This window comes from Bartonella sp. AA18HLJMS (assembly GCF_042197245.1).
Taxonomy (GTDB): domain Bacteria; phylum Pseudomonadota; class Alphaproteobacteria; order Rhizobiales; family Rhizobiaceae; genus Bartonella.
In genome coordinates this window covers 18,794-76,464 of record NZ_JBHIRP010000001.1, presented here as the reverse complement: position 1 = coordinate 76,464, position 57,671 = coordinate 18,794, and the positions used below count along the sequence as shown (strand labels likewise).

General features: G+C 39.3%; 46 protein-coding genes and 6 pseudogenes. 32 read left to right on the top strand and 20 right to left on the bottom strand.

Translation table 11 applies throughout. From position 1 onward, the window contains the following. Nucleotides 1-228: 228 nt before the first annotated feature. Complete coding sequence (gene fdxA / locus ACFINW_RS00355) at nt 229-570, bottom strand: ferredoxin FdxA (RefSeq protein WP_015856977.1); 342 nt, start codon at nt 568-570, stop codon at nt 229-231. A 21-nt stretch (nt 571-591) separates the two neighbouring features. Further along, nucleotides 592-2,172: a hypothetical protein gene (locus ACFINW_RS00350; RefSeq protein ID WP_375673632.1), complete on the bottom strand. Its 1,581-nt coding sequence runs from the start codon at nt 2,170-2,172 to the stop codon at nt 592-594. A 576-nt stretch (nt 2,173-2,748) separates the two neighbouring features. On the opposite strand from ACFINW_RS00350, the gene ACFINW_RS00345 reads away from it, so the two are divergent. After that, nucleotides 2,749-3,660 carry an RNA polymerase factor sigma-32 gene (locus tag ACFINW_RS00345; RefSeq protein ID WP_375629677.1) on the top strand — a complete coding sequence of 304 codons (912 nt, stop codon included), beginning with the start codon at nt 2,749-2,751 and terminating at the stop codon, nt 3,658-3,660. 324 nt (nt 3,661-3,984) lie between these two features. On the opposite strand, the gene ACFINW_RS00340 is transcribed toward ACFINW_RS00345, so the two are convergent. After that, a complete protein-coding gene (locus ACFINW_RS00340; protein WP_375640613.1) occupies nt 3,985-5,547 on the bottom strand; it encodes a M48 family metalloprotease in 1,563 nt (520 codons plus the stop codon). 147 nt (nt 5,548-5,694) lie between these two features. Between ACFINW_RS00340 and ACFINW_RS00335 the strand changes: the two genes are divergently transcribed. From ACFINW_RS00335 to rimJ, 5 genes and pseudogenes are all read left to right on the top strand, one after another. Beyond that, complete coding sequence (locus ACFINW_RS00335) at nt 5,695-6,330, top strand: thiamine diphosphokinase (protein WP_375629683.1); 636 nt, start codon at nt 5,695-5,697, stop codon at nt 6,328-6,330. 100 nt (nt 6,331-6,430) lie between these two features. Further along, on the top strand, nt 6,431-6,817 hold the full coding sequence (locus ACFINW_RS00330; protein WP_375613186.1) for a hypothetical protein: 387 nt from the start codon (nt 6,431-6,433) through the stop codon (nt 6,815-6,817). Continuing rightward, nucleotides 6,817-8,679 carry an ABC-F family ATP-binding cassette domain-containing protein gene (locus ACFINW_RS00325; RefSeq protein ID WP_375673701.1) on the top strand — a complete coding sequence of 621 codons (1,863 nt, stop codon included), beginning with the start codon at nt 6,817-6,819 and terminating at the stop codon, nt 8,677-8,679. The genes ACFINW_RS00330 and ACFINW_RS00325 overlap by 1 nt, the downstream gene beginning before the upstream one ends. 57 nt (nt 8,680-8,736) lie before the next feature. Beyond that, nucleotides 8,737-8,930, top strand: a pseudogene (locus ACFINW_RS10205) (ABC transporter ATP-binding protein); the annotation flags it as partial. 321 nt (nt 8,931-9,251) lie between these two features. Continuing rightward, on the top strand, nt 9,252-9,815 hold the full coding sequence (gene rimJ / locus ACFINW_RS00320) for a ribosomal protein S5-alanine N-acetyltransferase (protein ID WP_375673631.1): 564 nt from the start codon (nt 9,252-9,254) through the stop codon (nt 9,813-9,815). 545 nt (nt 9,816-10,360) lie between these two features. Here the strand turns inward: rimJ and ACFINW_RS00315 are convergent. Beyond that, nucleotides 10,361-10,621 carry a DUF2312 domain-containing protein gene (locus ACFINW_RS00315; RefSeq protein WP_005774567.1) on the bottom strand — a complete coding sequence of 87 codons (261 nt, stop codon included), beginning with the start codon at nt 10,619-10,621 and terminating at the stop codon, nt 10,361-10,363. A gap of 262 nt (nt 10,622-10,883) precedes the next feature. On the opposite strand from ACFINW_RS00315, the gene ACFINW_RS00310 reads away from it, so the two are divergent. After that, on the top strand, nt 10,884-11,372 hold the full coding sequence (locus tag ACFINW_RS00310; protein ID WP_375640606.1) for a DUF1036 domain-containing protein: 489 nt from the start codon (nt 10,884-10,886) through the stop codon (nt 11,370-11,372). Then, nucleotides 11,369-12,805, top strand: a complete 1,437-nt coding sequence (gene pyk, locus ACFINW_RS00305) for a pyruvate kinase (RefSeq protein WP_375673629.1) — start codon at nt 11,369-11,371, stop codon at nt 12,803-12,805. Before ACFINW_RS00310 ends, pyk begins: the two co-directional genes overlap by 4 nt. Before the next feature lie 1,491 nt (nt 12,806-14,296). On the opposite strand, the gene ACFINW_RS00300 is transcribed toward pyk, so the two are convergent. Both ACFINW_RS00300 and ACFINW_RS00295 read right to left on the bottom strand, forming a co-directional pair. Next, nucleotides 14,297-14,686, bottom strand: a complete 390-nt coding sequence (locus tag ACFINW_RS00300; RefSeq protein WP_375629691.1) for a cell division protein ZapA — start codon at nt 14,684-14,686, stop codon at nt 14,297-14,299. A gap of 12 nt (nt 14,687-14,698) precedes the next feature. Then, on the bottom strand, nt 14,699-14,974 hold the full coding sequence (locus ACFINW_RS00295) for a DUF4164 domain-containing protein (protein WP_005774573.1): 276 nt from the start codon (nt 14,972-14,974) through the stop codon (nt 14,699-14,701). A gap of 334 nt (nt 14,975-15,308) precedes the next feature. On the opposite strand from ACFINW_RS00295, the gene tkt reads away from it, so the two are divergent. The 5 genes from tkt (at nt 15,309) to ACFINW_RS00270 (ending at nt 22,473) form a co-directional block, all read left to right on the top strand. Then, the gene (tkt, locus tag ACFINW_RS00290) at nt 15,309-17,315 is read left to right on the top strand and encodes a transketolase (RefSeq protein ID WP_375640601.1); all 2,007 of its coding nucleotides are present in this window, start codon (nt 15,309-15,311) and stop codon (nt 17,313-17,315) included. A 203-nt stretch (nt 17,316-17,518) separates the two neighbouring features. Further along, nucleotides 17,519-18,526, top strand: a complete 1,008-nt coding sequence (gene gap / locus ACFINW_RS00285; protein WP_375640596.1) for a type I glyceraldehyde-3-phosphate dehydrogenase — start codon at nt 17,519-17,521, stop codon at nt 18,524-18,526. A 515-nt stretch (nt 18,527-19,041) separates the two neighbouring features. Further along, a complete protein-coding gene (locus ACFINW_RS00280) occupies nt 19,042-20,235 on the top strand; it encodes a phosphoglycerate kinase (RefSeq protein ID WP_375621050.1) in 1,194 nt (397 codons plus the stop codon). Nucleotides 20,236-20,341: 106 nt separating this feature from the next. Beyond that, nucleotides 20,342-21,373 carry a class I fructose-bisphosphate aldolase gene (locus tag ACFINW_RS00275; RefSeq protein ID WP_375621004.1) on the top strand — a complete coding sequence of 344 codons (1,032 nt, stop codon included), beginning with the start codon at nt 20,342-20,344 and terminating at the stop codon, nt 21,371-21,373. Between the two features lie 662 nt (nt 21,374-22,035). Beyond that, nucleotides 22,036-22,473, top strand: a complete 438-nt coding sequence (locus ACFINW_RS00270) for a hypothetical protein (protein ID WP_375621003.1) — start codon at nt 22,036-22,038, stop codon at nt 22,471-22,473. 1,941 nt (nt 22,474-24,414) lie between these two features. On the opposite strand, the gene ACFINW_RS00265 is transcribed toward ACFINW_RS00270, so the two are convergent. Further along, the gene (locus ACFINW_RS00265) at nt 24,415-26,205 is read right to left on the bottom strand and encodes an ABC transporter transmembrane domain-containing protein (RefSeq protein WP_375621002.1); all 1,791 of its coding nucleotides are present in this window, start codon (nt 26,203-26,205) and stop codon (nt 24,415-24,417) included. Nucleotides 26,206-26,392: 187 nt separating this feature from the next. On the opposite strand from ACFINW_RS00265, the gene rpmE reads away from it, so the two are divergent. The 4 genes and pseudogenes from rpmE to ACFINW_RS00245 all read left to right on the top strand — a co-directional run bounded on the left by rpmE (nt 26,393) and on the right by ACFINW_RS00245 (nt 29,673). Continuing rightward, entirely contained in the window at nt 26,393-26,614 is a 222-nt protein-coding gene (gene rpmE, locus ACFINW_RS00260; RefSeq protein WP_005774581.1) for a 50S ribosomal protein L31, read from the top strand. 286 nt (nt 26,615-26,900) lie between these two features. Next, nucleotides 26,901-27,230, top strand: a complete 330-nt coding sequence (locus ACFINW_RS00255; protein WP_375673626.1) for an ATP-binding cassette domain-containing protein — start codon at nt 26,901-26,903, stop codon at nt 27,228-27,230. 84 nt (nt 27,231-27,314) lie between these two features. Then, nucleotides 27,315-27,561 (top strand): annotated as a pseudogene (locus ACFINW_RS00250) (ABC transporter); the annotation flags it as partial. Between the two features lie 846 nt (nt 27,562-28,407). Then, nucleotides 28,408-29,673 (top strand): hypothetical protein, encoded by a 1,266-nt coding sequence (locus ACFINW_RS00245; protein WP_375673625.1) that lies wholly within the window; start codon nt 28,408-28,410, stop codon nt 29,671-29,673. Nucleotides 29,674-30,127: 454 nt separating this feature from the next. Here the strand turns inward: ACFINW_RS00245 and ACFINW_RS00240 are convergent. The 12 genes and pseudogenes from ACFINW_RS00240 to ACFINW_RS00185 all read right to left on the bottom strand — a co-directional run. Continuing rightward, nucleotides 30,128-30,815: pseudogene (locus ACFINW_RS00240) on the bottom strand (inositol monophosphatase family protein); the annotation flags it as partial. Nucleotides 30,816-30,823: 8 nt separating this feature from the next. After that, nucleotides 30,824-31,615, bottom strand: a complete 792-nt coding sequence (locus ACFINW_RS00235; protein WP_375620999.1) for an inositol monophosphatase family protein — start codon at nt 31,613-31,615, stop codon at nt 30,824-30,826. Nucleotides 31,616-31,626: 11 nt separating this feature from the next. Then, nucleotides 31,627-32,202 carry an elongation factor P gene (gene efp / locus ACFINW_RS00230; RefSeq protein ID WP_375673623.1) on the bottom strand — a complete coding sequence of 192 codons (576 nt, stop codon included), beginning with the start codon at nt 32,200-32,202 and terminating at the stop codon, nt 31,627-31,629. A 441-nt stretch (nt 32,203-32,643) separates the two neighbouring features. Beyond that, a pseudogene (locus ACFINW_RS00225) lies at nt 32,644-33,039 on the bottom strand (helix-turn-helix domain-containing protein). A gap of 338 nt (nt 33,040-33,377) precedes the next feature. Further along, entirely contained in the window at nt 33,378-33,776 is a 399-nt protein-coding gene (locus ACFINW_RS00220) for a hypothetical protein (RefSeq protein ID WP_375630925.1), read from the bottom strand. Between the two features lie 630 nt (nt 33,777-34,406). After that, on the bottom strand, nt 34,407-34,775 hold the full coding sequence (locus ACFINW_RS00215; protein WP_375632054.1) for a helix-turn-helix domain-containing protein: 369 nt from the start codon (nt 34,773-34,775) through the stop codon (nt 34,407-34,409). A gap of 375 nt (nt 34,776-35,150) precedes the next feature. After that, nucleotides 35,151-35,516, bottom strand: coding sequence for a helix-turn-helix domain-containing protein (locus tag ACFINW_RS00210; protein ID WP_375620996.1), 366 nt, complete (start codon nt 35,514-35,516; stop codon nt 35,151-35,153). A gap of 606 nt (nt 35,517-36,122) precedes the next feature. Next, complete coding sequence (locus ACFINW_RS00205) at nt 36,123-37,166, bottom strand: tetratricopeptide repeat protein (RefSeq protein WP_375629715.1); 1,044 nt, start codon at nt 37,164-37,166, stop codon at nt 36,123-36,125. A 366-nt stretch (nt 37,167-37,532) separates the two neighbouring features. Next, entirely contained in the window at nt 37,533-37,898 is a 366-nt protein-coding gene (locus tag ACFINW_RS00200) for a helix-turn-helix domain-containing protein (RefSeq protein ID WP_375673621.1), read from the bottom strand. Nucleotides 37,899-38,269: 371 nt separating this feature from the next. Continuing rightward, entirely contained in the window at nt 38,270-38,635 is a 366-nt protein-coding gene (locus ACFINW_RS00195; protein ID WP_375673618.1) for a helix-turn-helix domain-containing protein, read from the bottom strand. 752 nt (nt 38,636-39,387) lie between these two features. Then, nucleotides 39,388-40,014: a hypothetical protein gene (locus tag ACFINW_RS00190; protein WP_375673616.1), complete on the bottom strand. Its 627-nt coding sequence runs from the start codon at nt 40,012-40,014 to the stop codon at nt 39,388-39,390. A gap of 500 nt (nt 40,015-40,514) precedes the next feature. Beyond that, on the bottom strand, nt 40,515-41,177 hold the full coding sequence (locus tag ACFINW_RS00185) for a thiamine phosphate synthase (RefSeq protein WP_375673615.1): 663 nt from the start codon (nt 41,175-41,177) through the stop codon (nt 40,515-40,517). Nucleotides 41,178-41,541: 364 nt separating this feature from the next. Here ACFINW_RS00185 and ACFINW_RS00180 point away from each other — a divergent pair, with 364 nt between their 5' ends. The 12 genes and pseudogenes from ACFINW_RS00180 (at nt 41,542) to tolB (ending at nt 53,573) form a co-directional block, all read left to right on the top strand. Further along, nucleotides 41,542-42,684: an OpgC family protein gene (locus ACFINW_RS00180; protein ID WP_375673613.1), complete on the top strand. Its 1,143-nt coding sequence runs from the start codon at nt 41,542-41,544 to the stop codon at nt 42,682-42,684. Between the two features lie 180 nt (nt 42,685-42,864). Then, nucleotides 42,865-43,383 carry a DUF1465 family protein gene (locus ACFINW_RS00175; protein ID WP_375629728.1) on the top strand — a complete coding sequence of 173 codons (519 nt, stop codon included), beginning with the start codon at nt 42,865-42,867 and terminating at the stop codon, nt 43,381-43,383. A 22-nt stretch (nt 43,384-43,405) separates the two neighbouring features. After that, nucleotides 43,406-43,703, top strand: a pseudogene (locus tag ACFINW_RS00170) (DUF1465 family protein); the annotation flags it as partial. A 126-nt stretch (nt 43,704-43,829) separates the two neighbouring features. Further along, nucleotides 43,830-43,952 carry a hypothetical protein gene (locus tag ACFINW_RS00165; RefSeq protein WP_375620986.1) on the top strand — a complete coding sequence of 41 codons (123 nt, stop codon included), beginning with the start codon at nt 43,830-43,832 and terminating at the stop codon, nt 43,950-43,952. Between the two features lie 973 nt (nt 43,953-44,925). Beyond that, nucleotides 44,926-45,441, top strand: a complete 516-nt coding sequence (gene ruvC, locus ACFINW_RS00160) for a crossover junction endodeoxyribonuclease RuvC (protein ID WP_375620985.1) — start codon at nt 44,926-44,928, stop codon at nt 45,439-45,441. A gap of 13 nt (nt 45,442-45,454) precedes the next feature. Next, nucleotides 45,455-46,069 carry a Holliday junction branch migration protein RuvA gene (ruvA, locus tag ACFINW_RS00155; RefSeq protein WP_375620984.1) on the top strand — a complete coding sequence of 205 codons (615 nt, stop codon included), beginning with the start codon at nt 45,455-45,457 and terminating at the stop codon, nt 46,067-46,069. Between the two features lie 13 nt (nt 46,070-46,082). Further along, nucleotides 46,083-47,177, top strand: a complete 1,095-nt coding sequence (ruvB, locus tag ACFINW_RS00150) for a Holliday junction branch migration DNA helicase RuvB (RefSeq protein ID WP_375620983.1) — start codon at nt 46,083-46,085, stop codon at nt 47,175-47,177. A gap of 217 nt (nt 47,178-47,394) precedes the next feature. After that, nucleotides 47,395-47,835: a tol-pal system-associated acyl-CoA thioesterase gene (gene ybgC / locus ACFINW_RS00145; RefSeq protein WP_375611759.1), complete on the top strand. Its 441-nt coding sequence runs from the start codon at nt 47,395-47,397 to the stop codon at nt 47,833-47,835. A 1,734-nt stretch (nt 47,836-49,569) separates the two neighbouring features. Next, on the top strand, nt 49,570-50,283 hold the full coding sequence (gene tolQ / locus ACFINW_RS00140; RefSeq protein WP_375611760.1) for a protein TolQ: 714 nt from the start codon (nt 49,570-49,572) through the stop codon (nt 50,281-50,283). A gap of 15 nt (nt 50,284-50,298) precedes the next feature. Then, nucleotides 50,299-50,751, top strand: a complete 453-nt coding sequence (gene tolR / locus ACFINW_RS00135) for a protein TolR (RefSeq protein WP_375611761.1) — start codon at nt 50,299-50,301, stop codon at nt 50,749-50,751. A gap of 108 nt (nt 50,752-50,859) precedes the next feature. After that, complete coding sequence (locus ACFINW_RS00130; RefSeq protein WP_375673610.1) at nt 50,860-52,209, top strand: cell envelope biogenesis protein TolA; 1,350 nt, start codon at nt 50,860-50,862, stop codon at nt 52,207-52,209. Nucleotides 52,210-52,247: 38 nt separating this feature from the next. Further along, nucleotides 52,248-53,573 carry a Tol-Pal system beta propeller repeat protein TolB gene (tolB, locus tag ACFINW_RS00125; RefSeq protein WP_375620980.1) on the top strand — a complete coding sequence of 442 codons (1,326 nt, stop codon included), beginning with the start codon at nt 52,248-52,250 and terminating at the stop codon, nt 53,571-53,573. A 1,062-nt stretch (nt 53,574-54,635) separates the two neighbouring features. Here the strand turns inward: tolB and ACFINW_RS00120 are convergent. Next, nucleotides 54,636-55,382, bottom strand: coding sequence for a YebC/PmpR family DNA-binding transcriptional regulator (locus ACFINW_RS00120; protein WP_375620979.1), 747 nt, complete (start codon nt 55,380-55,382; stop codon nt 54,636-54,638). 368 nt (nt 55,383-55,750) lie between these two features. On the opposite strand from ACFINW_RS00120, the gene ACFINW_RS00115 reads away from it, so the two are divergent. From ACFINW_RS00115 to ACFINW_RS00105, 3 genes and pseudogenes are all read left to right on the top strand, one after another. Beyond that, a complete protein-coding gene (locus ACFINW_RS00115; RefSeq protein WP_375611764.1) occupies nt 55,751-56,446 on the top strand; it encodes a DUF1013 domain-containing protein in 696 nt (231 codons plus the stop codon). A gap of 202 nt (nt 56,447-56,648) precedes the next feature. Further along, the gene (gene pal, locus ACFINW_RS00110; protein WP_273790460.1) at nt 56,649-57,170 is read left to right on the top strand and encodes a peptidoglycan-associated lipoprotein Pal; all 522 of its coding nucleotides are present in this window, start codon (nt 56,649-56,651) and stop codon (nt 57,168-57,170) included. A 52-nt stretch (nt 57,171-57,222) separates the two neighbouring features. Next, nucleotides 57,223-57,671, top strand: a pseudogene (locus ACFINW_RS00105) (tol-pal system protein); the annotation flags it as partial.

Genomic DNA, 57,671 nt, shown 5'->3' with positions numbered 1-57,671 from the left:
ACCAAGTATATTGTACCAATTAAGTGAGCATAAAAGCCGAGTACTTTTAAATCAAAAAAAAATACACCGCTTTACTATAACAAGCAAAGAAAAATACTTAGAAAGATGATCATGTTAAAATAACACTAACATCAAAATTTAAAAGAATCAATCATTTCGCTTAAGGATTTTTTATTTTTACAAGAGAAGTCTTTCAATCGTTGAAGGAGGAGAGTGTACACTTTATCATTACTCTTCGCCACTTCCTGGATTTTCTGAAAAATACTTTTCTAATTTATTTGGAACACCATCCATTTCTTTTGCTTGAGGAAGAGGATCTTTTTTGGTGGTTAGATTAGGCCATTTGTTTGCATAATGAAGATTGAGTTCTAACCACTTTTCTAATCCTGGTTCTGTATCAGGTAAAATCGCTTCTGCTGGGCACTCTGGCACGCAAACACCACAATCGATGCATTCATCGGGGTGAATAACAAGCATATTTTCCCCTTCATAAAAACAATCAACTGGGCAGACTTCAACGCAATCCGTATATTTGCAGTGAATGCAGTTGTCGGTTACTACGTGGGTCAAGATCAAACTCCATTTGTTACTTTAATTCTCTTTAGAGGAAAGTGTGTGCGTGTTTTTATGATTGGTGAGTTGATCGCGTAGTACAGCTAGTTTCGCAAAAGGTGAATCAGGATTAAGGCGCTTTTCTTTTTGAAAGGGCTTATGATTTGCATGTTTTCCTTGGGATTTGTGGAACTTATGAGAGCGTTTTGCTTGTGATGGTGCTTCTTGAGGGGAATTTTCATTTTTGTATTCCGCTTTTTTTACAGCGTTCTTCGATTTATTTTGCCACTTATTTCCTAATTTATCACGTTTTTTTTGTGCATGGTGGGGAAATTGATGCTTATAATGCCATAACAAAATAACTTTATCTTCTTCTGTAGAGCGCGGGGATTTGGCAAAATTCCCAACAGGTTCAGCTGCTGGTAAACGATTGGTTTTATGGAGATGTTTTTCAATACCAGAGGATGAAGTGTTTGGGTATGAGATATTTTTTTCTTCTCGTGTTGTTTCTAAATCGCTTACTGTTTGCCATTGACTTCCAACGCATTCTGCTGCAGGAACATCTTGCTTTGCCCTATTGACAGGGGAAGAGGCTTGGTGTGCAAAGAGATTTTGTTCAAAAACAGTATTGCTTATGCTGTACGATTGATAACCAAGTCCTTTGAGGATTTCTTCCATATCGTTTCCGTTGGCCCCAAGAATGGACATCATGGCTGGTGTAACAAAAAAACTTTTGCCATCATAGGCTCCATCGGGTCTGGGATCACTTCCTTGTTTCCAATGAAGTGCGGGACGGATGAGATTGGCAAGACGTTCTAAAATATCAATCCGTACAGCACGTTGTCCTAAGATTCGGTAGCCGGCTAATTGATAAAATTGGCGGTTATAGGTAGGGTCAACAATTAAAGAGGTTCGACCAGCAGATAATGCTGAAAAAACTTCACCCAAACCAGTTTGATCTTGTCCCGCATTTTGAAGATTCCACAGGAGAGTAATGGCTTGAACCGGAGCAGGTTTAAGCATTCCGGCAACATAGATATGAAAAGCGCCAAAACGCACGCCTAGACGCCGAAGAACGGCACGTGATTCTTGCGCAAGGTTTTTGACAATGTCTAAGACTTCGCGGCGTGGTAAAATCCCTAAAGAGTTAAAAAGTTGTAAAGCAAGACTGTTTGTTGAATCCGTTAAATTATCAGCATTGCGCAAATCAAACAGGGGTTTTAAAGTCGTTTCAAAATGAAAGGTGACAAAGCGTTCTAATCGTTTCACAACGTTATTGCGGGATTCTCCCGTGAGTTGTTCATCTGCTAAAACAATCAGTTTTGGTTTGAAAAAATCTTCTGTTGCTACAAGTTGTCCTACGGGTTGACCAATCCAGCGCACAATTCCATCAGAACTGAGGGTAAAATCTCCATTTGCAGAAGCACAAAAACGTGTCGCGCGTTTGGAAAAAGCAAGAATCAAACTCTCATTCTCTGTTGAAATTTGCTTCTCAGCTATTTGATCGGTACTGTTTTTGTTGGCATAAAAACGAAAACCTTCAAATTTACCCCTTCCGTGTTTTTCAATGAGAATATCATCTTGAAGAATCTCATTCTGTTGAACAATCTTGCTATCCATGATCATTTTCTTTCTCAGTGTGACACTGGTCAAAAGCTTTTTGCGACAATTTCATAATGGTGCTCTTTCTTTAACACGTTTGTTGCGTTTGCTTCAATCACTCTTGTCATTTTTTGCTGTTTCTTTGCGCCTTTAAAACTTGAATGATTCTTTTTTCATTCAGTTTTCATTCAGTTTGGATGCTTTATATTTGCAAATTACACTTATTAGTTGTATTGTAAAGCTAAAAGCATAAATAAATTCTTCAATTTAAAAGGAAACGGAACCGGTTATCAAAAAACGGCATTTCTTTTGCATGATCACTTTATTTTTTTGCTGTTTTGTCATGAAAAGTGAAGAGAAAGTTTTTTCAAATATTTCATAGGCTAAAAGGCATATTGTAAAGGCATTTTGCAGGTGAAATTGTGTCTTATGACAAGAAGTTTTACCATGACAGTAAAAAAAACAATTGCGATTATAAAATTACACGTTAAAGTAGTGGTCACAGAAGTTAACAACTTTTGCGTTCTTTTTAAGCGAAGAACAATGATGTCGTTGCCAAATCAATTTTGATAATTTTAATCGCAAGGGGTTATTATGGGTAATCTTTCAAATGCTGTTTATAAAAGCAGCAAAAATTATAGCGATGCAGACAAAAGCTTAGGACGTAATATGATGCGTTCTGCTATGCAAGCACCTTATCTTGAACGACAAAAAGAGCATGATTTGGCTCTGCGGTGGAAAGACAAACGTGATGATGATGCCATGCATCAAATTGCAGCGGCTCATATGCGTTTAGTGATTGCTATTGCTAATCGCTTTAAACGTTTCAAAATGCCATTGGGGGATTTGGTACAAGAAGGGTATGTGGGACTATTGGAAGCAGCTGCACGTTTTGAACCTGATCGGGAAGTGCGTTTTTCAACATATGCAACGTGGTGGATACGCGCTTCTATTCAAGATTATATTTTGCGAAATTGGTCAATCGTTCGAGGGGGAACGAGTTCTTCGCAAAAAGCACTTTTCTTTAATCTTCGGCGTTTGCGTGCAAAACTGATACAAGATGATAGTGCTTTGTCAAAACAGGATATTTTTCGCACAATCGCTGAAAAACTCGGTGTTTCCGTGCGCGATGTTGAAACGATGGATTTTCGTTTTTCCAGTTCTGATAATTCCTTGAGTGTTTCTGTTTCTGAGAACAGTGATAATCCCATTGCTAAGATGGATATTTTGGTGGATGATAGTCCTCTTCCTGATGCTTTAATTGAGCAAGTCATTGATGGTCAACGGCGTACACAATGGCTTTACGATGCGTTGCAAATTCTCAACGAACGGGAGTTGGAAATTATTCGCTTTCGTCGCTTAAATGAAGAGGGGGCGACTCTTGAAGTTTTGGGTGAAAAGTTAGGAATCTCGAAAGAGCGCGTGCGTCAAATTGAAGCTAGGGCTTTGCAAAAATTGCGTTCTGCTCTCCTTACGGTTCATTCAGAAGATGCTTACGATATATAAGCAGTGAAAGGCTTTGGGGGGGGAGGAAAGAGAATGTATTAAGTGGGGGCATATGAGAATATGATAAAGTCAGTTTTAGGGGGTGTTCATATTTGTTTAGGAATATGCCTCCTTGGGGGCGCTACTGATAAACAGAGGAAGATAGGGGGCACAGTTAGTTGGAGGAAATATGTATCACACGGAGGCCTATAAAGGCATGATGAAGTTGGATTTTAAAGTGTTCCTCTTTATTTTCGAATATGCTTTAAGGCGGAGGGCGTGATACAGACAGAAAAGAATCAAAACTGTAAAAGAATCAAAACTGTAACGGATGAGAAGAAAGGCTTATTCTGTAATAATTTTCACTTTTGTACCTGCAGGTAAAGTTTGCGCTGGTGAGAGGGCGTTGAGGATGCGAAAGAGTTTTTCTTTATAGGGTGTGTATTGCATTTTATCTGCAAGATTGGCAACGGTTTCTCCTTGTTTAACACGGACAACACGGATTTTTAAGGGCTGCAATTTTTTTAACTGTGAAGATGAAAGAGAATGAAAGCTTTGTAGCGTTTTTTGGGCAACCTCTGCAAAATTTCGAGAATTATGTGGAGCGGCCGTCAAAAAACGAAAGATGTGGTTGTTGAATGGAATGACAACCACATCAAATTGCCATTGATCATTGGTAGCATGGGCCCGCGCTCCAAGTAAACTTTGGCTTTGAAAACCTTGACTTGTAAGTCCTTGAATTGTGATGGGGCGGATAGATGATTGGTCTAGACCGATAATCCAGCCGCTTTTCAAATAATCACTCGCAGATATTTCAGCAGGATGTGGGATGGCGTCAAAACGAATCGCAATTTTATCTGGTCCACTGGCCCAAACAGTGTGTGCTGAATGTTCTATTGTAAAATTGTTTGGAACAGAAAAAGCTATGCGCAATTGTGGGTGAATAAATTGGTTGCCTCGTACAAAACCTGTATAAAAGCCTCCTCCAAAAATTATGCCATCAATGCTTTTGAGAAAAGAATCATGATCGGATATTTTACTATTCCCTTTACTGATTTTACGCGCTTTTTCTATCGCAAGCCGAATGCGTTGAGGGGTAGTTGGGTGGGAGGCTAAAAAATCTAGAGAGGCATTTTGGGTGCCAGAAATATTACGAAAAGCACTATAGGCTTCCATTGTTTGAAGAAAGCGCGGTGAAGCAAAAGGATCATATCCTGATTGTTGGAGCATTTCGAGCGCAAGGGAATCAGCTTCCAGCTCTTGATTGCGGGAAAATTGCGCGAGTTGTTGCTTGTTTTGCATAGGGTTATGAAGTTTTTTGCCAATAGAAGAAAGAAGACGTGAAGACATGTGATTGGTCATCTTTAATTGGGCTTCTTTTTGCAGGCGTAAAATGCCATGATTGGCTCTGATATGTGCTATCTCATGGGCTAAAATGGCTGCAACTTCTGAAGAATCATTGGCTAATGCCAGCATACCACGAGTGATGTAGATCGAGCCGTTGGGGAGCGCAAAAGCGTTGATAGTTTCTGAGTTTAAAATTGTTACAGAATAGCTTTGATGAGAACTATGGGATGCAACTGCCAGTTTACGGACAATCTTTGCTAAAAGGTGTTCAAGTTTTGCATCATGATAAGCGCCACCATACATTTGCAAAATACGTGGGTGTTGCAGAGCGCTTAATGTGACATAGATATTGTGGTTGTTGGTACGTTTGATCGTTTTAGAAGAAGTGGAAGAAAGCCTATCATTTTGAGAAAGTGGTGTATGACAAGCCGAAAGGAGAAACGTTAGACTTATGAGAGTGGCTTTATACAGGCAAGAGCGAAAAAGAAAATTGCGGTGAAAAATGGGGTGCGTTGGACCATGGTGCACATTATTTCTGCGGAGTAATTTGGCAAATTGCATTTGTATCTTTGTATCGTATGTTTCTTTAAGAAAGGCATTAAGAATAAGGATTCGTTTGGCTATATCACGCTTTTTGTTTATAAAAAATGACTCTCACTTATAAAAAGATGCACTGTAAAGAAAATTTTGTGAAAGGCAAAGTATGGCATGACAACATTTACGATATTATTAAATGGGGATGTTCATATCACTGATCGTTTGCTTAATCAAATTCAAAACAGTCGGGTAATTGCTGCTGATGGTGGTATGCGTCATGCGGCAGCGCTTAATGTGACGCCTGAGTTGTGGTTAGGGGACTTTGATTCATCAGATGAGAACTTAATCCGTCAATATAGTCATGTTCCGCGTGAAGTTTTTCCCTCTGATAAAGATATGACAGATAGTGCTCTGGCATGTGAAAGAGCGCTGCAAAATGGCGCTAAAAAGCTTATTTTGTGCGGTGCTTTGGGAGGGGAGCGAAGTGATCATAGCCTTTCTCATATGACGCAAGCGTTGATGATGGCTGAAAGGGGTATTTCAGTGTTGTTGACAAGCGGTTCGGAAGAAGGTTGGCCGGTTTTGTCAAAACCTTGTTCGTATGATTTGCCTAAGGGATGTTTGTTTAGTATTATCGGCTTTTCTGATTTAAAGAGCTTAACTCTTAAAGGGGTAAAATGGCCAATTTGTGACAAAAATGTGTCATTTGGCTCTTCTTTAACACTTTCTAACCGTATTTGTGGAACCTTTTCTTGCCATTTAGGTTCTGGAAAAGCTATATTGTTAGCGTCTGTATCTATTCCATAAAGCTCTTCCAATATATTCTGAATAAGGCAGGGGGGGGCCTAGTGATGAAGTGCCGACATAAACGATATATGTATTGATCTTGAGAAGGAAAGGTTTTGATATGTTAAAATCAATTTTTAAAGTGGCCGTTGTTTCAGCCATTGGTTTCAGTTCAGTCGCTTGTACTACAAACGATGAACGCGTTGCACGTTACGGCGTAGGAGGAGCAGCAATCGGTGCTTTGGCTGGAACTGCTATTGCTGGAAGTACGCCTGGAGCAGCACTTACCGGTGCAGCATTTGGTGCTTTGGCTGGAACAGTAACAGGTGCAGCTGCAAATCAAAGAAAACAACAAAGACAGGCATCACAATTGTGCACGTATCGTGGTCGTAGAGGGCATGTTTACCAAGCACCTTGTGGACAGAGAGTTCCTGTACGGCAATTGTGTGCTTACCGTGATGCAAGAGGGGTGATGTATAAAGCACCTTGTCCGCGCCGCGTTCGTTAATGGCGGTGCCGCTTCTGCGGCTTGACCGCATTTTCTTAAATTTTGGAAAAACGCCTTTGCTCAATCAAGCTTCTTTATCGGTTGAGCAGGGGGCGCGTATTGCGTTGGTTGGCCGTAATGGTTGTGGAAAATCGACCCTGTTAAAAATTGCCGCAGGAATATTAGAACCTCATGGTGGCGAAATTTTTCGCCACCCGCGAGTAACGCTCCGTTATGTCTCACAAAATCCGGATTGTTCAGGATTTGAAGATATTAATGCTTATATGGAAGCGGGGCTGGACGATACATCTGATGTTCAGTGGATTAATACGCTTCGCACAAATTTAGGGTTTTCTGGGGCGGAAAAATTGGAAACGCTTTCGGGAGGTGAAAAGCGGCGTGTTTCATTGTTACGGGCCATTGCTGCAAAGCCCGATATTTTGTTCTTAGATGAACCAACCAATCATCTTGATTTACCAACTATTGAATGGCTGGAAGCTGTTTTGGCTTCTTTGCGTTCAGCGATTGTGGTGATTTCCCATGATCGACGATTTTTAGAAAATGTTACACGGTCAACGGTATGGCTTGATCGTGGTACAACCAAAAGGCTGGAAAAGCGTTTTTCTGAGTTTGAAAATTGGCGTGATAAAGCACTGGAAGAAGAAGCCATCGAACAGCATAAATTGGGGCGCCAAATTGCTCGTGAAGAGCAATGGTTGCGTTATGGCGTGAGCGCACGGCGTAAGCGTAATGTACGGCGCTTGGGCGAATTAAAAGACTTAAGACAGCGTCATCAAACCTATAAAGGGCAGCCAGGAAATGCACTTTTGACAGCAGCAAAAAGTCATGATTCTGGGCAATTGGTGCTTGAAGCAAAGAAAATTTCAAAATCCTATGGTGATCGCATTATCGTGAAAGATTTCTCTTTGCGCATTCAGCGGGGTGATCGAATCGGTTTGGTAGGACCCAATGGAATCGGAAAGACAACGCTCCTTTCTGCATTAATTGGGCAAGAAGCCGTGGATAGTGGAACGGTGAGGCATGGCTATAACCTCTCCATGGCATTGCTTGATCAGCAACGTATTTTAAATGAAGAAGAAACTTTAGCGCATTATTTAACGGGAGGAAGAGGTGATACTCTTGTGATCAATGGGCTGGAGCGGCATGTGGTTTCTTATATGAAAGACTTTTTATTTTCACCTGAACAAGCACGCACTCCCCTTAAAGAATTTTCAGGGGGAGAAAGAGCACGCCTCATGCTTGCACGACTTCTTTCTCGTCCTGCAAACTTTTTGATTCTTGATGAACCGACCAATGATTTGGATATGGAAACTTTGGATTTGTTGCAAGAATTTATTGCTGATTTTGCGGGAACAGTATTGTTGGTCAGCCATGACAGAGACTTTTTAGATCGTACTGTAACGCATATGTTGGCACCTCAAGGTGATGGTCATTGGGTTTTGTATGCGGGCGGCTATAGTGATATGATGGCGCAAAACCAGCATGCTCTTCGCTTACAACGCAAAAGAACAGAATTATCGCAACGTAAAGCACCTTCAAAATCTCATGCGGGAGAGCTTTCAAAGCAGGACACATCAACAGATGATCGCTTGATAGGGCGGGAGAAAAAAACACGAAGTAAATTGTCTTATAAGCAGGTTTATGCATTGGAAAAATTGCCTGAAGAAATTGCTGTTTTACAGGACGAAATCAAAAAAATTGAGCAAGAACTCTCTGATCCAGCCCTTTATCGCAGTGATAAAGAGCGTTTTGAGCGTTTATCAACAACGTTGGAAAAAAAGAAAAATACTTGCACACAAAAAGAAGAAGAATGGTTAGAACTTGAAATTTTACGCGAAGAAATGGAAGCGTGTTCACGGTAATGTTTCAGATATTAATATCTAAGCATTTTAATTCGTATTGCATCATCGCTTTTCTTTAATTTGTTACAAGAGTTTGTGGCTGATTTAGCGGGAACAGTGTTGTTGACGAGTTATGGCAGAGACTTTTTAGATTGCACTGTAACATATAGCACCTCAAGGCGATGGTCATTGGAATTTGTATACGGGGGAGCAGTGATATGGTAGCGCAAAACAAGCATGCTCTGAGCTTACAAGGCAAAGAAACAAAACTACCTTTGCCGTAAGTTTTTTCAAAATTTCGTATATGGAAGTATGCCAGTTCCATTGCATATTTTGCTCGCTCTTAGTGTTGCTATAGCGCCCCTTGGAATTTGAGAGCATTCATAAGAAACATGCCCTTGTCTTTACCTTATGCTTTAAACATACCACCCCCGCTTATGATGGAAAAGCAAATGATCCTCATTGATTCTAACGTAAGAAGTGTTGTGATGAGGAAAGCTTACTGTATTTGATGTTATAATTTAAGTTTAAAAATGATGATTTTCTAGGATAAATCAACGTGTTATTGTGACATTGTCTAGGAGGAGAAAATGATGGCAATTAAAACAAAGCGAACAATTTCCACATTGATCGGTTTAGAAGATGCAGCTGAACTGTCTTCTTATTTCCTCCGTAATGCGAATCATCTGCGTCCTTTTGAACCTGTTAGATCTGATGGTTACCACAGCCTAACAGCTTGGGAAACACGAGCCAATGCATTTGCTTATGAAAGCGCACAGGGACAAGCATACCGATATGCTGTACGATTAAAAAATGAAAACACAGTCATCGGTGTTGTGAATTTTACAAATGTGGTTCGGGGTGTTTTTCAAGCCTGTCATCTTGGTTTTTCTCTTGATGAAAAACAACAAGGCAAAGGTCTCATGTTTGAGAGTTTATCGGCTCTAATACGCCATATCTTTCATGTTTATCATCTGCATAGAGTGATGGCAAATTATAGACCTGAGAACATAAAAAGCGAACGTTTATTAAAACGCCTTCATTTTGAAAAAGAAGGCTATGCCAAAAACTATTTGATGATTTCTGGAAAATGGAGAGATCACATTCTAACCTCTCGAATCAATGATCTTTATGAGTCCGTTAATAGATTCGAATAAAGTTTTGTTAAGGGTCTTTTTATCAAATGTGTAAATATGCTGCACTTTTCCCTATCCTAAAAGACGAAGATCCTTAACCACCTCTTCTTTTGTAAACAGTTCAGACTCTCGTTTAGCGGATTTCAACGGCTGACTATTTTCATATGTTTCTTTTCGTAGATAATAAATTGATTTATCATCATAATTCATTTTTTTCAATTTGAAGAGAGTCCTCAATATCGGAAGACTTTCTCACTTCAAATTTATTGATGTTTAATCATAAAAACACCTCTCTTGCACATCACAAACTGAGTTGGCATAGGTTGGCATACAAGTGAGAGTTTATGTGGATAAACAATGATTGAAGAATAAGAATAAAAATTCTCTGTATAAATCCTTTTAAATGTGAGGGCTGTTGCAATATTGTGTATTCTGTGACCGATAGTCTCGTTACAAGTTACACAAACTGCTTATTATTGGGTAAAATTTTATACATTCATTTGTTTTTTGCCATTTGTTTTTTGTATTTTCTTTTCTTAAAAAAATTTCCAACGTTATCAATGGTTTTAATTCATACCAAGCGCATTTTTATAAAGCTCAATGATTGCTTCTTCTTCCATTCGTTCATGTTCTTCTTTTTTACGCAGCCGTATAATGCTTCGAACAGCTTTACTATCAAAACCAGAGCCTTTAAGTTCAGTGTAAACGTCTTTAATATCATCAGAAATGGTTTTTTTCTCTTCTTCTAGTCGTTCAATACGTTCGATAAAAGAGCGTAATTGGTTTACGGATATAGCGTGTGTTTGATCGGTTACTGTATCGTTCATTGTATTTTTCTCCAAGTTATATATTTAAGTTGTTTTTCGACGACGAATTTATGTTAAAAAAGCTTGAAAATAAAAAGTAAGTCAAGCTACACAGTTTTTTTTACAAATTGACTTTAAATATTTTGTAAAATTTTTAAGCTATATGCATTGATAAAAGGGCTATAAAAAGAAAAATATAAAAATATACGTTTTAGATTTGAAAAGCTTTAAAAAAAGAAATGTGTAATTTGTTTTGAGAATTTGGCATTATAGAGGAAGTTTTGTGATTTTAAAAAAACGATATTGGGTGCTTCAGAAAGGATTAAAAGTTTTTCTTTTGAGCATTTTGCTCTTGTTTCCCCTTGTTGTTTTTGCAAAAGCTGACTTTAGGGTTTGTAATACAACCCAACAGTCTGTAGGGGTTGCTCTTGGATATCGTACATTTTCAGGGTGGGTGAGCGAAGGCTGGTGGACGGTACCAGTGACGGAATGTAAAACTTTAATTGAGGGGCCTCTTGCTTCACGGTTTTATTATTTTTATGCGGAAGGGGCACAAAAAAAAGGGAACTGGGCAGGCTCTGTGACCATGTGTGTACAAGATAGCCAATTTACTATTCAAGGGGTTCATGATTGTTTCCCTCGAGGATATCAAAAGGCTGAATTTAAAGAGATCGATACCGGAAATCAAACCAGTTGGATGGTACAGTTGACGGATGAGTCTTTGTTAAACAATTCAGTTATACCTTCTCTTTCAGGAAATTCTCCACCGTGAAACGTGCACGTAAAGTAAAAATTATTGCGACTCTTGGTCCTTCTTCTTTTTCTCGTTTGATGATTGAAAAGCTTTTTAGGGCAGGGGCAGACGTTTTTCGTCTTAATATGAGCCATACTGATCGTGATATGCTGGGTGATTTGGTCGAGTCTATACGAGAAGTTGAAAAAACAGTTCGACGCCCCATTGGTATTTTGGTGGATCTTCAGGGGCCAAAACTGCGTGTGGGGCGTTTTGCTAAGGGTCAAGAAGATTTGCGTGTTGGGCAAAGCTTTACGTTAGATAATCGCGATGTTCTTGGTGATGCACAGCGTGTTTTTTTCCCTCATGAGGATGTATTTTCGGCTGTTAAACCAGGGGATCGGTTGTTGATTGATGATGGAAGGGTGGAACTGCGTGCGCAAGTTTGTGATGGTCATTCTGTACAGTGTCGCGTGGTTGCTGGAACCCGTATTTCTGATCGAAAGGGTGTCAGTTTTCCCGATACAATTTTGCCTTTTGATTCGATGACGTCAAAAGATAAGGAGGATCTTCAGGCTCTTTTACAGCAGCCTGTTGATTGGGTTGCTCTTTCTTTTATTCAACGTCCAGAAGATATTATGGCGGTGCGTCAGTTGACGAAAAGTAAGGTGTCTTTGATGGCTAAAATCGAAAAGCCTCAAGCCTTGGAGCATATAGAGAAAATTATTGATGTATCTGATGGCATTATGATTGCACGGGGTGATCTCGGAGTGGAAATGCCTTTGGAAAAGGTCCCTGCACTTCAGATGGAGCTCATAAAAGCTTGTCGTTTAGCAGGAAAGCCTGTTGTGGTGGCAACACAAATGCTTGAATCAATGATCACATCTTCTGTTCCGACACGCGCAGAGGTGTCAGATGTTGCGACAGCTGTTTATGCTGGAACAGATGCGGTGATGTTGTCTGCTGAATCTGCTTCTGGTCGTTATCCTGAAGAAGCTGTGCTTATGATGGATCGAATCGCGCGGCAAATCGAACAAGATCACACTTATGCCGCTCAGGTTGGGGCACAACATCCAGCACCAGAATCAACAGGAACGGATGCGATTTCTCTTGCTGCGCGTCAGATTGCTGAAACACTTGCACTATCCGCTATCATTGCCTATACGGCTTCAGGAACAACGGGGGTGCGCGCCTCTCGTGAACGCCCTAATAGACCCATTATTGCTTTATCGCCCATTGTGGAAACAGCAAGGCGTTTGGCTTTAGTTTGGGGGCTTCATTGTGTGGTCACGCAAGATGCACGGAGTTTAGAAGATATGGTTGATCGAGCAGCAGCGATTGCATTTCAGGAAGGCTTTTGCAAAGGGGGAGATCGCTTCCTTGTGACAGCTGGGGTTCCTCTTGGAACGCCCGGTGCGACAAATCTCTTGCGTATTGCTTCTGTCTCTCAAGATGGAACGAAAGGGATTTGAGCCGTTTACGCATGGTGTTTTTTCATGCGCCTTTGAACAGGCTTTAAAAACAACGGGTGTGCGCCTCTTGTGAATGCCTCCATAGACCCATTATTCTTTATATCTTCTATCGTAAGATAGAAAGGTATTGCGTTAGGTCGTCCAGTTTGGGGATGGAAGCAGATGCGGTGATATTGGTCTGTTGATTTTGTTTTAGTTCTGAGGAAGCTGCTTTTACGGTAGGGCATTTAATGGGAGCCCCCCTTTTATTTCATTGAGACAGATTGGGGATGCTTTATTGATGTTTATACGAGCGAGATGTTTATTGATAATGAGAGTTCATTCTTTCGCTTTTTGGATAAGAGCCTTGAAATTTTTCCCATTTTAAACTTTTGCAAACAGAATTGAATAAAATTAAAATTATGTGCCTAAAAAATCGTACTGGTATGTTATGAGAAAAAGTGATGGGTGAATGTGTTTTTAAAATATGCCTTGTCGAATCATTTACAACATATTGATTTATAATGATAATTTATCGTTATTAAACTTGAATTAGAACCCCGAATTCCGTAAGATTCTCTTAAATTTATTTATGTTTTGTTAATCATAACTCTTTGCTTGTACGTCATAAGCGGGTGGGTTTTATGGGAAAAAGCTGTACAAGAAAGGCGTCCCTCTTATGAATCGTTTTACGAGCCAAGGGGGCTATCGCAATATTGAGGGCTGACTATAATGATGATGCCGACTTGCTCTTTCTTTTATTAAGCTTGGAGATTTTGAGGGGTGGGGAGAGAGGTATGGATGAATTGTTTGTTTGTTATAAGGATAAAAATAGCGGTAGAGGATGTTTTCAAGAGCTATTATTGTTGTTTATGATGTTTGAGGTTGTATGAGATTAACATACTCTTCGGGTTTGACTTTTTTCCTGCTCTAAAGGATGAAAATACTAAAGTTCACGCTGGTTTATAAATGATACGGTTCTTTTCGGTGGGTTTCATCGGATGGACATCTCAGGTGCAAAGACTCCATGGTGCTTATAGTATCAAATAGCGGTGTTTTACGGTATAATAGATAAGGTTATTTTTTAATATATATTGAATCTGCTTGATATTATCTAAGGGGCAAGGATTTTTGGGCATGCATTCATAGGGAACATGAATATAGCTCTTTTTTTCGAAGGGTGCTTTATTTGTTTGTTGCTGTTGTCATTTATATGATTTTTTTACAATGATGTTGATTTTGTTATCTTATTGCGCGGTTAAAAGACATCTCATTTGAAATGTGGTGATATAAGGCAGCCTCCTTGATATAGGAAGCGTTTGTGCGGAGGTGAAATATTCAGGGTAGGGCTTTCTTGTTGAGGTTTAAGTTAATCCCATAAGTCGTGAGTAGCTGGAATCCTTCCTATAAAAAACCAGACTGTTTACACACCGGTGTGGGTTTAAGAATTTTTATCCTGTGAGATGTGGCGGACAAGTCAAATCTCTGGTTTATTACGCGCTGATGTAATTTTTAGAAATCTTCCTGTTCCTGTTCTTGTTCTTGAAGGTTTGTGCAGTTTTGATCATCTTTGAGCAATTGGTTGGTGAGATTTTCAATGCGTTGTGTGGTGTCACGCATAATTTTCCCCATGGTACGGTCTCTTTCGTTGTGGAGTCGTAAAAGAGTATTGTAGTCTTCTTGTAATTTTTTATTTTCTCGTTTTATTTCTTCCATTTCATCAATAATCATTATGCCAGCCATAACCGATAAACGATGGTCGCCAATTTCACCAAAATTGTTCTTTAAATGTGTGATATATTGATCCAATTGAGCAGCAAGCGCAATAAGACGACGTTCTTGTCCTTTGTCACAAGCCATGCGATAAACTTTACCATCAATGGTAACGGAAACAGTTTCCATACATTCAAACCTTTATCTATCAATGACAACACGAATTGTTTCCATTGCTTTAATAAGACGTTTGGAAACTTCTTTGTTTACGGACTCTAAGCGTTCAATTTGGGCTTCAGCTTTGTCAAGCGCTTGGGCAAGATGGCTGCGGTCAGCATTCATTCGTTGGATTTCTTCTTCCCATTCGTTATTTTTATCAATAACGGCATTGCGGTTTATTATGGTGATCTCTAAAGTTCTAAGTGCCTTTTCTAGGTGCTCTAAAGCATCTTGTAGAACTGTAGTCTCTTGGTTCATTGCTTTTATCCTTTGGGTAATTGTATCCTTTATCAATGTGTTATGCAAAAACGAATCACTTTCACTCTTGTATTGTGTGCATTTTATTTTTAAGTATGTAGGATATTTTAGCAAGCAAAGCAGGGGATAGATATAAATTAAAAGCTGGATTTTTTGCGCGTATTGGCATAAATGACATGGATATACAGAACGCGTGAGGGGAATGTTATTAATATTATTGAAGTGGTGGCAAAAAGTCTCACGCTAATGGTTAGAAAATAGTATTTCTTGAGAATTTTAAGAGAATACGGAAAAAGCAACAGAATAACGTATTTAACGAAATGGTCGATTATTCATGACAAACACCCACCAACAGAATCAGATGGCCAATGCTATCCGTTTTCTTGCTATTGATGCGATTGAAAAAGCAAATTCTGGTCATCCGGGCTTGCCAATGGGAGCAGCCGATATTGCTACGGTTCTTTATACAAGATTCCTTGCTCATGACCCCAAAAAACCTCGCTGGCCTAACCGTGATCGTTTTGTGTTATCAGCAGGACATGGGTCTATGTTGCTTTATGCTCTCTTGTATCTTTCTGGTTATGAAGATATTGGCATTGAAGATCTCAAAAATTTTCGCCAATTAGGAGCAAAGCTTGCTGGGCATCCAGAATATGGGCATGTGGCAGGAATCGAAACAACGACTGGTCCTCTCGGACAAGGATTGGCTAATGCCGTGGGGATGGCTCTTGGAGAGCGTTTGCAAAATGCCCGTTTTGGTGATCTTATCAACCATTACACTTATGCGTTGGTGGGCGATGGATGCCTTATGGAAGGGATATCTCAAGAAGCACTTTCCCTTGCCGGTCATTTGAAACTCAATAAGCTTATTGTGTTGTGGGACGATAATAATATTTCTATCGATGGAGAGATTTCCCTTGCTGACAGTACAGATCAGATTGCGCGTTTTAAGGCATCTGGTTGGGAGACACATAAAGTCAATGGGCATGATCAAGCAGCAATTGCGCGAGCTATTGAGGCGGCACAAAATTCCGATAAACCAACTTTGATCGCTTGTAAAACAACAATTGGCTTTGGAGCACCCAATAAAGCGGGTACCAATAAAATTCATGGAGCCCCTTTGGGCGCACGAGAAATCACTGAAACCCGTATCGCGTTAGGGTGGGATGCTGAGCCTTTCGTTATTCCAGCCGATATTCTCGATAATTGGCGCTTGGCTAGTCTCAATGCTGCTAAAAAACGCCAAAAATGGGAAGAAAAATTTGCTGATCTTCCTGTCTCAGAGCGTGTGGAGTTTGAAAGATTGATGCGGGGCGATCTCGTGGGCGGATTTGATGGCGCTATTGATACTTATAAACAGAAATTGGTTGAAGAGCGCCCCGTTGTTGCTACGCGTAAAGCTTCGGAAATGGCTCTTGAAGTGATCAATGAGGTCGTTGTTGAGACTATTGGTGGTTCGGCTGATTTAACCGGATCTAATAATACAAAAAGCAGCCAGATGAAAAGTATCTCTGCTGAAGATTTTTCAGGGCGCTATCTGCATTATGGAATTCGCGAACATGCAATGGGAGCTGTGATGAATGGTCTTGCCCTTTATGGCGGCTTTATTCCTTATGGGGGAACCTTTTTATGCTTTTCTGACTATATGCGTCCTGCTATGCGTTTGTCTTCTCTCATGGGGTTGCGGGTGATTTATGTCATGACTCATGATTCTATTGGTCTTGGTGAAGATGGTCCGACCCATCAACCCGTAGAGCATTTGGCTTGCCTGCGTGCAATGCCTAATCATTTTGTGTTCCGTCCTGCCGATGCTATGGAGACAGTTGAGTGTTGGCAATTGGCTTTGAAAGCATGCGGGACGCCTTCTACCTTGGCTTTAAGTCGACAAAATCTACCGCTTTTGCGTCAAGAGTATGAAGAAGAAAATCTCTGTATGCTTGGTGCTTATGAATTCCTAACAGCTAGCGATGATGCACAAGTGACGCTGTTTGCTTCTGGTTCAGAATTGCAAATTGCAGTGGAGGCACATGCGGTGTTAGAAGAAAAAGGCATCCCAACGCGTGTGGTTTCTGTGCCTTGTTTTGAACTTTTTTCTCAACAATCTCTCTCCTATCAGCGTGCTCTCATTGGAGATGCACCGATTAAAATTGCCATTGAAGCTGCTGTCGCCCAAGGATGGGATCGTTTTATTGGCTGTGATGGTGTGTTTATTGGTATGGAGGGCTTTGGGGCAAGTGGAACAATTGATGCCCTTTATGCGCATTTTGGTATTACTTGGGAAAATGTCGTTGCCACCGTTGAAAAAGAGCTGGAAAAGATCAAAGAGGAAAAGACAAAGTGACAGCTTGTGTTGTCATGAATGGGGTGATTGTAGGGCATCATATTCTGTGCAGTGCTGTGGATGATCTTGTGCATTATTGTGGATAAGTGAGTGAGTGATCAAGATATTGACATTGTGGGAATTAATGATTTTGGATTGGTGAAATACCCATTTATTGTGTTTTAAATGTTGTGCTTTTAAAAATTGATGAGGAAACATGTGAAATGACAGTTCGTGTTGCAATTAATGGGTTTGGTCGTATTGGTCGCAATATTTTACGTGCACTTGTGGAAAGTGGACGACAAGATGTTGAAGTGGTTGCAATTAATGATTTGGGATCGGTGGAAACAAATGCCCATTTATTACGCTATGATTCAGTTCATGGGCGTTTTCCTGGTATCGTTAAGGTGGTAGGGGATGCTATTGATGTGGGAGGTGGTTTAATAAAGGTATGCGCAGAGCGTGATCCTGCTCAATTGCCTTGGAAAGATTTGGATATCGATATTGCTTTGGAATGTACGGGCATTTTTACTGCGCGTGATAAAGCAAGTGCTCATTTAGATGCGGGGGCAAAGCGTGTTCTTATTTCTGCGCCTTCTGAAGGAGCAGATCTTACGGTCGTCTATGGGGTTAATCATCAATCTTTAAGCAGCGAGCATCGCGTTGTTTCAAATGCTTCTTGTACAACCAATTGTTTGGCGCCTGTTGCACAAGTTTTACACAATACGGTGGGCATTGAAAAGGGCTTTATGACAACAATCCATTCTTATACGGGTGATCAACCTGTATTGGATACAATGCATCGGGACCTTTATCGTGCACGTGCGGCAGCTCTTTCTATGATTCCTACCTCAACAGGAGCGGCAAAAGCTGTGGGATTGGTCTTGCCAGAATTAAAGGGATTGCTTGATGGTGTATCGATTCGTGTTCCGACCCCTAATGTTTCTGTGGTTGATTTGACATTTATCGCTAAGCGTTCCACAACAATCGAAGAAATTAATACAGCTATTGCTACTGCTGCACAGGGTTCTTTGAAGGGCGTTTTGGACACTACAGAAGAGAAACTCGTGAGTTGTGATTTTAATCATAATCCTCATTCAGCTATTTTCCACAATGATCAAACCAAAGTGATTGATGGTAAGCTCTGTCGCGTTCTGGTTTGGTATGATAATGAATGGGGCTTTTCTAACCGTATGAGTGATACGGCAGTGGCTTTTGCTCAGACAATATAAGAGGACCTCAGGGTCCTCTTTTTATAAGGAAAAGTCTCATTTTTGTGCAATTTTGAGAAAAACAGTTAGAGGCTGTTGTTCTCATGCGCTAGAGAGAAGAGGCTATTGAAAAATTGATGATGTGTTTTGTTTTAATACTGTGTCAATACGTGCTTTTAAAAGATGCATGAAAGAGTAAACTTTGAAAAAGTAAGATCTGAACGAGATACCCTTTGAGAAAACGTTAGAAAACAGGAGATGTAAACTCTTTTTCCTAGAAGTAAAAGGAAGCTTTAATAGAGCTCAAGTTGAGCCAATGCATTTGTTTGCCACAATGGAATATGAAGATTAAGAGCAATGGTGGGCTTTTGTACATTTGACGATAAAAGCTTTGGATTTTTATTAAGCAAAGGGTGAGAGATAGGCTGTCGTGGATCTCTTGTAAAAGCAAAGAGGGGGATAAGTGGAAAGAAAAGTGGGCAGGGTTGTTGGATGCGTTTTTATTTGAAACAATGGAAAGTGAAGAGGAAGCAGTGATGGGGTTTCGTACACTTGATGATGTTGATGTTTTGGGTAAACGTGTTCTGGTGCGCGTAGATTTTAATGTTCCTATGGCGCAAGGTAAGGTATGCGATGAGACGCGTCTTGTACGACATAAAGAGACACTCGTTGAGCTGCAAAAGCGTGGTGCTAAACTTATTCTGCTTTCTCATTGTGGTCGCCCCAAAGGAAAGGTAGAGCAAGAGTTTTCACTCCGTCCTGTTGTGCAAGTGCTGGAAAAGATCATTAATCAGCCGGTTGCTTTTGCTCCGGACTGTATCGGTTCGGCGGTGCAGGTTGCAGTTGAGTCATTACAAAATGGTGGTGTTTTACTGCTTGAAAATGTTCGTTTTTATGCTGGTGAAGAAAAGAATGATTGTTCTTTTGCAGAAGCTTTGGCTCATAATGGAGATCTCTATGTCAATGATGCTTTTTCAGTTTCTCATCGTGCCCATGCTTCGGTGGAGGGAATAACGCATTTGTTGCCTTCTTATGCAGGACGGTCTTTGCAAGGTGAATTGCAGGCATTAGAAAAAGGACTTGGCAATCCAGCACGTCCTGTGGTTGCTCTTGTGGGAGGAGCAAAGGTTTCTAGTAAGCTTTTTGTGCTCAATCATTTGGTGGAAAAAGTTGACTCCTTAATTATTGGTGGGGGGATGGCTAATAGTTTTTTAGCTGCGCAAGGTATCCATGTAGGGAAATCACTGTGTGAACATGCATTGATGGAAACGATAAAAAAAATCATTAAAAAAGCGCAAGAGTGTCACTGTACGCTTCTGCTCCCTCAGGATGCTGTTGTGGGATTTCGTTTTGAAAAAGATGCACCGCATCGTCTTTATGACATTGAAGATATTCCACAAGATGGCATGATATTGGATATTGGGACGCGCTCTATTGCGCATATCAATACTGCGATAGATGAAGCTGCTACTCTTGTGTGGAATGGACCCCTTGGTGTTTTTGAGATGCCTCCCTTTGATAAGGGAACCATTGCCGTTGCACGCCATGCAGCAGAACGTAGTTTGACGGGAAATTTGGTTTCAATTGCGGGAGGGGGCGATACGGTTTTTGCCCTTAATCATGCCGGTGTTGCCAATGATTTTACTTATCTCTCAACTGCTGGAGGAGCTTTTTTGGAATGGATGGAAGGTAAGGTTCTTCCTGGTATTCTTGCTCTTATGCAGGCTTAAAGGGCTTCTTTGAAGGGAAGGTTAAAGAAAAGCTATACAATCGTGTAGAGTGTTTTGATAGTGTTGCGCATTTTTAGAAATTAAGACAAAATAAGAGGAATTTTTTATGAATGAACGGCTTGAAGATATTGCACTTGCTTTGGTGCATGCGGGTAAAGGTATTTTGGCGGCAGATGAAAGTACGGCGACCATTGGAAAGCGTTTTGAAAGCATTGGTGTTGAATCCAATGAAGATAAGCGCCGTGCTTATCGTGAAATGCTTTTTAGTACAAAAGAAGCGATGGAAAACGCCATCTCTGGGGTTATTTTATTTGATGAAACCATTCGGCAAAAAGCATCAATTGGGAAAATGTTGACGGATCTTATTCGGGATTCAGGCGCTTTGCCAGGGATTAAAGTTGATACCGGTGCAAAACCCTTGGCTGCTTTTCCCCAAGAAACAATTACCGAAGGGTTGGATGGTCTTCGTGAGCGGCTAAAAGATTATTATGCTTTGGGAGCACGTTTTGCTAAATGGCGGGCGGTAATTGCTATTGATGAACACACTTTGCCAACAAGAGGCGCCATAAGACAAAATGCACAAGCTCTTGCACGCTATGCTGCCTTATGTCAGGAGTTCAATATTGTGCCCATTGTTGAGCCGGAAGTGTTGATGGATGGATCATCGTGTGGGCATTCAATTACACGCTGCTTTGAGGTGACACGCACTGTTTTGCAGGCTGTCTTTAAAGAATTGTTTGAAGCTCGTGTTCTTTTGGAGGGGATGATTTTAAAACCCAATATGGTGATTGATGGAAAGGATGCTCGCAAGGCTTCTGTTGAAGAAGTTGCTGAAAAGACTGTCCAGGTGCTTAAACAGACTGTTCCTGCCGCTGTTCCCGGAATTGCTTTTCTTTCTGGAGGACAGTCTGATCAGGAAGCAACGGCGCATTTATCTGCTATGAATTCTTTGGGCGCATTGCCTTGGAAATTGACCTTTTCCTATGGACGCGCATTGCAAGCAGCTGCCTTAAAAGCATGGGCTGGAAAAGATGAGAATATTGCTGTTGCACAGAAGGCATTTAGTCATCGGGCTCGGATGAACCATCTTGCGGCTTTGGGACAATGGACAAAAGAACAAGAAAAAGCGTGCGATTGAAGCACAAGCTCTGTTCTTAAATGCGGAGAGATTTTTCATATTTCTGCGTGATTTTTTGGGTGCCCTCATCATGATAAAAATGGCGGGGGCATTTTAGGCTTAAAAGCTTTCTCAGAGAGTTTTTTCCTTGGACCTTTTAAAAGTCTTTAATGGGTGCTATCGAGAGATAAGATTGCGGGAGAGGTGCAATTTCGAGAAGGGGAGATAATGCTAGGAAATTTGTGAATGCACAGCACTTTAGTATGGTGTCGTTCATGAGGTGGTACTTACTTTTTGAGTGAAAATCATAAAGCTCATACTGTATTGAAGAGTTTGATATTGTGATATTTTTTCTTTTTCATGTTATCATTACTTGTCATCAGCAGAATTCATTTGATTGCAGTTTTAAAGGTGGATTAAGCGGGTAGATTAGAGAGTTGCGATTTCTGAGCGGATTGGAATACAGCTTATGAAGCTTTTCTGCATCAGGGTAGCTTCTTCTTCAATGGGGGTAGACTTTCTATTGGCGAACGAATTGAATAACTCTTGCGAAAGAAAATAGATTTGCCCCTCAATAAAACACCTATTTTTTCGTTAAAATGGATAAATTTTTCTTGTATTTTTTGATGATATAATTAAAAGTAATTAACTTCATAGCATCTTGGCTTAAAACGGGGGGAGTTGTGGACGGTATATCTTCTAAAAATAACAGTATATCTTCTAAGAATACAAGCATCAAAAGAAAAAATCAATACGCAGAACAGAGCTTTTCTGCAATTATGATGCGAAAATTGTGCAATATGGTGCGTGGGGTATTCGAAGGGATCTTTACAGTATTTACTTTCATAATTTTTATTATCTTGCTCAACATACGTGGACCGGTTCATACCGCATTAAAAGTCTTTGGGTCGGTGAGTGGAATAGGGTGCTTTTTCTTTTTTGTCGGATACCTCTTAGAACGCCGTGACGCAACAGCAGATGAAGCCGGTATATCGTTCGCATTACTCTTAACAATTCTTGAAGGCGTTTCTTCTATTTGCTGCCTGTCTGCTAGTTGGGGTTACGATGCTCTCTTATTCCGTTTAGCACCTCCTGGGTATGTTCTTATTCTCCCTGAATAAATAGGGTGCAATTCGTTTGCATACAAATCAAAATGAGAGGCTGTCTGCCTCTCAAATTCTTAATAATCGCTCTCCAAAATCATAACATCAAACCCGCGTTTAATGAAGGGACTAACAAGCTTTGGGTCCTTAAGCCTCAAGGTAACCCTTTACAAATTGCGCCTATCGGCATCCTTGACCTTAAGACACTCAAACGGCTTATTTTGTTTTTCTCATGTATGATATAAGGGGAAAGCTTCTCATCGTGCCTAAATGGTAACTTATCGTGTGTTAAATGGAAAAATGAGAAAAAGCATCTTTATGCAATATAATCCAATTATGATTTATTGATTTGAAGATAAAGGGTTTAAAGCCTTCTACAAGACTGATACGATAAAAGGGGGAAGTTGCCTATTCTTAGAAACTAAGGCGTATTTTAGGTGCTCTTGATATAGCTATCTCACCAAATGGTTTTGAAGACTTATCCTTTTAGCTCTATTCACTAAAAGGTTATTTTGAGGGGGCTTGGCTAATGAATGTAAAGGAAAATTAGCACGTAATATTTCGCTTTGCTGGTATAGATGCTGAATGAGTTAATTATCTAGAGGATCACTGAAGAGGGAGCGCTAAAAAATCGTGAAAATCTTCCGTACTTCGGTGAATTCGTGGTTGAAGATATAATCGTAGAACTTGGCTTATCTGTTCCTGAAACAGCTGCATGGTTTGAAATGGTTAGGGTGTCAGTTCTGCATATGCTTGGCTCGCTATACAAAAAAAATTATGATTTAGTGCAAGCTTTAAAACATAAATACCCTAAAGATATATCCTCTTTGTACATGTTCTTATCATCGTTAAAATGCTTTCTTAAAGCACGACAGGGGGTGCTATAAAGTTGAGGGCTGTAAAATATATGGGGCTTGGAGGGGGTGAGAAGATGGTATTCAATCGAAGTACTCTATCCTTATTTTATGGGCTATGACTGAAAGAGAGAGCTGGAGAGACAATTTATGAGCAAAGAGAACGGTGTTTTGAGGTTGCGGTGTCTGCAAGAGCAGAACAGTGATCGTGGTGATATTTACAAACAATAAATTTGATAAAATTTTACAATTTTGCCAAAAGCCGGTTTATTATAAAAGCTGTTGCTCATGTGCTCTCACAAAGTTATAAGAAGCCAAAAAGTGCTAAAAGAGTCTTTGCTCTTTTTCAATAATATGGATCTGCAAACAGTGTTCAAAAAGTGTTCGTTTTTTTGAAAGAGAAGAAAAGGATATTCTTGCAATAGAGAGAAGCGTATTTGTGAATTACAATTTGTCATGATTTTCGGTAAACACTATTATTTATAGCGGTGAGAGAGGGTATGAAAAGTTTTTCATATTCAGTTTTTTTAAAGAGTGTGGTCAGTCTTTAGGGTAGTGCTTGTGTCCCTAGAGCCTATCAAGTGAGCCCGCATAAAGGCTTCAAGAAAGCGAGCACCTATTATACTTTTTGCCAGCGTATACTCTTTTGTCAGCGCCCCAATGTTTTGACAGCCCTTAGAACGTAAAGGGGCAAGGGAGGTATTTCATTCCTTTCTTGTACCGTTTTACTCCACACGCCAACTCTGCTTGTGATGAGCAAGCCAAGAGATTTTGTTTGATTCACTATGAGGGTTTGACATGAGAAAATCCTATGGTATTCATGATCTTTCATGAAAAACAATGAATTATCCTTATAAATCAACGTGACAGTGCTGTTATGAAGAGAACTCCTTGCACATCTTAATAGCCCATAGCGATTAACTTGGTATTATTTTATATTCTGTACACAGAAGTGTCTTTATAAAAATACTCCATCTTGCGCAGAAAAAAGAAAAACATCTCAATGCTTGCTTTTCTTTTTTCCATGAGAGATTTAAATTGATAAGCCTGTCTGAAAAAAGTGCTGTTTATGCCCTTAAAGATATTGCTCTTGTATCAAGATTACTTATTCGGGTGAAAATTGGAGTTTTGCGAGGTAAGCATAAACGCCATTTTTTGCCACAAGTTCGGCATGGGTTCCTTCTTCCACAAGGGCGCCTTTATCCATAACAAGAATGCGATCTGCTTTTAAAATTGTTGCCAAACGATGTGCAATGACCAAGGTTGTGCGGTTTTGCATCAACCCTTCTAAGGCGTCTTGCACCAACTTTTCACTGTTCGCATCTAAAGCAGATGTTGCTTCATCAAGCAGCAACAAGGGTGCATTTCTTAAAATTGCCCGCGCAATACCAATGCGTTGTTTTTGCCCCCCAGAAAGCATGGTACCGCGTTCTCCTACTTGCGTATCCAAGCCATCTGGTAAAGCTTGAATAAATTCAAGTGCATTAGCCGCTTTAGCAGCAGCAAGGATTTCTTCTTCATGGGTATTTTCAGTTCCAAAAATAATATTATCACGCAATGTTCCATCAAAAATAGCAACATCTTGTGGAACATAGGAAATTGCACTACGTAAATCTTGTAAAGAAAGGCGATTAATTTCTATGCCATCCAACCGAATTGTTCCATTTGTCGGGTCATAAAAACGAAGGATCAAAGAAAAAATGCTGCTTTTTCCTGCTCCGGAAGCCCCAACAAAAGCAACCGTTTCGCCTGCTTTTACAGAAAATGAAAGCGAGCGTAAAACCTTCTCTTGTGGTCTAGAAGGATAGGTAAAATCAACCTGATCAAAAACAAGTTCACCTCGAACAGGTTGCTCTAATGATAAAGCATTTTTAGGAGCTACAATAGTAGGTTGTTCTTGTAACAATTCGGCAAGCCGTTCAGCAGCGCCGGCTGCTTGGATTAATTCTGCTCCCAGTTCCGATAATTGCGCAAAAGTAGAAGCTCCAAAAACCGCATAAAGGACAAATTGCCCTAATGTCCCTCCTGTCATCGTTCCATTCAAAACATCACGCGATCCAATCCATAAAACAGCAACCACACTGCTAAAAACCAAAAAAATTGCAAACCCCGTAAAAAAGGAGCGCAAGATTACAGAAGCACGTGCTGTTTGAAAAGCACGTTCTATCAATTGTGAAAAACGTATTGTAACGAGTTTTTCAGCGGTAAAAGCTTGCACAGTGCGAATAGCACTTACCTGCTCTGTAGCAACAGCATTGGCATCTGCGAGACGATCTTGCGCCGCGCGGGTACGAGAGCGAACTTTACGTCCAAAGACTACCAAGGGAATGGCCACAACAGGAATAGCAGCTAAAACCAACAAAGACAATTTAGCATTGGTGATCACCATCATTACGACGGCTCCGATCACGATAATCAGCTGACGCAAAGCGGTAGAGGCGGTAGAGCCCACAGCTAATTTTATTTGTGTGGTATCTGTTAGAAGCCTTGAAACAATCTCTCCTGAATGTGACCGATCAAAAAAAGCAGGAGAAAGTTTCATAATATGGACAAACACATCACGCCGTAAATCGGCAACAATCCGTTCTCCTAAGGTGATAACACAGTAATAACGGGCTGCTGAAGCAAATGCGAGAAACAAGGCTAAGATAAACAAAATTCCAAAGTAAAAATTGATATGTCCATGGCTTGAAGTAGAAAACCCATGATCAAACATTTGGCGGATAGCCACAGGCAAAGCTAATGTGACTAGAGCAGCAACAGATAACGCTAGAAAAGCAAAGATAAACAACCAACGATAGCGCAAAAGATAAGGAACAAAAATTGCAAGCGAAGAGAATGAAGATTTTTTAGGGGAAGACTTTGTCGATTTTTCTGAACGAGAACGTAATGTCATAAAATTTTGCTCACTGTATTGGATTTGTAACACTTGATACAATGATGTATCTTGAACACTTGTTTTTTGATGCGTGCTCAGTTATAGGAATAAATACTTTAAATCAATGTATCAAAAAGACAAAGGAAGTGCACTTAAAAAAACAAGCAAGTGCTATTTCATTCTATAAACGCAAAAGGTTTGACGCATGAAAGCGAATATTCACCCCAACTATCATAAAATTACCGTTGTTATGACGGATGGAACCCAATATACGACGCGCTCTACTTGGGGAAAAGAAGGCGATACTCTTAATCTAGATATTGATCCAAGAACGCATCCGGCATGGACAGGTGGCTCCCAAACACTCGTAGATCGTGGTGGTCGTCTTTCTAAATTCAAAAATCGTTTTGGTAATATTGGCATGTAAAAGCCTCCTTTTTATGGGGAACAAGGGTTTTAAACAAATCGATTGCAAACGATGAGTTTTTTATCCTATCAAAGAGTGCACTTTAAATATTAATTCAAAAACGCATCCGACATAAACAGATGAGTCTTAAACACTTATAAATCATTGTGGTTGCGTTTTTAAATTCAAAAATCATTTTGAATATATGCATAAATCCTTTCTTCCCTAGAGTATAAAGACTTGAAATAAAATAATTGTAAACTTTTCTTCTTTTTTTGGAACTGAACATACCCATGGAGAGGAAATTTTGGCCACTTCTAAAGCTGCCAATGCATTTGAATTTATTCAAGCTTTACCAGATGGCTTGGATACGCAAGTAGAAGAACGTGGTACCATGCTTTCTGGGGGGCAAAAACAACGCATTGGTATTGCACTGGCGATTTTAAGAAATGCAGCCCTCTTGTTGCAAGCCGGCACCATCATTATATTTGCCAACTCGTGGATGTTGCTACGGCCCTTGGCACTTGAGATAATTTATTATAGGCATTTTAAGTCCTTTCTTAATAGTTTTTTTATTCACGCGGGCTCTCTCCGCTTGGTACGTGCAAAAGGCATGGTTTTGATTGGTTCACCATGAAACATGGTTTGAAATGAGAGAATCTTACGGTATTCGGGATTCTCATTCAACATATAAAACAATGAATTATTATTATAAATCAAAATGTTGCCACTTGATGAAGCAAGATTTGCTTTAGATGCAAACAGTGAAAAGTTGGTGCAAGATACCTTAGAAGGATTGATGCAAAATCCTAAATCTTGGTCATTGCACATCGTTTGGCAACAATTTTAAAAGCAGATCGCATTCTTGTGATGGATAAAGGCGCCCTTGTGGAAGAAGGAACACACAACTCATTATAAAAAATAATGTTTATGCGCATTTGGCTCAACTGCAATTTTCATCTGAGTAAGTGATTCTTGATACAAGAGCAGTATTTTTAAGGGCATAAACAGTATTCTTTTCAGACAGGCTTATCAATTTGAAACTCTCATGGAAAAAAGAAAGGCAAGCATTGAGGTGTTTTTCTTTTTTAACGGGCTGTTCTTTTTTCTGCCTGACATTTTTATAAAGACACTTCTGTGTATAGAATGTAAAACGATATCCAGTTAAATCGCTATGGACTATTAAGATGAGCAAGGAGTTCTCTTCATAACAGCACTGTCACGTTGATTTATAATGATAACTCATTGTTTTTCATGAGAGATTTTACATGGAATTTATCGTTTCAAATTTGGTTATGTTGCATTAGTCAAAACCATTTCTCTTGTATGTTGCAAGCAGAGAGAGCTCGCGTGAAGTAAAAATACTTAAAGAAAGAATAAGTCCTCTTCATGAAGCGTCTCAAGTTTTAGGGGCTGTAGTAATATTGAGGGGATTAGGAAAGTGTATGATGATGTCGCTTTACTAAAAAACAGCCGATAAATGAGTAGAAAGACGCTTTTTATCGATGCTATAAACAAGGTGAGCACGCAGCCATGTTTTGCTGTGTTAGGCTTTTGAGTACTTTGAACCAATATTGTGGGAGTGCATTTTAAGAATTATAAAGCTCTTCTTAAAAGTGCATAAATCATTAGAGCAGTACAATTAAATACAAATTGTTTTATTTTACCAATAAAAACATCTATATTTTGTGTATTGTTTTTATTAAAATAGAATATGTAGCAAATCCTGAATCAATTATATACATATTGATACAATATCGAGGGATCGATAAAAGAGCTGCGTTAAATGTTGGTGGGAATAAAAGAAGGCAAGAATGAGTGATCAGGATACTTTCATAGTTATAGTAGGAATAATTATAATAGGGAGCATAATCTATAGTCTTTGGTTAGCAAATTATCAGAAAAAGCAATTAATTGAACAACTTGAGCAATGTGAGAAATTATGGCAGCTAAAAGATCGAGAGTGTGCGATATACCAAGATATTATTGCACAATGGGAACAAAGGCTTTTTGAAAAAACCCAAAGAATACCCAAAAAATGGATTAAACAATGGGATGAAGAAGCAAAGCATTGGGAAAGGAGTATATTAGAGATAAAAAAAATTGGATACATTTCTGAATCTTATGAATCTAAAAAACAGCAGCATCCAATGGTACAAGATATTTGTGCTCAAGGATATGTAGATATATTTTTTCTCTATGAAAAGGCGCTGGAAGTAGAATTTACTGCTGAGCACATCGAAAAAATAAATGAATTAATGATGCGTCCAATTTTTAAAGAAACTTATCCTAAAGTTGTGCGATTCATGAGACAGAATGGTGTCACATTACGAAAGTTTGTGGATCCTTTGACGAAAAAAAAGCGCTATAAGCCTACAATGCTGTTGTTTCATTGGTGGTTATATATGATTGATGATATGATTACAGCTGAATACGAACAGCAACAAAAGGATAAAGCTTCAGGGCTCTATCGTGACTTAGCATCTCTGGAAATTTACTTTGAAGACATACCTAAATATACTGAATATGAAACGCTAAAAAAACTGGGAGGATTTGGGAGTATGCCTGGTGACAGTAGTGTACTGTGCATTTGTAAAAGAGAGCTTCTATCCTTATTGTATGATGTTTCCAGTGATTATAAGACGGCAAGAGAAACTTTCATTTACTATAAGATGCTTATTGATACGGTGAAAGAAGGATATATTGCCTTTGATAAAAGTTGTTGTTACTCTACGGTTGAAAGGGCAATGGAGGTTTGTAAAGAGAGAGATAAAGAAGAGAAAAAAGACCTAGTCCTTGATGAAAAGATACCAACATTTGAAGAAGCTTACAAATTAGGCGTTAAAGAGTGGATGAAATCATCAAATGAGAAATGCGATAACCGATTGATCTTTTGGGAGAAGCTTACCACACAAACAAAATTACAAGTTATCTTTGGGGATGAAAAGGTAAATGCACTGGAAGAGGCTATTGATAAAAATAAAGAACAGTTTGAGAATGAAATACAGGCAGCGGTTCTCGCAAATAACTATTTGAAGTGCAATAAATCTTATGCCTATTTGATACATACTTTAGAATAATGCTGAAAAGAAGAAGCTGATAACAATTGTATGAATCGGTGAATTTACTGAAACCTCTGTTATCACACTCGGTGGTGAAACATATTGATAAGCAGTGAGAGTAATGTAGAGCAGCTCTTACCAAAAAGGAGAGAGTGATCTCTCAAGAGAAGTAGGAGAGGCTTTTGCCTCAGGTTCGATAATTGCTTTTTGGGGCGTTTGGTTATGATGGGATTTGTGTTTATTGCCTTTTGCAGTTTGTTTGCAGGGGAATTTGAATAACAGAAACGTCAATAAGGTAAGCTATTGGGGATTGCTTTTGTGGGGGCTCATAGCAAGTACATTTTTTGTTCGTGGTGATGTTTTTTGTCACTATCTAATCAGTTATTTCTTATCGTTATTTGAAAGAAAATTAAAAACTCTTTCTTCATGTGTTTGTTTAAGGTTCTAAGGGTTTTGTAAAAAACTGTAAGAATTAAATGCTTTTTTGAAGTTTTTTTTTATAGTTTGATGCGAATGTGTTTATTGCAAGCAATGATGTGTTTTTGCGAAATATATCGCTGCTGCCTTCTTTATCAGTGACAAAAACACCGGTTTTGCGAAGCATCAGTATGCTGGTAGTTTTATCAAAAATGTGCAGGTTATCTTCCCAAAAGCCATCGGTTCTGCCAGAAGCAACATAAGCTAAATCAAGAGCAGCAGCACCAAAACGGTGAAGTCCGGCAACTTCCATCATTATATTGCGTAATTCAATAAGATAGGTTCCATGACCTGGGCGACCAAAATGAGGCATGCTTGTAGCAATGACACAATCTTCCAGTCTGCGTCGAGCAGAAACGCGACAGCGTCGGTTATTGAAAAAAGCACCATACCCGCGTTCTGCGGCGAAGAGTTCATCACTCACGGGATTGTAAATGACATCAGCAACGACTTTCCCTTGGCTTTCTAAAGCAATGGAAACAGCAAAAAAAGGAATGCCATGGAGAAAATTTGTGGTGCCATCTCAAAGGGTCAACAATAAAACGGTGTTGTGAATCTTCTCCAATGATTTCTTCTGACTCTTCCATCAGAAAACCAAATTTGGGGCGCGCTTTGCTTAATTCATTGAAAATAATTTTTTCCGCTTTGCGATCTGCTTGGCTGAGGTCATCTGCTAGATCTTTTCTGAGGTCTAAATGCCTTTTTTGAGGGTTTTTTCTAATTTTAGGCGAATGTGTTCATTGCCGGCAATGATATTTTTTTTGCGAAATATATTGTTGCCGCCTTCTTTATCGGTGACAAAACCACCGGCTTCACGAACCATCAGTATTCCAGCAGCCATATCCCAAATTTGCAGGTTATCTTCCCAAAAGCCATCGGTTCTTCCAGCAGCCACATAAGCTAAATCAAGAGCAGCAGCACCAAAACGGCGAAGTCCGGCAACCTCTGCCATCACATTACGTAATTCAATAAGGTAGGTTCCATGATTTGGGCGACCAAAATGAGGCATTCCTGTGGCAATGACACAATCTTCTAGTCTGCGTCGAGCAGAAACGCGACAGCGGCGGTCATTGAAAAAAGCACCACACCCGCGTTCTGCGGTGAAGAGTTCATCATTCACGGGATTGTAAATGACACCACCAACGATTTTTCCTTGGCTTTCTAAGGCAATGGAAACAGCAAAAAAAGGAATGCCATGGAGAAAATTTGTGGTGCCATCTAAAGGGTCAACAATAAAACGGTGTTGTGAATCTTCTCCAATGATTTCTTCTGACTCTTCCATCAGAAAACCAAATTTGGGGCGCGCTTTGCTTAATTCATTGAAAATAATTTTTTCCGCTTTGCGATCTGCTTGGCTGACATAATCTGCTGGTCCTTTCAAAGACACTTGCAAATTTTGCACTTCACCGTAATCACGTACCAACGAGCGTCCTGCTTTCATTGCAGCTTGCACCATGACATTCATGACTGCAGAATGGGCCATTTTTTATTCCTTTATTTATCTTTTTCATTTGCGCGACGCAAATAAATCAACTCATTGGTGTCTACAATGATACGTTCACCAGTATTCATAAAGGGGGGAACAAGAATACGAATCCCGTTTTCAAGAATGGCGGGTTTATAAGAGGAGGTAACCGTTTGTCCTTTGATGGCAGGGTCGGCTTCTGTAATCGTGACAGCAACTTGATCAGGAAGTGAGATGCCAATAGGCTTTTCTTGATAAAGTTCAACTGTGACAGTCATCCCATCTTGGAGAAACGCAGCACGTTCACCAACAAAATCCTTTTGAAGTTCTAGTTGTTCATAAGATTCTGAATCCATAAAGACCAAAGCATCCCCTTGTTGATAAAGAAAGGTGAAATCCTTTTGTTCAAGGCGCACGCGTTCAACCGTCTCAGCAGCACGAAAGCGTTCATTAAGTTTTGTACCATCAATCAAATTTTTCATTTCAACTTGGTTAAATGCACCACCTTTTCCTGGTTTTACAGCGTTGCATTTAACTGCAACCCATAAGCTTCCTTGATGTTCGATCACATTACCAGGGCGAATTTCATTGCCATTAATTTTCATCGTTTCTATCCAATTCTATTCTTGCAAAAAGAACTCTCTTGTTGTCTTTATGGCGCTTTTCTTTGCTGCCTTTAACAGTCAAGCTCTTTTGTTATTTTCGGGCTAAAATCCCTTTGATTAACCTTGCTGCTCTCTCATGGTCCTGTGTGCTCTTTATGGGCTTTCTCCTGCTTTTTGCAAAGAGAAAAGCTTAAGTAAAAAAGGACCTTTATGTATTTTTGCTTTTCAGCTCTTTGCAAGACCATAAAAAGCGCTCAGACGCAAGCTTTTTAAAAATTTGCACAAAAATTTTTTAGAATTTTGGGGGAAATTTATCCCGTTGTGTCGTAAAATATCATCATTGATGGCAATAATATAATTGATGGCAATGATATAAGTTCCCTAAAACCATGAGATGTTTTTAATTAAGAATATGTGATGAATATGTGAATACGGAGTTTATTATAGTGTCTCATGGGATAGAGCGTGGTGTGTTGTCACAGGGTGTTCGTTTGTATTCTCATCAGAGATGAGCTGTAAAATGGCTCTTTGTTTTATCGAGGTTAGGACTCTAAATTTTTTGAGAAGCAGGTATTTTTCTGTACTTGATGCGATTTCATCATGAGAGTACGGGGGCTGTTGTTTTGTTAAGATATCAGCATAGAAAAAGGAAAGTAGAACATTTGAGATAGCGGCAATTTATTTTAAACGCCCTATGCTGACACGATTTAATCCGTTTTCATATTTCTGGATTTGTTGGAAAGTGGCACCTAAATGTTGACCTAATGTTTTGTAAGACATTTTAAGCATTTTTCGTCTCAAACGAATTTTTTTGCCAATGAATTTGCCACTGAAAATGTCGTTATAAGGATTTTACCAAGACCCTAGAAAATGCTACACGGGATATAGAAAACTCTTCAGCTGCTGCAATCACAGATAGTCCAAGTTTTGCATTTACATCTTCGCGTAACAATTCACTAGGGTGTGGGGCATTTTCATTATTTTTAGTATTCTTCTTTTCTTAAATCTCAAAGCTATAATTTACACTATTTTGTATTGTCACAATCTATAATAAAATTTATCCACTCTGGCTAAAAATGAGGTTTTTTATTGAGGTGCAAATCTCTTTGTCTTTCGCAAGAGCTTTTAAGTCTTTACGTGTAAAATATAGAGAATGTTTACATTAAATAGCGGGTTCATTTGGGCTGAGTACTTATATGAGCACGTGGTTCTCCGTTCACATTATACTGAAGAAGAGACACTATAACTCTACTATTTAATTGTATTCTATAACTCAAATTCACACCCATGTTTTGCTGCTTTTGAGGTTGATCTGTATAGATCACATTATATCCATTCCGTCGCAACAGATTGATGAATAAAGGAGTAAAGCTGTCTGCTGTATTATTTTTCTTTATAAGAAGTGTGGTTGTAGCTGGTGGTAGAGATCTCTTGATATCGCTAATAAATTTGTTAGCGACTAATTGTGCCTGACGCTTTGTAAGACTTTGATCAACATAATTTGATGAATAATTGCCTACAGATGCGCAACCAGCCACCAACACAACCGGTGACAGCAATAAATATTTTAACATCTTTAATTCCCCTTACTTATTGTTGCTCTTTATTTGCGAAGCTCCTCTTCCAGAAATAAGAGCAACTTTACGCATAGCACATTAACAACATATCGGTATCTAATCAATCGGTTAATTAATCAATGAATAATGGTTTCAGCTGTAAAGGCTGCTTGAAGTGCTTCTGGTGGCGTATATTTTAATAAACTGCTGCTTTTAGTGATTATGATAAAAAAGCAATTTTTTGCGTTTGCATGTTAAGAGCATGTCCTCTATCACTATTATAAAATGATGTGTTAAGTGTTATTCCAGATTGATCAAAAAAATTTTCAAGCATTGCTTTTTGAGGGCTGTCTTTTTTTAAATACGTATGAATGTTTATTCTGTTTTTTTAAATACTATCGTTTGAGGTGTGGTGCTATAAGACATAAAACTTTGCACATGTGATGTTTTTATGAGAGTGTGTGGTGAATATTTGAGGGAGAGCTTGTCCGGATAATCTTGTGAAATGAACCACATAAAATGGGAAGCTAAAAGAGTTCTGTTCTGAGAAGACGGATTGTTTCCCAACTGGATAGGGAAGGGGCTTCTGTCCTTTGAGGGGTGGGAGGCAAGTCAAGAATAGAGAGTGTAGCGCCCTATGTCATGATGTTAAAAGCTTTCATTTTGATCAGAGAGTAATTGTAAAATGGCTCTTTGTTTTATCGAGGTTAGAACTCTAAATCTTTTTAAAAGTAGGTATTCCTCTGTACTTGATGCGATTTCATCATGAGAGTACGGGGGCTGTTGTTTTGTTAAGATATCTGCATAGAAAAAGACAAGTGGAACATTTAAGATATCGGCAATTTCTTTTAAACGCCCTGCGCTGACACGATTTAAGCCGTTTTCATATTTCTGGATTTGTTGGAAAGTAACACCTAAATGTTGACCTAATGTTTTTTGAGACATTTTTAGCATTTTTCGTCTCAAACGAATTTTTTTGCCAACGAAAATGTCATTATCAAGATTTTTGGCTCGCATTTTAAAGCCCCCGCCGGTTGCGAGCGCCCTCGCGTTGGTATTCCGGGAGCTTGAAAATACTGAGTTCTAGTCAGCCTTTTTGCTTTTAGTGCTTAAAGCACCTGGACATAGCAAAAACTCCCGGAATTCCGGGATACCCACAAAGTGGGTTCATCTTTACGCTAGAACTTAGGGTTTTCAAGGCCCCTTTTGGTCGTTGCGTATGCGACCAAAACATCTTTTAATTCATAAAGTAATTTCAGGAAATTTACAATAAAAATTAAAATAGCGTCTCTTAACGTGTCGTTTCTTAAAATGGAGGGGTGGCATGTTTTGCATTTAAGCAATAAAGTGTTCACAAGGGGGGCTTTGAATAGCGTACGCTATCGCGTGATGTTAGCTTGCATTCTCATCAGAGATCAGCTGTAAAAAGGCTTTCTTTTTTACCGTTGTTAGAACTCTAAATCTTTTGAGCAGCAGGTATTCTTCTGTACTTGATGCGATTTCATCATGAGGGTATGGGAGCTGTTGTTTTGCTGAGGTGTCCGCATAGAAAAAGACAAGTGGAACATTTAAGATATCGGCAATTTCTTTTAAACGCCCTGCGCTGACACGATTTAAGCCGTTTTCATATTTCTGGATTTGTTGGAAAGTAACACCTAAATGTTGACCTAATGTTTTTTGAGACATTTTTAGCATTTTTCGTCTCAAACGAATTTTTTTGCCAACGAAAATGTCATTATCAAGATTTTTGGCTCGCATTTTAAAGCCCCCTCCGAGTGCGAGCGCCCTCGCATTGGTATTCCGGGAGTTAAAAACACTGAGTCCGAATCAGCATTTTGCTTTTAGTGCTTAAAGCACCTGGACATAGCAAAATCTCCCGGAATTCCGGGATACCCACAGAGTGGGTTCATTTTTATGTATCGGACCTTAGGGTTTTTAATCCCCGTTGATCGTTGCGTATACGATCAAAAATACCTTTAAATATGTAAAGTAATTTCGGAGGCTTGGCAATAAAAAATAGTTTTTTTATAAGAGACGGCGTGTTTTTCATCCAAGTAAAAAGAATGAAAAAATAGAGCTTGCGGAATTTTCAGGATAGCCTAGCTCTTTTGCTTATTGGGTATTGTTTGTTAAGCAAATTATACCAGTGCGTTTTCTTTACCAATGAAAATGTCATTATCAAGATTTTTGGCTCGCATTTTAAAGCCCCCTCCGAGTGCGAGCGCCCTCGCGTTGGTATTCCGGGAGTCTAAAAACACTGACCTCGAATCAGCCTTTTTGCTTTTAGTGCTTAAAGCACCTGGACAGAGCAAAATCTCCCGGAATTTCTATAAATTTTATCTTTTTGAAGCAGAGAGGAGTATTTTAAAAAACAGGAAGGAGCTTTATTGCTTCTTTGTGCGCTTTTTCTAGTTGTGTCTTGTCCATGCCTTGGAGCATTATTTCAAGATCAGGAGCTTGCATTTTTGCTTCCTTTGCGAGCATATACCATGCCGCTGCCATTATTATATCGCCTTTTGTTCCTGTACCATCTCGATAAAGCCTTGCAAGGGAAATCTGTGCTGGTGCAATCATGTTGACGGCATTTCTGTGAAGTAAATGAAAAGCACGCTGAAAATCTGTTTCTCCTCCACGCCCCTGTACAAGCCATTGTGCTAAATGAAGTTGAGCTTTTAAGTGGTTGTTTTGAGCTGCTACTTCCATGAGCTTGCGGGCATTGCGATCATCTTTTGGTCGCTTTAATGTGCCTAAGGAAAGAATTTTTGCAGCAGAAAAAGCCGCTTCAGCATCGCCAAGAGCAGCACCTTTTAAGTACCATTTTAAGGCTTGCTCTATTGCTTCATTTTCACGACTTTGGGAAGAAACACCAGGGAGAGCTTGTTTTTCCTGTGAGGCTTTATAAAGAAGCAGTTGTCCATAATAAAAATAGGCTTCCTTGACGCCTGCTTTGACAGCTTTTTGAATGAATTGCGCACCAAGTTCTTGATTTTGTTTTATAAAGTGACCATCAAACAACATAAGTCCATAGCGTAGTTGTGCTTGGGGTTCCCCCTGTTTTGCAGCGCGCTCAAACCATAAAGCAGCACGCGCACCGTCAATAGGAACAGCACATCCTTCCATATAAATTCGGGCAAGAAGAGTTTGTGCAAAAGGATCATTTTTTTCAGCACGTCGGAGTGCTTCACGAAAAGCTTTTAAATAATAACCTTGGATGTAATAGTCATAGGCTTGGTCATAGTCTCCAGCTTTTAAGGGCTGAAAGGGTTCTTGAGTGTTTGAAGCTTCTTGAATCGTATTGAAAGAGCTTTCAGAATTTGAGATTTCTTCAGTGTTTCCCGCTGAACTTACAGCAGAACTTGCAAGCCCAATCACGCCTAAGATGAGCAGCTTCACGCTTCTCTTGATCATGGTGTTTTCTCCTCATTACCGATCAGAATTTTCACATTTTTTTTTCATCATTACAAGCCGTATAAGAATTTCATTTCTATATTACTTTTTATCTCTCAGTTTTTCGTCTTGGTTCAAGGTAGGGTTGGGTAAGTTAAAAAAGTAGCATAAATGTCGACGAGAGACAGACTGTTTAAAACAGTCCTGTTAAAAATAATACAGTCCTGTTAAAAATAATAATGATGAAGGGTTATCGTATGTAAAGATGCTTATCTTCTATTATATCAAGGGCTTATCCCCCCCTAAAATGAAAAAATGCTTACAATGGAGGTTGCTTTTAAAAATACGTATGAATGCTTATGAATAGCGCACGCTATTCATGTGATGTTAGCTTGCATTCTCATCAGAGATCAGCTGTAAAAAGGCTTTCTTTTTTACCGTTGTTAGAACTCTAAATCTTTTGAGCAGCAGGTATTCCTCTGTGCTTGATGCGATTTCATCATGGTGGTATGGTGACTGCTGTTTTGTTAAGATATCGGCATAAAAAAAGGAAAGTGGAACATTCAAGATATCGGAAATTTCCATTAAACGCCCTGCGCTGACACGATTTAAGCCGTTTTCATATTTTTGAATTTGTTGGAAAGTGACACCTAAAGCGTGTCCTAAAGTTGTTTGAGACATTTTTAGCATTTTTCGTCTCAAACGAATTTTTTTGCCAATAAAAAGATCAATATTAAGATTTTGAGATTGCATTTTTCCCCGCCGGTTGCGAGCGCCCTCGCATGAGTATTCCGGGAGCTTGAAAGTACTGAAATCTAATCAGCTTTTTTTGCTTTTAGTGCTTAAAGCACCTGGACATAGCAAAAACTCCCGGAATTCCGGGATACCCACAAAGTGGGGTAAATTCATGTTTAGATTTTCGGGCTTTCAAGACCCTCTTGGTCGTTGCGTATGCGACCAAAACATCTTTTAATTCATAAAGTAATTTTAGGAAATTTACAATAAAAATTAAAATAGTGTCTCTTAACGTGTCGTTTCTTAAAATGGAGGGGTGGCATGTTTTGCATTCAAGCAATAAAGCGTTCACAAAGGGGACTTTGAATAGCACACACTATCGCGTGATGTTAGCTTGCATTCTCATCAGAGATCAGCTGTAAAAAGGCTTTCTTTTTTACCGTTGTTAGAACTCTAAATCTTTTGAGCAGCAGGTATTCCTCTGTGCTTGATGCGATTTCATCATGATGATACGGGGGCTGGTGTTTTGTAATGATATCGGCATAAAAAAAGGCAATGGGAACATTCAAAATATCAGAAATTTCCATTAAACGCCCTGCGCTGACACGATTTAAGCCTTTTTCATATTTTTGAATTTGTTGGAAGCTGACGCCTAAAGCGTGCCCTAAAGTTGTTTGAGACATTTTTAGCATTTTTCGTTTCAAACGAATTTTTTTGCCAATAAAAAGATCAATATTAAGATTTTGAGATTGCATTTTTCCCCGCCGGTTGCGAGCGCCCTCGCATGAGTATTCCGGGAGTCTGAAAACACTGAATCCGAGTCAGCATTTTGCTTTTAGTGCTGAGAAGCACCTGGACATAGCAAAATCTCCCGGAATTCCGGGATACCCACAGGAGTGGGTTTATTTTTACGCTCGGATCTAGGGTTTTCAGTTCCCTTTTGGTCGTTGCGTATGCGACCAAAACATCTTCTAATTCATAAAGTAATTTTAGGAAATTTACAATAAAAATTAAAATAGTGTTTTTCTCGTGAGAGGTATTGCGTTTTTCATCAAATCAAATGGAGTTAGGAAATTTACGGCGGGCGTGTACTACGGTTAAAATCTCAGTTTATTTTGCAGCTACTCGATACAATATAAGATAATTTGGATGCGCTATGATTTCCCGCAATCTTAGCACTCTCTCACTTTGACAATATAGGTACAGATGCTCGGACAATGGTAGTATACAAGCTTCTTTTAAAATTGAAAAATCTCTCCCATTTTAATATGCAAGAAGTTGTTTCAAACCCTTCCTAGGTGTTGTGTATGCGATAAAAAACATTTGCTCAATGATAAAGTGATTATAGGGGGAATAAAGTGATTTTAGGAGATTGCAGTAAAAATGAAAAAAGTTTTTGTAACTTACAGCTTTTTAATGAGAGGCGGAGAGCCTCTCATTAAAGCAAAGCTTAGTTATTTTACTACTATGATTTTCACATCCTAATGACAATTAATGGTGCTTGATTTTACCGTAAGCGAGAGGATAATTCTTCCTGATATTCATATTGGCTTTTAAAACTAATATCAAAATTAAAACGATCTTTACAATTTTTCACAAAAGTCTCTCTTGCATGTACACAGCGTATAAAATTATCTCCTTTTTTTAATCCTAATATTGAGAAAACTTCATTAAGCAAGTCGTCTCGTTGTTGCCACAAATCTTCTAAATTTTGTATAAGGCTTCCAGGATTTATGGGGAATGAAACCGCATTTTTTAATGTTCGCGCTACAATACCATGATTTTGAAATATATTATATGTCCTCTCTGCATATTTTTTAGCTATTAAAGATGGAATATCACTAGATATACCATTTCTAAGAATGACAATATTCTCTTTATTAATTATTTTTGAATAGCCATTCCCATTGCATTTGTATTCTGTTGGTTCTCCTTCTTGTAAGTGAGCTTCACATGGTAACAGTAAAAACCCCTGTGTTTCATCCTCAAAAAGACCTAACATGCCATGTTTAAAAAGACTTTTCTCTATATAGAAAGGTGAAAATACGTTTTTAAAATAGTTACATTTCCAATAAAATCTTGAAACAAATGAACTATAAATATAGTCAAAATCAATATTTTTTGTATTTTTCATTTTCTCCCCTTTTTAATTTAAAAACTGTATAATACATTTTTTTATTGATAAAATTTGTTGAATAATAATTTATGAAACAATAACTCATGTAATTACTGTTAATTACATTTACAATATCCCTTAATTAAAAATTATTTATTTTTATATTAAGTAATCTATAACTACTACTATTATTATTATTATTATTAATTATTGTTATTGTTAGTAACTAAAATCTCTAATTTAATTTGAGACAGTGTACTGTTTTTTTGAAAGTGCTTTGGTTTTTCCCTTATTTTTATCATTTTAAGTATCATCAGGGGGTTGTCGTTCCCCAAAATCACTTCTTCTACAGCAATGAATTCATATGTGGTGTTTAAGATTTTATCAAAGAGTGCAAAATTGTTTCCTGCTTGAACTATGGCAGGGATTTTCGTAGCTTTTGCTTATCGCTATGTTCACTGGGTATTGCATGAGTGAGTGTATGGGGTTTTATCAGCGGCTTATGTATGTCTCCTATATTACAAGGGGGTTTTCTCACATTTTTCTTGCATTGTTTTAAGCAGCATTAAGGGGTTGTCGTTCCCCAAAATGACTTCTTCTACAGCAATGAATTCACATCCAGTCTTTAAGACTTCATCAAAGGTTGAAAAATCGCTTCCTGCTTGGATAATGGCGGGGGTTTGCATAATTTCTGCCCACCATGTTGCTAACTGGAGATTGCGGGGGTGCGCTTGGGGTTTTTTATCAGCCCCGAGTTTTCCAAAGAACAGGTAATCAACACCTGTTTCCGCTGCAAGCATAGCACTATGGCGATTGCGTAGATTGCCAAAGCCTATGATTTTTTGTTCCTTTTGCTGATTTTTGAAGCTTTCAAGAGCGTTAAGATCATTTTCTATGTGCAATCCATCAGCCTTTATGCGCCCAGCAATGCGGCTGTCATCAGCGATGAGAAGGGCTGCGTCATGATGTTGAATATCTTCTGCGTAAGTTTGCGCTTGTTGTTGCAAAAAAGAGCCATCATCTTTCACCCCTTGTGAATCATAGAGGATGACGCATGCAAAAGACTTTGTTTGCAAAATTTGCCGCAATAATGCGTGTGGGGTGTTGCGCCGAACATCAAGTGTTAAAATCAACTGAGGGAAAAGAGGTGGATCAATTGGTTTATTTTTTTGTTGTGTCATGTCAAATCCCTGTTTCTTAGAAAAAATAACGCTTAAAAATTAAAGTTTCATTCTATTATGCTTATTTGCAATGAAAGTGACCACCATTTTCACCTAATTTAAAGGATTTGTGGGTGTGTGGAAGCCTGTTTATGAGAAATGAGAGTGTTTTTAAGCATAATATGTTACCTTTTCGCTGTGATACACGTATGGACGCTTTTCGTTCTTTTGCCTTTAAAAAACTTTTGCTTTAAAAAAAATAAACGCTTAAAATGAAACTTGACTCTTAAAAATTAAAATTTCATTCTGTTCATGCTTGTTGGCAATAAGGGTAAGCACCATTTTATGGGACTTCAAGGGGGGTGCAACGTGTGGGAGTCCACTGATGAAGTACCAAGGTATTCTTGAGCATAATACTCAATCTTTTCGCCGTGATACACGCATTGACGTTTTTCGTTCTTTGGCCTTATTGACGATTTTCATCAACCATATTCCCAGAACGATCTATGAGTCTTTTACTCATAGAAATTTCGGTTTTTCTGATTGTGCAGAAGTGTTTGTTTTGCTTTCAGGGATTGCTCTTGGGTTAAGCTTTCATGGACGATTACAGCAAAAATCCTTTGCTTTTATTATCCGAAAACTTTGGTACAGAGCTCTGCAGCTCTATGGGGCATATCTTTTTACGACTTTTGTCACGTTAAGTCTTTTTTTTGCTGCCTTTTTATTATGGCGAACAGAAAAACTTTTATCGATGAACAATGTGGGACTCTTTTTTAAAGAGCCTAGTATCGCATTTTTGAGTACCTTAAGCTTTGGGCATCAATTGGGATATAATAATATTCTTCCTCTTTATATCGTTTTGATGTTTTTTGCGCCTTTTATCCTTTATTTGAGTTGTAAGCAGACAAAATGGCTGCTTTTGGGCTCCTTTACACTGTATCTTATCTGCGGATTTTACAAAATTGCTCCTCCTTCTTATCCTTTAAAGGGAAAGTGGTTTTTAAATCCTTTGTCTTGGCAATTCTTATTTGTCATAGGATTGACCAGTACTTTAGCGCTTAAACAAGGAAAAAAAATCGCTTTTCAGTCTTTTTGGATTGTTTGTGCGGCAGCGTATCTCTTGTTGGCGCTGTTATGGGTTCGCTTAAACTGGTGGGGCATTTTGGGGTGGCTTGGCTGGTCTTCCCCATTGTTGAACTTTAATAAAACCTTTTTAAGCTTGCCACGTTTACTCCATGTTCTTGCATTAGCCTTTCTCATTCTTTCTTTGCCGCGCATCAATAAATGGTTTTATGTCTCTCCAAAACATCCTTTAGCAATTTTAGGAAAACATAGTTTACCGGTCTTTGTAACGGGAACCATTTTTGCGATGTTTGGACAAATTATAAAAACAGTGATGACAGAAACGTTTTTTTCCGATACCCTCTTAATAATAACGGGTATTGCTTTGCAATTTGGAGTCGCTTATTATTGTGAAAAACGGCAATCTTGGCAGTGGTCCTTTTCAAGGAAAATGATCCGTTTATAAAAAATATTCCTGTAGTGTTTGTTGGGCACGTTAACCTTAGTATAAAAAGTGCGTTGCGCAAAAAAATTAAAAGAGGTAGCAGTTTTAAAAAAAAGCGTTCTATACAGCAACAAAAGAAACTTTTTAATACTCTATTCGTTAAGGGGTATGATTTTGTGCTGATACTTGGAGTATAAAAGCGTGAGTGTACATAAACGTCCATATGATGAACCTATTATCATGATTGAGCATAATGCTTTTGAAAATGCTTTTAATCGTCTCTATGAAGAAACAATGGCGCTGATTGAAAAAACCGCAGCGTATATTGACTCAGAAGGGAAATTAGTAGCACGCTCTCTTTCGGCAGAGGTTTCTGCAGTTTATGCGAAAGAGGCTATGTATTTAAGTACACGACTTATGCAAATCGCTTCTCAACTCCTTCTTCTTCGCGCAGAGCGTGAAGGGGAAATGTCATCAGAACAAATAAAAAAAGAAATTGTAAAAGTGTCACTTCATACACCGACATTGGAACTTGAAACCCCTCATTGGCATGAATTGCCAGAAATTTTTCGCCAATTTGTTTCTCATTCATTGCGTTTAGAAGCGCGCATAACCTATATGCGTGCTGGGTGGGAAACTGCGGCCTCCTCTGCTCTAGAAGATGATAATCCAGTAGGAAAACAAATCGAATTGCTCAAAACAGCCTTTGGGCGTTCTTAGAGAGACTCCCCTTGCTTTGTGCGAAGGAGAAATATCATCAGAACAAATAAAAAAAAGAAATTGTAAAAGTGTCACTTCATACACCGACATTGGAACTTGAAACCCCTCATTGGCATGAATTGCCAGAAATTTTTCGCCAATTTGTTTCTCATTCATTGCGTTTAGAAGCGCGCATAACCTATATGCGTGCTGGGTGGGAAACTGCGGCCTCCTCTGCTCTAGAAGATGATAATCCAGTAGGAAAACAAATCGAATTGCTCAAAACAGCTTTTGGGTATTCTGAGAAAAATAGCTCCTTGCTTCTTTCTTGCGATATTTAGAGCAGTATATCCATTTTTTACAACCAAAATTTCACAACTAAAACCAAACTAGAGTGCTTTTTTCTGCCTAATTTCTATTTGAGCGTAGGAAATATCTTGAGCTTATAGCTGAGAGAGGGATAGGTATTGATTGCGAATTATGGCATGGGATGGAGTATGGTTGGTTTTGTGGGAAATCGACTTTGGTTGATTGCAGCTGGAACACTTTCTGTTGATCTATCGTGTGATTTTGTTTTGGCTCTGAGATAGAGCAGGGGCTTGTACATCAATTTATTTATGCTCTATAATTTATGCCTATAAAGCTGCTGTAAAGTGTGTGTTAATGAGGATGATACACATTGTTGCAGTTTTGGGGCTTCTTTTGTTTTGAATGGAAGTTATTTTCCCTCGCGTAAAATAAAATATCCAAAATAAAGTGCCATATAATGAATGCCCCATGGGTTCCCTGTGCCCCCATGCAATGTCCCTCTCTATGCAATGTCATTGTGGTGTGATGAGTATATTCAAAAACACCTCTCAGTTCTTATTCACATTCGTTGAGCCTCTCTCATTTTTACGCTTGCAAAGGAAAAAGCCGGCACTATCATCATCTTTGCCAGTCCCCAATGTTGCAACAGCCTTTGGAACTTGAGACAATTCATTAGAGGCATTTTTAGTCCTTTCTTGTATAGTTTTACTCTATACGGCAATCCCACGTTTCATATGTAAGAGAATGGTTTTGATTGATTCAAGATAAACAGACTTGTAATGAGAAAATTTTAGGATATTCGGGATTCTTATGCAACATACAAAATAATTAATTATCATTATAAATCAATGCGTTGATTTATAATGATAGCGTCATGCTATAATGTAAAAAGTTTTCGTAAAGTGTGTACCATCCATTGCATAGCCTCTTTACACTTATGAATGTGCAATCCAGCACTCTCTATTTGCTCGCTTGCGATGTTTAACCGTTATGGCGTTGGATATGATATAGAAAGGGAATTTTTATGCTTTAGAGGGTGCTTGCTTGTGATGTGTGAATGGTTTTGATTGATTTCAGTTATGCTTCATAAAGTGTGTTCCATAAAGATGCTGTTCGTTGTGTGTTATAATTGTATAAATTTGGGGGATATGATTATCTTTTTACTGGTTTTGTCTTGGGTTGTTGTTTTCTTTGTGGTCGTGTCTTTATTCACATCTTTATTCACAAGGGGGAAAAGTGTATAGACTGTAGTTTATGGCAGAGACGATTCGTATTATAGGCATTGATCCCGGATTACGGCGTACAGGGTGGGGCGTTATCGATGTTGCGGGTAATCGTCTTCAGTTTATTGCAGCAGGGACGGTTTCTTCTGATGTACAGTGTGCGCTGGCTTCCAGACTATGTCAGATCCACAAAGGTCTTTCAGAGGTTGTGCATCAATTTATGCCCCATGAAGCTGCTGTAGAACATGTGTTTGTCAACAAAGATGCTACAGCAACTTTAAAACTTGGGCAAGCGCGTGCAATTGCACTGCTGGTTCCTGCGCAAGCAAATCTTCCTGTTTTTGAATATGCGCCCAACAAAGTGAAAAAATCAGTTATTGGGGTTGGACATGGGGCTAAAGAACAAATCCATATGATGGTCAAAGTTCTCCTCCCACGGGCTGAATTTGATAGCAGTGATGCGGCTGATGCTCTTGCTCTTTCTCTTTGTCATAGTATGCACCGTAACAGTATTGACCGATCTTATCAGGCAAGGATGGCGATATGAGTGGGGTGGCAACATGATTGGCAAATTAAAGGGCACTCTTGAACATATCTTTGATGATCATATCCTTCTTGATGTTCACGGTGTGGGGTATGTTGTTTTTGTGTCAAATCGGCTGCGTCCTTCTTTACCCTCTGTTGGGGAGGCGTTAAGCCTTTTTATTGAAACGCATGTTCGGGAAGACGCAATCCGCCTTTTTGGTTTTACTACAAGAGCTGAACAGGAGTGGTTTTGTCTTCTACAAAATGTTCCTGGAGTAGGAGCAAAGGTTGCTTTGGCAATCTTGGGTACTTTATCGCCAGATGAACTTGCACAGGCTATTGCTTTAAACGATGTTGCGATGATTAGTCGAGCGCCGGGCGTTGGTAAAAAAGTCAGTGAAAGAATTGTGGGTGAACTGAAAAGTAAAACACTCCCCTTTGAACAAGCGGTCAAGACTGTTTCGGTTTCTCAGCGTGAGATGACCAATCAACCTGCGCATGATGCGCTTTCCGCGTTGATGAAGCTAGGGTTTGAACGGGAGCATGCATCCCGTGCTCTTGCTCTTGCGATGAACGCTCTTGAGGGGGAAACTGTTTCTTCTGCCCTGCTGATCCGCCATAGTCTCAAATTGCTTTCTTCTCCTACTTAAAATCAAGGTAACAATGCATAAAGATGAAGATAAACGCCTTCTGGGTTCCGCCTCCCTTCCTAACGATCCAGATCGTTCCTTGAGGCCACAAGTTCTCGATGACTTTATTGGTCAAGAAGCGGCACGGGCTAATTTAAAAATATTTATTGAAGCAGCAAAAACGCGGCAAGAAGCGCTGGATCATGTTTTGTTTGTAGGACCACCGGGGTTAGGAAAAACAACGCTTTCACAGATTATGGCAAAAGAATTAGGCGTTAATTTTCGCTCTACTTCAGGGCCGGTCATCGCTAAAGCAGGAGATTTAGCCGCTCTCTTGACCAATCTTGAAGAACGTGATGTCTTGTTTATTGATGAAATTCATCGCTTAAATCCGGCGATTGAGGAAATTCTTTATCCAGCCATGGAAGATTATCAACTGGATTTGATCATTGGGGAGGGGCCGGCCGCACGCTCGGTGAAAATTGATCTGGCTAAATTTACTTTGGTAGCGGCAACCACACGTTTGGGGCTTTTGACCACACCGCTGAGAGACCGTTTTGGTATTCCAATTCGTCTCAATTTTTATACGATAGAAGAATTGGAATATATTGTGCAGCGTAATGCACGACTTTTTGCCGTCAAGATCAGTGATGATGGTGCTCATGAAATTGCACGCCGAGCACGGGGAACCCCGCGCATTGCCGGACGGCTTTTACGGCGCGTTTGTGATTTTGCTTTGGTTAAACAAGCAAAACAAATTGACCAAAAAATCGCCGATGAAGCGCTTTCGCGCCTTGAAGTCGATTATCTTGGGCTTGATCCGCTTGATCGTCGCTACTTGCTCCTGATTGCGGAAACTTTTTTAGGGGGACCGGTGGGGATTGAAACAATTGCTGCTGCTTTATCAGAACCACGCGATGCCATTGAAGATATTGTTGAACCGTATTTGCTCCAACAAGGTTTTATTCAAAGAACCGCTCGTGGACGCATTCTAACTGAAAAGGCTTGGAGCCATTTAGGGCTTTCTGCTCCAGCCTCTACAACGTCTATACAAAGGCGTTCTCAACTTTCTGATGCTCAAGACAATTCATCACTTCAGACATCTTTATGGGATGGGGAAGATGACTAAGGCATTCTCTTTATTAAAAGAAACTATGTGAATATTTTATAGCAAGGTCATAAAATACAAGAGACGTGCCTTCTTTTAGCATATTCTGGCTAAAAAGGTTTGGCACTATTAAAGATTTTTTGCTTTTGCTTTTCACAACTTCAACACAAAAATGTGTTCAATCTTTTGATTGATAGATAATTTGCTATATTAGATGATTTTATGGGATATGAAGTCGATGACAGAAATAACACCTTTTAAGAGCAATCATACAAACGCTTTTCATAATTTTCAGGTCCGCGTTTATGTTGCGGATACAGATTTTTCCGGTGTAGTTTATCATGCGCGTTATCTTGAGTTTTTTGAACGAGGACGTTCAGAGTTTTTACGCGATACCGGTTTTAATAATAAGATGTTAGCAGCAGGGGGTGAGGGGGAAAAACTGTTTTTTGTTGTTCGTCATATGGAAATTAATTTTTCAAGACCAGCTAAAATTGATCATCTTTTAGTTGTTAAAACACGTGTTACTCATATCCAAGGGGCCCGCTTTTTTATGGAGCAATCTATTTTGCATGAGATGACCACGTTGGTAACAGCCAAAGTTGAAATTGCTCTGATTAATGAGGAGGCAAAACCGCGACGTTTACCCAAAGAACTTTTTGCAAAAATGCTTGGTTAAAAGTGTGATTCATTGAAACAGCCGCTTCAGGAGAGATCAGCAGATATAAAGTAATCTATAATCTAAGACTATACATTTATTATAGCCTAAATGTTTTTCAATAAGGTTATATGATACAGAAAAAGAAAACAGCTCTGCTACAACACTACAATAAATTGAAGATGATATTTCACAAAATTAAACACGCCTCATCCATGTTATGATTCAAAAACAATGTCGCCTCATCCATTTTCTGCTATAAACTCAAGATATTTTCTTTCTTTTGAAGAAAGGTTTGTTGGCATCGGAAAGCAGCGAAAAGGTACAAAATATAAAAAGAAATAAAAATGGATTAAGATTTATTTTTATAAAAATGCACATACCCAGCGCAATATTGCAATAAAGTGATAATAAGCCATTAGGTCGAAAATTGTCTCAAAACACCCAAAGGGTGTTTTTAAGCAATTTGATTTGTTTTTTTACTGGATTGTCATTTGGCATCACAAGAGCGCGTGTTTCATCCATTTCTATCTATAATGCATCACTTTATGTGCTATAATGCGCGATTTATGTGCGCTTCTAAACGTAGTGAATGAGTGAGAGATCAATGTATACAAAGCAGAAATGCATTCTTGCATTTAAAGTTTCAAAAGCATATTATTCTATATAATATATTGACTTAAAAAGATATATTATCACTTCTCACGGGCACAAACCCCAATAGAGGAATAGAATAAAATACTTTCATTTCAGATCTGTTCATGTTGAAACAATTAAAATCATTTGCTTATACATCATAAGAGAACAATATAAACCATTGAAAAAATTGTAAAAATGTTCCTTATGGATCATTCTCAATGCAATAATGATCAAATATCGCAAGTGAGCAAAGAGAGCGAAGAAGCCGGTTTTGATGAGGTAAAAATGTGAAAAGGCTTTTTTCATGTCACAGAAGCTTGTACGTTATACCAAGGTGCCAGAGAGATGATAGGCATTGAAAGGGGCTAATTCACAACACAATGAGATTACATGAGACTTACACTAGATTATATAGGACTTATAGGGGGCCTAGGTGAGGTGCATTGTTGTGAGGCGTTTTAGGGTGGTTTAGTGTCGTTTTTTGTGCCCGATGGTGTGATCTTATTAAAGAATGAGAGAAACAATAGCCTGAGGCAAAGCGTCATCTTTTATGATGATAACATATTTATTTACAATGATAATTCATTGCGTTGTCACTTTCAGATAATTCTGAAACTTGTAAAACTTTTTCTTTTCAAGCTCTATTGCCGCGAATTAATCAAAAACATTTTCTTACATGTCACAAGCGGAGTTGGTGAGTGGGTACAAAAACACTTAAGAAAGGAATAAATGCCTCTTATGAATCTTTTCAAGTGCTAAGACTTATTGCAGCATTTTAAGCTAGAAACGCGTATGATGATTTAGCGTTCTTTTCATAAGCGTAAAGATGGTGGTGCATAATAGATTTTATATCATGCATTTTTATATCTTTTATTTTTATAGCATTTATGGAGAAATCCTGATCGTTATATTTTTCATAAATGCTGTTGTGAAATGAGAGGGGCGTGCATTGAGGGATGTCTCTCGTCATCACTTTTTAAGGAAATTTAAGAAACAAGTCTTGTTTTAGCGCATGGATTTATGTGAGACTAGAGTCTTTACTTAAATTTAGAAACTATAAAATAATCTGTTTTATAAATTTTAAAAATGCATCTTTCATTTAGAGGGACAAAAATTATGCCGCATTTAGAACTAACGAATCCAGAAACAATTGGAATGTTGCATTTGTTTATGCAAGCGAGTTGGATCGTGAAAGGTGTTATGATCGGGTTGCTGCTCGCTTCTATCTGGAGTTGGGCAATTATTTTTGATAAAATTTTTACGTATCGGAGAATACGGCGTGAAATAAAGCAGTTTGAACGCACATTTTGGTCTGGCAAAGCGCTAGAAGATCTTTATGCATCATGCAAAAGTCAACGTACCAATAGTATATCCGCAGTTTTTATGGCAGCAATGGTTGAATGGAAAAAATCTCTTGAAAAAGGGACCCATACATCGAAAAGTTTGCAGAGCAGAATTGATAAGGCTATGGATTTGACGCTGGGACGTGAAAGTGAAAAAATAGAATCAAAATTAAGTTTTCTTGCGACACTGGGATCTGCGGGACCTTTTATCGGACTTTTTGGAACAGTTATTGGTATTATGGAGTCTTTTCTTTCTATTTCAGCTTCTCAAAATACATCACTTGCCATTGTCGCGCCAGGGATTGCAGAAGCGCTTTTGGCAACCGCTATTGGTTTGTTTGCAGCAATTCCAGCTGTTATTGCTTATAACAAGTTGACTCATGAAAGTGCGCGCATCATTGCACAAATAGAAAATTTTGCCGATGAATTTTCAACAATTGTATCGCGGCGTATTGATGAAACACGCACAGCACCTTCCTCTTTATAAAAAGGATCTTATCCCATGGGCTTTTCTGTTGCTTCTTCTTCTCGCAAAAATACACGTAGGCGGCATCATTCACGAAGCCAACTGATGAGTGAGATCAATGTCACTCCTTTTGTGGATGTCATGCTGGTCTTGTTGATTATTTTTATGGTCTCTGCCCCCCTTTTAGTGAACGGTGTTCCTCTAGATTTGCCTCGTAGTCAAGCGGGTCCCGTACGAGCTCAAAAAACACCTCTTACGGTTTCACTTGACGCGCAAGGGCGCTTTGCCATTAATCAAGATTATTATGAAACGTCACAGTCCCTGATTGCACACCTGAAAACTCTTCTGGAAGCAGATGCTACACAAAAAGATCAACGGGTTTTTGTACGGGTTGCTAAAACTGTTGAATATCAGCAAGTATTAAAACTGCTGGCAGATATTCAAAAAGCGGGGTTTTCTCAAGTTGCGTTAGCAAGTTTAGCACAATAAATAATAAGTAATAAAATTGCGTATAACCGGTTGTTCTTAATTTTTTTTAAAAGAGCATAGAGTGATTAAAAATGAAAAAATGTATAAGGCATAAGTAAGGCATAAAGAATGAACAAAGACTCCTATCATAGTATGAAACGAGGCTTGGCTTTATCCCTTGTGGTCCATGTCATTTTTCTCAGTTGGGGAGCTATTCAGTTTACAAGCTCTGTCTCTTTACCACAACCGTTGGAAGCAATTCCCATCACTCTTGCTCCTTTGGTGGACGAGTTTTCTTCTCAACAAGGAGCCGTGAAGGCTCCTATACGTGCAATCCCTGCCGTAAAACCAACTATGCAACCACAAGAGAAAGAAGATGCACGCCATATTGGAGAGGGACAAATAGATAGTCTTGCACCGTTTCAACCAGAGGAAAAGCCGCGTCCCGTTGAAACAGCATCGCCACCATCAAGCGAGAACACGTCAGAAACATTTGCACCCGAACTTACAAAACCAGAATTATTAGAAACAAAAACAGAAGAGATTTCAAAAGAACCAGAGAATGAGCTCAAGGTTGCGCCTGAGATGCCTTTGGAGGCACCGGAGGATGCGCCTAAGGTTGTGCCTGAGATGCCTGTGAGAGTACCGGAAGATGAGCCCAAGGTTGCGCCTGAGATGCCTGTGAGAGTACCGGAAGATGAGCCTAAGGTTGCGCCTGAGATGCCTTTGGAGGCACCGGAGGATGCGCCTAAGGTTGCGCCTGAGATGCCTTTGAGAGTGCCGGAAGATGCCTCTAAGGTTGCGCTCAAGCCTGCGCACAAAAATGAAGAGATGATATCGCCAAAAGAATTGGCTCCAACGGTCCCAAAAGTACCAGCAGAGCAGATTGTTCATCAAGTTCCCAAAATTGTACTTCCAGAAAAATCTCTTCTTCCACAGTTTAAACCAAAGTTTGACGGAGAATTTCCAAAGAAGAATGAGGCTGCATTGAATCAAAAGACGCCAAAGCTTAACAAGAAAAACCAAGAGAAACAGACCATTGAAGATATTTTAGCTCTGGAGGAAAATAATTTGCTCAATCGTGCGCGGTCACAAGGAGGGGGAGCAAAACGTTCTCATATACCAGAAGCTTTGGGTGCAAGAAAAAATATTAATGATACCACAAAAATGGCACAAACATTGGTCAATATTGCGGGGGGATGTATTCAACAGAAGCTTAAACTTGTGGCGCTTGGCGGCGATTTAAAAAATCGTCCGGTCGTGCGGTTGCGATTTTATTTAGACCGTGAAGGGATGGTTGTGGGCGATCCTATCATTGATCCCGTAAGCGGCCTTGAGAGTCAACAAGCTATTATGATAAGGCAGGTGTATGCTGCTGTCTTTTCATGCCAACCTTATGCAGATCTCCCACGTGATCAATATGATCTATGGGGGCAAGGTTTTGACTTTAATGTTGATCCCCTCCAAGAAATAAGATGATAAACGAGAAAAAAGCGCTTAACGAAAGGACACATTCCATGATGACTATAACGAGACATAAAGTTTTTGCTTGGTTTATTGTCACTTGTGGGTTGTGGCTTTCAAGTATTTCATCGGGTTATGCGCAATTGAAAGGAACTATTTCGAGCGCTGATTTTAATCCCATTCCCATTGCAATTACAGACTTTATTTCCAATGATTCGATTGGGTTGAAAATATCTGCTGTGGTGACAGCCGATCTCGAACGGTCGGGGCTGTTTTTACCGCTTGATAAAGCAAATTTTTTTGAAAACATTTCTAATCCTAATAAACAACCACATTTTGCTTCTTGGCAGAAAATAAAAGCGCAAGGTTTAGTTACTGGGCAAGTCATGAGAGAAATCGATGGACGTTTGAGGGTCGATTTTCGTTTATGGGATGTGTTTGGACAAAGACAATTGAAAGGACGGCGTTTTTATACTGCGACAGAACGTTGGCGGCGTGTGGCACATATGATCGCAGATGAGATCTATAGTGAAATGACAGGAGAAAGTGGTTATTTTGATACAAGGATTGTTTTTATCGATGAAACAGGTCCTCAAAATGCACGCATTAAACGTTTAGCAATGATGGATCAAGATGGAGCAAATTTGATTTATATGTCTGATGGAAGTGAATTGGTGCTTACACCGCGGTTTTCACCAAAAAGACAAGAATTGACCTATATGGCTTACGAGGACAATCAAGTACCTCATGTTTATCTCCAACAAATTGAAATGGGGCAAAGAGAGTTGATCGGAACGTTTAATAACATGACAATTGCTCCGCGTTTTTCTTCTGATGGACAAAAAGTTATCATGAGTTTGTTACAAAATGATGGGAGTGCCAATCTTTACACTATGGATTTACGAACCCGTACGATGACGCGACTTACAACAACTTCTGCTATTGATACTTCTGCTTCTTATTCACCGGATGGAAAACAAATTGTCTTTTCTTCAGATCGTAGTGGAAAGCCGCAAATCTATAAAATGAATGCGGATGGGAGTGATATTCAGCGTATTTCTTCAAACGATGGGAGTTATTCAACACCTATTTGGTCTCCACGGGGTGACTATATCGCCTTTACAAAACAATTAAGCGGACAATTTTCTATCGGTGTTATGCGCCCTGATGGACAAGGAGAACGAATTTTAACCACAGGGTTTCACAATGAAGGACCAACGTGGGCCCCTAATGGTCGTGTGCTGATGTTCTTTCGCAAAAATCCCGGTATGGGACCAAAAATTTATACGATTGATATTACGGGTCGCAATGAACGTCAATTACCCACCCCCAATGATGCTTCAGATCCAGCATGGTCGCCTTTGCTCAATATACAGTAAAACAAAATGCTTAAAAACAGAAGATAGAAGGAATATAGTCTATACAGTCTCAAGTTTACACAATCTCAATAGTTTTTAATTATTTAAAAGAAGGAATTGATTATAGTGGGTATGGGGAGTTATGTAGATTTCATCTATCATCTATGGTTGTTGATCGATAATGGAATTTCCTTGGGGGAAAATGCTTAAAAAAATTCAAAACAAGACCTTGAAAAAATAGAGTCGAAAATTCTGAGGTCTCTAGAGTTCAACTTTTTATTCAAAGTGTCGCTATATATATTTTTTTAAACTTCTTCTTCGATTTTGTTTGTGAAGAGTCCTCTTGTCAGGGGGGCTGTTGCTCTCTGATGTGTTTTATTCAAGTACGCGGTTGTTTTAGATCTGAATATTGATTGATTGGTAAGAGCAAAAGGACAGATTTTTAAGATAAATGACGTTATTTTAGAAATATACGATGCCATAAAGTCAAAAATTTATCTGCAACGGATTAGAGAGATGTACCGGCTTTTTGTACAATACTTTGCTAAACAATCAGCTCTGGCTTTCCATTTGCTTATTTTTATTCTGTGATGTTGTAAAAACACTGCTCTTTGAGGTGTGGGGATATAGGGCGTATAAATCTCCTTGATATATTCTAAGTGTTTTTTAAGTGCGTAGCGAATATTTAGGGGAATGCATGTTTGTTGAGCCTTAAGTTTCAAGTGAATTTCATGAGTGATTCGTCATAGGAATACGTCAAGAAACCCCTAATTGTTTAGAGGCTAGATCATTTCATTACTTGAGGGTGGGGAGAGGAGGTTAATCTTAAAGAACAAAAAGATAAAATAGAGAGGGGATATAGGGATAATCTTTGGGGCATGTAAGAAAGGCGTGAGGCTACAGAGTTTTGGATGCTTTTCTTTTTGGGATTATGTTTTCTGCGATTGATTGTGGTTTCTTGTTGCATCAATGGCTTACCCCGCTATTGACGCGGGGCTTTTATATGTGCGGATAAAGAGGAGGGGTGACAGATGCTTTTGAAGCCCTCATGCATGAAGAGAGGGCTTATGCAAATGATGGGAATTATACAGACAATTTTGCCAAAATCTCATCACTGACATCAAAATTTGCATAAACATTTTGCACATCATCATCTTCTTCTAATGTTGAAATTAGTCGTAAAACAGACAAAGCTTTTTCTTCATCTATTGGTGCAAGGGTGGTGGCTTTCCAAATCGTTTTAATCGATTCTGCTTCACCAAGTTTTGCTTCAAGTGTTTTGGAAACTTCACCAATATCTTCAAATGCGCAGGTAATATGATGTCCGGTTTCTTCTGATTGCACATCTTCGGCACCGGCTTCAATTGCTGCATCCATGATGTTATCGGCTGTTCCTGCTTCTGGCTTATAGACTATTTCACCAATCCGATTAAACATGAAACTGACCGATCCTGTTTCCCCTAAGGCTCCTCCTGATTTTGTGAAGGCGGCGCGCACATTTGAAGCGGTGCGGTTGCGGTTATCAGTTAAAGCTTCAACAATGACGGCAACGCCGCCTGGTCCATAGCCCTCATAGCGTACTTCATCATAATTTTCGACATCGGCGCCTGACGCTTTTTTAATCGCGCGTTCAATATTATCTTTCGGCATCGATTGTGCTTTGGCATTTTGAACAGCCAGCCTTAAACGTGGGTTCATGGCTGGATCAGGAGCACCTTGTTTTGCTGCTACGGTAATTTCGCGCGCAAGCTTAGAAAATATTTTCGAGCGCATTGCATCTTGACGCCCTTTACGGTGCATAATATTCTTAAATTGTGAATGGCCTGCCATAGTTTTCCTTCCTATTTGAGGGCTTTTTTGCCAGTTGGATACTCCTTAGAATTTAAGGCGATAAAGCACGCATCCCACCAGAATAAATGTGCCACAGCATGAGGTGAAATAATCGAATAAACCCTTTATAAGAAAATTCATCTTAAAGGTAAAGACACCTTAGTTGAGGATCATTACAAGAGAGATCTCTTGTCGTTGAGCAAAAATAACGCTATAACAGAATGTAATCTCATAGCAAAATGGTTTATTCCATGCCGCACTTTGTTTTAGGAGTGGTTGGAGAGACCTAAACATATAAAAAAGTTCCAGTGCTCTTGAGTGGGCGGTAACCTGCCTCATAGAAGAGGCGCAGAAGAGGATTTATAAAAATGGCAACGCAACTTTTGATGCCCAAAGCAACAGCTGTTTGGTTGGTTGATAATACAGCTCTTTCTTTTGATCAGATTGCAGAATTTTGTAAATTGCATGTCTTGGAAGTAAAAGCTATTGCCGATGGTGATGCGGCTTATGGTATTAAAGGTTTAGATCCGATTAGTTCTGGGCAATTGACGCGCAGTGAAATTGCACGGGTGGAGGCTGATCAAAACGCACGATTGAAAATTTCTCAATCTAGGGTGCATATTCCTGAAAAAAAACGTAAAGGGGCGCGCTATATCCCTCTTTCTCGACGCCAAGATCGTCCCAATGGTATCCTATGGTTGGTGACGAACCATCCCGAGTTGAAAGATGCACAAATTGCACGGTTGATTGGGACAACAAAAGCGACAATTGAACAAATCCGCCTTAGAACCCATTGGAATAGTGCAAATTTGGTTCCTCTTGATCCTGTAGGGCTTGGTTTGTGTTCGCAAATCGATTTAGATTTTGAGCTCCAGCGTGCGGCGAAAAATCGTCCTGTTGCTGCAGAAGAAGATAGGTCGTTGCTTCCCGCTTCTGTGACGGAAAACGCTGCTCTAGAGGAAAATGAGAGTGAAGAAAATCTGCATAAGACTTTTGACGCTGATAAAGTTTTTGCAAAGCTGAACGCGCTGCAAAAAAATCGTCAAGATCAAGATGATGCATAAAAAGCCATGACGCATAAGGGAAACATTTTTTATGGAAATGTTAGAGGAATGGCCAAAGAGAAGAAAAATTGGCAGAGACTCAAAAGTAAAAATGAGGACGAAAAAACAGAAAAAATTTCTTCTTCATTAGGAATTAACGGTTATTCTTAAAAATATTTTTAAGAATTGACCCTTCTTTACGAAATTCAAGGAGAAACGGACTATGCGCTCTACCAAAAAAACCATCTCTCATTCCTTAGCTATCCTCTTTCTTTTCTCACTATGCCTGGGTGGGTGTGGCAAAAAAAATGTTGGTGCACTTAACGGTATGAATGGCGCTTATATGAATGATGCTGGTTTGAATCAGATGTCACCAGGTTCAGGACAAGAATTTACGGTTAATGTGGGTGATCGCGTGTTTTTTGGTCTCGATTCTTCTTCACTTGATGCTGATGCTGAACGTATTTTAACGCGCCAAGCAGAATGGTTGCTTCATTATCCTTATTATTCTATTATGATCGAAGGTCATGCTGATGAGAGGGGAACACGTGAATATAACTTGGCACTTGGACAGCGCCGTGCTGTTGCTGTGCGAAACTATTTGGTGTCTCTTGGTGTGTCCGCACAACGGATTCAAACAATTTCTTACGGAAAAGAAAGACCTGTAGCAGTATGTGATGATATTTCCTGTTGGAATCAAAATCGACGTGCTGTGACAACGTTGAATGACATGAATAGTCATTAAAAAGAAGATTGTTTGTTTCAACTATTTAATAAGCTCTTAAGGGGAAAAAAGAATGTATCGTAAAATCAATTGGAAAACACTCTTTTATATGGGGGTTTTCATAGCTTGTTCTACTTCACTTGTTCAAAGTGCGGCACGAAAGGCTTCCGAATATCCTGCACATGATACGGATAAAGTTGATGCAGTTGATAAGGCAACTGATGACGTGAAGAAAGCACCTGAAGCAGCCGATAAAGCAGCATCTGATGCGGCGGAAAAAGCCACTGACGCTGTTGATAAGGCTGTTGATGCTGTGAAGGAAGCACCTGAAGCAGCTGATAAAGCAGCATCTGATGTGATAGAAAAAGCCACTGACGCTGTTGATAAGACTGTCAATGCAGTGAAAGAAGCACCTGAAGCAGCTGATAAAGCAGCATCTGATGCAGCGGAAAAAGCCACTGACGCTGTTGATAAGGCTGTTGATGCTGTGAAGGAAGCACCTGAAGCAGCTGATAAAGCAGC

Excerpts from the sequence above, each read along its gene's own strand:
- efp (WP_375673623.1), bottom strand. The coding sequence starts at position 32,202 with ATGAAAATTAATGGCAATGAAATTCGCCCTGGTAATGTGATCGAACAT.
- ACFINW_RS00200 (WP_375673621.1), bottom strand. The coding sequence starts at position 37,898 with ATGCAATCTCAAAATCTTAATATTGATCTTTTTATTGGCAAAAAAATT.
- ACFINW_RS00115 (WP_375611764.1), top strand. The coding sequence starts at position 55,751 with ATGGCAACGCAACTTTTGATGCCCAAAGCAACAGCTGTTTGGTTGGTT.
- ACFINW_RS00280 (WP_375621050.1), top strand. The coding sequence starts at position 19,042 with ATGGGGTTTCGTACACTTGATGATGTTGATGTTTTGGGTAAACGTGTT.
- ybgC (WP_375611759.1), top strand. The coding sequence starts at position 47,395 with ATGACAGAAATAACACCTTTTAAGAGCAATCATACAAACGCTTTTCAT.
- ACFINW_RS00185 (WP_375673615.1), bottom strand. The coding sequence starts at position 41,177 with ATGACACAACAAAAAAATAAACCAATTGATCCACCTCTTTTCCCTCAG.
- ACFINW_RS00265 (WP_375621002.1), bottom strand. The coding sequence starts at position 26,205 with ATGACATTACGTTCTCGTTCAGAAAAATCGACAAAGTCTTCCCCTAAA.
- ruvA (WP_375620984.1), top strand. The coding sequence starts at position 45,455 with ATGATTGGCAAATTAAAGGGCACTCTTGAACATATCTTTGATGATCAT.
- ACFINW_RS00340 (WP_375640613.1), bottom strand. The coding sequence starts at position 5,547 with ATGCAATTTGCCAAATTACTCCGCAGAAATAATGTGCACCATGGTCCA.
- pal (WP_273790460.1), top strand. The coding sequence starts at position 56,649 with ATGCGCTCTACCAAAAAAACCATCTCTCATTCCTTAGCTATCCTCTTT.
- ACFINW_RS00130 (WP_375673610.1), top strand. The coding sequence starts at position 50,860 with ATGAACAAAGACTCCTATCATAGTATGAAACGAGGCTTGGCTTTATCC.
- ACFINW_RS00345 (WP_375629677.1), top strand. The coding sequence starts at position 2,749 with ATGGGTAATCTTTCAAATGCTGTTTATAAAAGCAGCAAAAATTATAGC.
- rimJ (WP_375673631.1), top strand. The coding sequence starts at position 9,252 with ATGGCAATTAAAACAAAGCGAACAATTTCCACATTGATCGGTTTAGAA.
- tolR (WP_375611761.1), top strand. The coding sequence starts at position 50,299 with ATGGGCTTTTCTGTTGCTTCTTCTTCTCGCAAAAATACACGTAGGCGG.
- ACFINW_RS00190 (WP_375673616.1), bottom strand. The coding sequence starts at position 40,014 with ATGAAAAATACAAAAAATATTGATTTTGACTATATTTATAGTTCATTT.
- ACFINW_RS00235 (WP_375620999.1), bottom strand. The coding sequence starts at position 31,615 with ATGGCCCATTCTGCAGTCATGAATGTCATGGTGCAAGCTGCAATGAAA.
- rpmE (WP_005774581.1), top strand. The coding sequence starts at position 26,393 with ATGAAAGCGAATATTCACCCCAACTATCATAAAATTACCGTTGTTATG.
- ACFINW_RS00215 (WP_375632054.1), bottom strand. The coding sequence starts at position 34,775 with ATGCGAGCCAAAAATCTTGATAATGACATTTTCGTTGGCAAAAAAATT.
- tkt (WP_375640601.1), top strand. The coding sequence starts at position 15,309 with ATGACAAACACCCACCAACAGAATCAGATGGCCAATGCTATCCGTTTT.
- ACFINW_RS00275 (WP_375621004.1), top strand. The coding sequence starts at position 20,342 with ATGAATGAACGGCTTGAAGATATTGCACTTGCTTTGGTGCATGCGGGT.
- ACFINW_RS00180 (WP_375673613.1), top strand. The coding sequence starts at position 41,542 with ATGAAGTACCAAGGTATTCTTGAGCATAATACTCAATCTTTTCGCCGT.
- ACFINW_RS00210 (WP_375620996.1), bottom strand. The coding sequence starts at position 35,516 with ATGCGAGCCAAAAATCTTGATAATGACATTTTCGTTGGCAAAAAAATT.
- ACFINW_RS00245 (WP_375673625.1), top strand. The coding sequence starts at position 28,408 with ATGAGTGATCAGGATACTTTCATAGTTATAGTAGGAATAATTATAATA.
- ACFINW_RS00205 (WP_375629715.1), bottom strand. The coding sequence starts at position 37,166 with ATGATCAAGAGAAGCGTGAAGCTGCTCATCTTAGGCGTGATTGGGCTT.
- ACFINW_RS00300 (WP_375629691.1), bottom strand. The coding sequence starts at position 14,686 with ATGGAAACTGTTTCCGTTACCATTGATGGTAAAGTTTATCGCATGGCT.
- gap (WP_375640596.1), top strand. The coding sequence starts at position 17,519 with ATGACAGTTCGTGTTGCAATTAATGGGTTTGGTCGTATTGGTCGCAAT.
- ACFINW_RS00350 (WP_375673632.1), bottom strand. The coding sequence starts at position 2,172 with ATGGATAGCAAGATTGTTCAACAGAATGAGATTCTTCAAGATGATATT.
- ACFINW_RS00120 (WP_375620979.1), bottom strand. The coding sequence starts at position 55,382 with ATGGCAGGCCATTCACAATTTAAGAATATTATGCACCGTAAAGGGCGT.
- ACFINW_RS00195 (WP_375673618.1), bottom strand. The coding sequence starts at position 38,635 with ATGCAATCTCAAAATCTTAATATTGATCTTTTTATTGGCAAAAAAATT.
- ruvC (WP_375620985.1), top strand. The coding sequence starts at position 44,926 with ATGGCAGAGACGATTCGTATTATAGGCATTGATCCCGGATTACGGCGT.
- ACFINW_RS00325 (WP_375673701.1), top strand. The coding sequence starts at position 6,817 with ATGGCGGTGCCGCTTCTGCGGCTTGACCGCATTTTCTTAAATTTTGGA.
- tolQ (WP_375611760.1), top strand. The coding sequence starts at position 49,570 with ATGCCGCATTTAGAACTAACGAATCCAGAAACAATTGGAATGTTGCAT.
- ruvB (WP_375620983.1), top strand. The coding sequence starts at position 46,083 with ATGCATAAAGATGAAGATAAACGCCTTCTGGGTTCCGCCTCCCTTCCT.
- ACFINW_RS00335 (WP_375629683.1), top strand. The coding sequence starts at position 5,695 with ATGACAACATTTACGATATTATTAAATGGGGATGTTCATATCACTGAT.
- tolB (WP_375620980.1), top strand. The coding sequence starts at position 52,248 with ATGATGACTATAACGAGACATAAAGTTTTTGCTTGGTTTATTGTCACT.
- ACFINW_RS00315 (WP_005774567.1), bottom strand. The coding sequence starts at position 10,621 with ATGAACGATACAGTAACCGATCAAACACACGCTATATCCGTAAACCAA.
- ACFINW_RS00330 (WP_375613186.1), top strand. The coding sequence starts at position 6,431 with ATGTTAAAATCAATTTTTAAAGTGGCCGTTGTTTCAGCCATTGGTTTC.
- ACFINW_RS00295 (WP_005774573.1), bottom strand. The coding sequence starts at position 14,974 with ATGAACCAAGAGACTACAGTTCTACAAGATGCTTTAGAGCACCTAGAA.
- ACFINW_RS00220 (WP_375630925.1), bottom strand. The coding sequence starts at position 33,776 with ATGTTAAAATATTTATTGCTGTCACCGGTTGTGTTGGTGGCTGGTTGC.